We start from the raw sequence: 57,671 nt of genomic DNA on the forward strand, positions 1-57,671 counted from the left end.
TATTTTTTGGATCAAGCGTTATTGGCGTTTTAGGATATTTTTCCCATATTTTAACTATAGGAAGAGTGGCTGTTGTATTTACTTTAGGAATATCGCCTGTTGTAAAAGTAGAAATTTCCTTTCCGGTGGCATCCACTAGCGCTACGGCTAAATTACAATCAATTTGACCATTGCCCTTTTCAAGCAAATTCATGGCATATAACTCAAAATTAATGGGTTGATTGGGTATGATGTCATTAATTACTTTTTTATAAATAACATCTGTAGTAGCAATTTTATCTCCTAAGTTCACCACTAAGCATCTCCCTTTGGGTGTAGCAGGAACCGTTTGAGGCGTATGATCTCCTGGTTGCACCCAAGGACCATAGCGATCTACAATATTGGCTGTTACCGAGTAATCGCCATCATTTATCTTAATACTACTTTTACATTGTGTGGCTACTACTTGTCTTTCCCAACAATAAAAAGTGGTATTGATTCCAGGAGATTCAGCGTCCTCTCCATACCCAAAGTTTTCAAACAATAAATTACTAAAGGTCGGAACCGTATTCAACTTGTACTCTACTTTAACGGGATGTGACCCAGGTAATACATTAGTAAAAACATTATTAGTGATTGGTGTATTCGCTTTCCCATCCAAATAATAGTTATACGTATAAGTTATTCCTCCTGGATTGGCAATAGTGACAGTACTCGTAGCAGAACCATCACAATTAAAATCTACTGGCGTGTCTACTTTGATTTGTGGTGCTGCAGGTTCAGGATCCAGTGTAACAGGTGCACTAAAAATACATTTATTGAAATCTCTAACATAAAGCGTATACGTTCCTGGGGCTTTGTAAGCATCATTCTTGTTAATCCAAGTGGCTTGATTGTCAAAACTGAATTCATAAGGTGCCACACCCCCTTGAGGATTGGTGATGCGGACTTTTCCATAATTTTTTGGAATTCCTAAAAGTACATCTCCACATCCTGCCAATGCAGAAACACCCGCTGATGCGCTCAAGGCATCTGCAGGTTGGGTAATGGTAATAGCGGGTTTAGTATCTAAGCAGTCTACACCACTTAAAGAGTATTTAAGTACTGGGGTGTACGTGCCCGGAGCCAAACTAGAAAAAAGAGGATCGTTGGAATAAGTTGTACCTCCATCTTTACTGTATGTCAAAATATAACCGCTTGTATTAGAAGTCACATTAAAATTAATAGCTCCTGTATTTGTACCATAACACAAAATGTTAGTAGGAACAACAGTGTATACGGGTTTTGGATTCGTTGAAACCGTGATAGAAGTTGTAGCACTACAATTATTTTTATCTATTACTTCAATATTATAAAGTCCTCCAGAGGGCAAAGGCAATGTAACAGGAATCACAGGATTAATTACAGAAGCAGCTCCATTTATCTTGTAATAATAATAAGGTGGTGTCCCTGTTAAAGGTGTTCCCCCAACGGGATAAATTGTAAATTCACCATCTACACAGGTTAATGGCTTTGTAAGTGATGCAGTAGCTGTCAATTTTAAAACAGAATTTATAACAATGTTGTTCACTGTTACATCACAACCATCCGCAGTTTTTACATTTACAGAATAAGTGCCAGGACTTTGATTACTAAATGTATGATTAGTATCAGGAAATGGACCATAAGTATCAATTAAACCAAATCCAACCTTAGTAAGAGTATAAATATAATTAGAAGAACCAGTAGTTGAAGTAACTTTTATTGAACCGTTAACATTGGAACAAGTTGGCTGTGTGACCTCGCTATTAACCTTAAAATCTACTAAATCAATTTGTGCTGAAACAGTAAATACACAACCATTTGTAATTCCAATTTGTCTTATAGATGCCGTATAATTCTCAGGAATACTAGTTGTAAATATATTTGCATTAGGTAAAGAACTATATGTTTTTACCCCTGTATAACTAGTTAAATTAAAACTATATTCATACCCTGTAGGAGGAAAACCGCCAACTATCATTTTCCCTTTAGATGTACAAATAATATTGGTATGACTCTCGGTAGCTTTCAGATCATTTTTATAGACATTAAAATAGAGGGTATTACTACAACCCTTATCATATTTTAATATCACTTTAAAGTAACCGGCTGTATCTGCTTTATAGTTAAGTGAATTGCTTTTTAAATCCCAAGAGCAAGAAAGGTCTTCATTGGCACAAACACCACCATTACTTCCTGCAGAAGCAATACATGAAGCTCCTGCTAATTGGTACCACGCTGCAGAAAGTACGGCAGCATTTGTGATAGTCATATCTCTATAATCGTTTGCTCCACATAAAAAAATATGAGGCATCTTTACACCATTAATTTTACAATCAACAATTTCTCCACGATTCAGATAAGGATCTTCAATTGTTGGCAAATTATTAAAAGCATATTTAAGTAATGCATCATTATCTGCAGCAGAAAAAAGAGTTACTTTGACATTTTGATTTAAAGATTTAATACAAGGCGCAATAGGATCCGCTTTTACAAAATAATCTCCAACTTTAGTAACTGTGATTGTTTGACCCGAAGCTGTAAAACCATTTGGACCAGTCCATGTATAATTTTGAAATCCATTTCTTCCTGATATAGAAACACTATTCCCACAAAGTGTATATGCACTATCGAACAAACAATCATCAATATTTCCAATAAAATTTGTTGCAATGTCTCCTAATGCACATTTTGAAGTTGGAGGCTGACTACCACTGCCGAAAGGAACGCCATTATTGTCAAAATTTTGGTCACCATTATAAATAGTATAAGCGGTGTTATTTACTATATTAGAACAAGCATCACTAAAATCTTTACAATCTGTAGGGACTTTTACTTGAAAAGTAATAAACTGCTCTTGATCATTTACTAAATCCACCAATGAATTATCGACAGAGAAAACAATTTTACGTTTTACAATACCATCATGAGGATCGACAACTGCAGGATTGTAAGATTGAACTGTAACACCAGTTGGCAAGGACAAAACATCGGCTGGGTAATTAAAAAAGACAATATTTGGTAAATAATCTTCAATTATAACATTTTGAGCTTTGTCACTCCCTAAATTATTGAATCCAATAACATATCTTAATACATCACCACGTTTTACTATTGTATTTGTGATGTCATCCCCTCCTGTATTTACAACCTTCTTGGTTAAAACAATATTAGGCTCAATGACATCTACCGCAAAAGTGGTCAAAAAAGCGCCATACCCATCTCCATTCGTGGTTAATCTCAATGTACCTTCTCTAGCATTATTAGGTAGTACACTATTATTGTCATTTGGCATTTTAAAATTATCAATATCAAATCCCATTGAATTTAAACTCGCCGGATTTCGATTTGTTAAAATCACACCATCTTCAGAAATAGTTGCATTGAAAAAATTATCCGCTGGATTTACAACATCATACATTTTTGTAAAAGTAGGATCGTCTTTTATATATGTAGCAGGGGGTGGCCCATTACGAAATTGAAAAGTATCATTATTTATTCCAACATCTCCTTCTAATGCAGCAACTCCAAGTTTGGCATTTACCGTAAAACCAACTGGAAGCGTTTGAAATCCACTAACGGGAATATCTAAAGCATCTAAGCCAGTGCTAACAGATGCATATCCGTCAAAAATGGATATAAACTTACTTGGCATAGTTGGCGTTTCATATATAACTACAAGTGTCCAACCGCCTGCACCGCCACCATTTTTCATACCTCTTGTAGCTCTAACATTAGCTACTGTATATGTCCCATTAGCATCCAGAGCTCCAGAAGCATCTTTAACAGTATTTAGCAAAGCAGTTACATCCTTAAAACACACGTAAGGCGACTCGAAAAAGGTCGCAGTATTGTTACCGGTAGCCGGAACAGCTGGTATAATTTTACTTGTAAAAATAATATCATCAGCAGTAATATCTTGATATGAAGAAGCTACACCAGGAAGCTTTATTTTTATTTTATCAAATGCTTCACTTCTTACTGAACCGTTATATTTTACACCTGCACTTGTACTTCTATCTGTTGGATAAATAGCAGACCAATACAAACCCGCAAACTTGATTTTCTTACAAGTTTGGTTTATATTCAAATCTGCAGAAGACGAACTAAAGATACCATCAGCTGCTGTACCGGGATCAACATTAGAATATTCAATAAAAAAATCATTATTATTTACAGAACCAGAAGTCCTTTGATTGAAAGGCACGTTAGCTTCAGCTGTCAGCGCATTTATATTAGTTACTGTCCCTGTAAACAACTGATTATTAACTGGAGCTGAGGGACTAAAAACAGCTGGATTTCCATCCCAATTAGCAGGCTTTGGATTTGGAGTCGGAAGTGAAGTAACTCTATTTACAATACTATTTCCTATTAATACAATATCTCCTTTTACACTAATATTTCCTCCAGCTAGCCTTGGCTTAAATGGAGTTCCAATTTGTGCAAAAACACCGTTACTGCTCATCAAAAAGAAAGCAAGTATAAAAACAGTGATTGTATACTCTATCCTAAAAAAAGATTTTTTTTCAAAAACGGGACTTTTTAAGTTTCTAAAATCTTTACAGAAAGAAGTTTTAATAAAATTCTTTTTAAAGAAATTTTCAAATAGAAAGAAAACAGAAAAAAGTAATTTAGAAAAAGTAGGTTTTTTCATGGTATATGTATTTAAAGGATTTCTTTTAGAGATCTTCCGTGGAGCAAGAAATGATATAAAAGAAAAGCTACTATTTATTTAAACATTAAATTTTAACACAAAACCCACAACATGTCCTTTTTTTTAACATAAGAACACTTTAGATTTTACACTATTATATTTTTTTTAACAAAATTAAACTAACAAACAAGTTTGATAAAATCGATGATTTACACAAAAAAGCCGATTAAAGGGTTAAAAATATAAAAATTATAGGAATATCAAATATTTTTATAAAATAATTTCAATAGCCCAAAATATTTAACATAATTATTTTTCAATTTTAACAATTACCATTTTACTATTATACGGTTTACTTCCTCGATCTTCTAATGCCTGTGTTGCTTCTTGTAAATTATCAAACTTAGCTTCATATATAAAATATTTACTAGAGTTGGAATCATAGAAGAAGTTTACATTTTTGTCTCCAGAAGCTACCGTTTTAGTCACAAATGTATCTCTTTTTTGTGAATCACTATGTACTGCTAAAATGACATAATAACCACTTTCTACATTTTTATTATTTTTAATGATCTGCATGTTGGCTTGATTATCTCCAAAATCAAAATCAGAAGCCGTAGGAGGAACAGCACTTACTTTGGTTGTTTCCTTAATCCTTTTTAATGTAGCCATATCTTGAACTAAACGATCTTGATCATTCAAAGAAGCCGCACGTTTGATTCTACGTTTTTTCTCAATTTCTGTTTCCACTTTAATTTTCTCCAATGTAGTAATCAATACTGCATTCGATTGTTCCGCTTTTACTTGTTCCGCTTTTAAAGTTTCAATAGTTTTCAAATAATTTTGATTGACCAAATCATTTTTAGGAGTCTTTTTAAGTCTCTCTGCGTAAAGGCGGTTAAACTCTTCTAATGAAGCAGCTTGTTCTTTATTTACCTGAGCAATTTGAGCTTTGATTGATTCTAATTCTGCATTTTCACCGGCAGTACTTTTGAATTCAACAGTAGTTTTCACAATGCCTTTATCACTTAAATCATTTTCATCTTTTAAGTCTTTCAATGCCTTTTCCTTGTTGGCTACAGAAGCATCTAAACGAGTCAATAATTGTTGTTGTTTGCGTTTAGAATCCTCCAGATTTTTGGATAAGTTATCCATTGTTTTACCAATCTCATCTTTTGGCATAGCATCAGCTTTGGCCTTAGCAAGAGCTTCTACAGCCAATTTTGCAGCGGCAGCCGCTTCAATTCGATCCTGTTCAGCCTGAGCAGCAATTGCAGCATCGGCTTTGGCTTTATTTTCGGCAGCTAATTTGGCGGCGGCTATTGCTTCAGCATCTGCTTTAGCTTTATTATCAGCAGCCAATTTAGCAGCAGCAGCATCGGCAGCAGCTTTGGCTTTAGCATCAGCAGCAAGTTTAGCGGCAGCAGCATCGGCATCGGCTTTGGCTTTGGCATCAGCAGCTAATTTTGCTGCAGCAGCGTCTGCTTTGGCTTTGTTTTCGGCTGCAAGTTTGGCGGCAGCAGCTTCGGCATCCGCTTTGGCTTTGGCATCAGCAGCTAATTTTGCTGCAGCAGCGTCTGCTTTGGCTTTGTTTTCGGCTGCAAGTTTGGCGGCAGCAGCTTCGGCATCCGCTTTGGCTTTGGCATCAGCAACTAATTTTGCGGCAGCAGCGTCTGCTTTGGCTTTGTTTTCGGCAGCAAGTTTGGCGGCAGCAGCTTCAGCATCCGCTTTGGCTTTGGTATCTGCAGCTAATTTTGCAGCGTCTGCTTTGGCTTTGTTTTCGGCAGCGAGTTTGGCGGCAGCAGCTTCAGCATCAGCTTTGGCTTTGGTATCAGCTGCTAATTTTGCAGCGTCTGCTTTAGCTTTGTTTTCAGCAGCAAATTTGGCGGCAGCAGCTTCAGCATCAGCCTTGGCTTTGGAATCAGCGGCTAATTTTACGGCAGCATCGGCTTTAGCTTTGTTTTCAGCAGCAAGTTTGGCGGCAGCAGCTTCAGCATCAGCCTTGGCTTTGGCATCAGCGGTTAATTTTGCAGCAGTAGCATCTGCTTTAGCTTTGTTTTCAGCAGCAAGTTTAGCAGCAGCTGCATCGGCATCGGCTTTGGCATCAGCAGCTAATTTTGCGGCAGCAGCGTCTGCTTTGGCTTTGTTTTCAGCAGCAAGTTGGGCAGCAGTAGTTTCGGCATCCGCTTTGGCTTTAGTATCGGCAGCTAATTTTGCGGCAGCGTCTGCTTTGGCTTTATTTTCGGCAGCAAGTTTGGCGGCAGCAGCTTCGGCATCGGCTTTGGCTTTGGCGTCAGCAGCTAATTTTGCGGCAGCAGCGTCTGCTTTGGCTTTGTTTTCGGCAGCAACTTTAGCAGCAGTCGCTTCAGCATCCGCTTTGGCTTTAGTATCAGCAACTAATTTTGCAGCGGTAGCGTCTGCTTTGGTTTTGTTTTCGGCAGCAAGTTTGGCAGCAGTGGCTTCCGCATCCGCTTTAGCTTTAGTATCGGCAGCTAATTTTGCGGCAGCGTCTGATTTGTTTTTAGCATCGGCAATACGTTTTGCAGAAGCATCGGCATCCGCTTTAGCTTTTGCATCTGCGGCTAATTTTGTTTTATTTACGGGCTCTGGTTTTTTTGCAGCGAGGGCTATAGCAGCAGCATCCGCTTTTGCTTTAGCATCTGCAGCCAGTTTATTTTTTTGTTCAATAGCTACAGCATCTGATTTGGCTTTGGCATCAGCCGCTAATTTGGCTTTGGCAATTGCTGCATCTGCTTTTGCTTTATTAGCAGCTCCTAATCTAGCTTTATTTGCTTCGGCAATTTTTGCTTGATCACCCACTTTTGCATCAGCCACTGCTTTAGTGTCTGCCTTAGGTTTTGTAGTAGTAGAAGCTTTAGGAAAAGGAGCAGGTTCAATTAAAGCTCCTTCTTCTTCATCATCTCCATAATCGAAATTTTGATTTTTAAATTTATAGGCCAATACAATTATGTGGGATGCACCAAGGTTTGAAATATCACCCAATCCCATACCATAAGAATATTCTAAAGCAATTTTAGGTGTTATATTTAAACCAAATCCAGCAGTCATTCCTAAAACAGAATGGTATCCAGCCTGTACCCAAATCCCTTTAGGAATGGTAAAAACGCCTGAACCAGAATAAGCTGTATTCTCTTTGTAAAACTCGGTTTTAACGATTCCTGAAAATTTACTTTTATCAAAAAAACCATAGGAATCAATAAAACCAGTATACATTACATGGGCTTGAATTCCTTTGTTAGGATCGTCTTTTAGAATACCAGTATTAAAATTATAAGAAACAATATTATTTAGACTTAACCCAAAATCGAAAAATGCTGATCCATAATTAATACCTGGAGATACAGCCATAACCGTATTGGATGGAATATTATCTAAAGAAGGATCTGGATCTCTTGCAATTACTTTTCCGCTATTCAATCCACTTTTATAGGCGCTTAGGTTTATACCAAATGTAAGATTACTATCCTCTTGTAATAAAATATTGTGAGCAAAGTTAGCGGATACCCCAAAAGTTGTAAGCAAGCCTTGATTTTGTTGAAAAACACTGATACCGACACCTTCATTCTCCATGAAACGTCCGGAGTAACTTAACATATAGGTTTTGGGTGCGTTTTCAAAACCTGCCCATTGTGTTTTATTAAACAAGGTAATATAAGCACTTTGCTGTCTTACAAAACTAAACGTAGGATTGATCACAAAAGAATTAAATTTTAGGGAGTTTCCTGGTGGAATAGCAAAAGAAACAACACCATCCTCTTGTTGGGCATAAAAAAATGGGATAGTACAGAAAAAAAAGAAAACGCTTAATAAAAAATTTTTCATATTATTTCACAAGAGTTATCGAACCCTTTTTGGCAGAACCGCCATTTGGAGTAATTATATAATAATAAACTGGATTGAAATTAGTAAATTCTACAGCTATTTGTGGCCAACCACTATAATTGTCATAATTATCACTTTCAAAAACAATATCGCCCAAAGAACTTAGAATCATGATATGTGTATTTGTACCGCTTATATATTCATCAGGTATAATCCAAGTATCATTAACACCATCTCCATTTGGACTGACAATATTAGATATTTTTGGTGCATTCAGATTCACTTTATACGAAACATCAAAAGGAAATTCAGTTGTAATAGAGCAGCTTGAATTTTGAGTTACAATCGCTTTATAACTTCCTTGTGCAGTAATATTCAAGGTATTTGTATTGGCTCCCAAAATAGCAGCACCATCCAATAACCATTGATATGTAGGAGAAACAGCATCTGTAGTTATAGCGACATTTAGCGTTTCACCTTCTACTATATAATTAACTTTATTTACTTCAACACCTGAAATAGCACTCGTATTTGTAAGAACTTTTAAATCTATAGAACCCGTTGATTTGCAGCCGCCAAAATCAACATCACAAGTATAAGTACCCGGCAGATTTGTGATGTAATTACTGGAAATAGCACCATCAATTACGGTATTATCCCTTCTCCAAACATAAGAATTACCACTAGAAACGGAAAGTGTCGTACTACCCAAACTGGAACAAAAAGGATTACCTAAACTTGAAGAAATTACCGCACCAGATCCACTGGCACCAGAAACTTTAACAGATTGTGAACGGGTATTTATATCAGAGCATGGACCATAATTAACTTCAACATAATAATCTCCAGCTTGATTAACTGATAATGAACTTTTAGTTTCATTTGGAACTAACACTCCATTTTTATACCAATTATACTTCAATTGAGGATATTGCAAAGGGGAAGAATCAGGAATTGAAGGAGTTGAATTATCAACAGAAAGTGTAACACTACCTCCATTACAAAAACTTAAAGCATCGCTTTTGTTATTAATATAAAAAGTACCTGAATATGATAAAAAATGGATAGGAAACGAAGATTGTAAATCACTTGTTTTAAAAAGCTGACTAACAACTCCTGAAGAACTTTGAATTTTTAGACCATAAATATCCGAACCAACTAAATCAGAGGGTACTTCAAAAGTAAGTGTCTTATCTGTCGGAGTATCTGCGGGAGGATTTGGAGCAGCTCCATTAGGAATTATCTTAGGTTTTATTGGATTCGTAAAATTGCCTTTATCATCTGAAAGTAGGACAAAAAATGTTTCATTAGCTGGAAAGCCACTTATTTTAAAAAAAACTTCATACCTATTATATCCAGAAGGATAATCAATATTAGGTATGTTAGCACAAATTCTTGGATAACCGAGCTTTTGAGGTAAAATAGTCTGAGCTACTGAAGTAAAATTGGATAAAAGAAAAAAAACTATCAATAAAAAACAAAACTTTATTGAATATAAATAGGAGTAAAGCTTACTTTTCATAAGTAATTAATTTATTTTTTTACAAATCTGTTTAACAAGTGGCGTAATTTAAATTTATTAACACCAAATTTAATGCTCCATTATAAACAAACATGAGTCTCTGTACTTCAAAAAGAATTATGAAAACTTATTGAAAATTCTTGTTATAAAAAATTAACAAAATAATTTAAGTAATAAAATGAAAGCCAAACCTGTTCGTTTAGGTTCAACTTTCATTTTACATAATTTCTAAAAATTTATTTGTTAGTTATTTGGCTGAGGCTGTAAACTTAGTAAGTGCCAATCTAAAATCTGGTCTTCTTGGATTTGCAAAATCATTAAAAGTCTCAAGATTTGTAGTTTTAGAATATAAATTAAAGAAAACACTGTTTCCATAATAACTTTCTAAATCTTCATTATTTAGATTACCTGCCATAAAGATATTTCCTTGGCAGAAATTGAAATAAATTTCTTCAAGTCGAATTTTCTTTAAATTTTTCTCGGCCAATTCGATATTATTATCCAATATAATAGCGGGATTAAATCCAGATATTACACTTTTTCGTAATACCAAAGAAGTATTCTCAGCTACAAAAACCGCTTCTTTTACTAACCCAGATTTTATATCCGTATCAATATTATCACTATCATTAGCCAATGTCATATTAGTAGCCGTAACAACAGTTTGTTTTTTTGTAAAATCAGCTTCCTCTTTTTTAATATATGAAGAAACGTCAATACATCTTGATCCACTATTATTCGTTAGATAAGAAGTTCGAACAGCTAATGAATTATCAATTTTAGCTTGAGTCCCTAAAGTAAATTTAAAATCAATTCCACTAGAACGATAAGATATAATTTTGTTTAAAACAGGTTCACCTCCAAGTACTTCAAAAGCATCTCCCGCAGCATAACTAATCATTATGTTCTCAAGAATAGTTTTATTCCCGATTCCTCCAAGTAGAAGCGCATTGAAATTTTCAGAACCTTTTATTTTTTTACCGGCATATTCTATTCTTACATATTTTAACACACCAGATGAACTAGCTGGATTCAAACCACCGTAAGTTGTCAAACTAGGATCTAAATCATAATTAATAGAAGAATAATTCCCAAATTTATTTATGGGAGCATCACCAAGTATAACTATACCACCCCAGTCACCGGCTTTCTTAAGGGATTTATTGGAAGTAAAAACGATAGGATCGGTTTCAGATCCTTCAGCAATCAATTGAGCTCCTTTAGTAATGATTAAGGTTCCTTTAGATTCAGAATCTCCAATGATGATTGTACCAGGATCAATAGTAAGAATTGCATTGTTAGTAACATATACATTACCTTGAATGATGTATACATCCTTTTTGGTTAACCTAGTATTTACAGTAATTGTACCAGCAAGAATCTGAGTAGCTTCACCATAATCGGCTTTACCCGGTTTAAATTCCGTCCAGTTATTTAACCAATTGCTTGATCCAAATATTCCTTTCTCTTGTTGTGCATTTACATCACAAACAACAGTAAGAAAAACCCATATAATTAGTATTATATTTTTCATAGGTTTGGGGGTATTAAATTTAATTATTTTTAAAACCTCTGTAGGATAGAGTTTAAACTCATTTGAGTTATTGGGTCAGTATCAAAAAAGAAAGTCTTTTTTGATATATATGGTATGCAAAATTGTTATTCTACTTCGCGTAATCCTTTTATAATTTGCTCATAATACATGATCATAGAAACTAACTGATTTTTATCTGCATAAGGTAGCATTTTTCTTAAAAAATCAACCTGAACTTCAAGAAAAACATTAGTAGCTTCTGCTTGTAAATCTAAAGACTTTTTGTTTTCAGGAGTTTCTTGAATTCCTAAATCAGCCATGGTAACACCTGGTTTTGTTGCAAGACCTATATTAGGAAAAATCTTAACAACGATTTTCATACGTTCAATATACAACTCTACCAATTCTCCTTTGGTTAAAGTTTTAAGCTCTTTATCATCTGCGTGAAAAGTTCTTAATGAAGCCGTAGTACTAATAATACTTTTAGGCATATTAGGTTTAACCTGAGCTACTGCGTTAAAGCTTAATGCTAACATAAAAACACTGAAAAAAATAATTTTCCCTTTCATATCATGGATTTAAATAATTAATAAAACAAAAATATACAATTTAATCGAATTTGCAAGTCGTAATGTTATAATTTAAAATATAATTTAATCGTTTTTCTGTAAAAATTTACCTTATACCGAGTAAATACTACACTTAACCGAGGATAATACATGTTTAAAAAAACAAAAAATAATCTTAAAATTTAACTTCAATATAAGAAATTAGCTAATAATTTTTGGGTAAAAAATACTATTTCAGCTTCGGTTCAAAAAAAATACAAAAGTTATCAACAGCAAAAGTTGAAAACCGCTCAAGTATAAACAAAGGATGAAAAACAATCAAATTCATACCATTAAGATTCATACATGCTTGTGAAAACAACTTTAATAATAGAAAATTTTTGATGCTATCATTTTCTACTATCTTTGTCCAATGGAATTTTCAAAAATTTTAGGACAGGGCTATATAAAAAACCACTTGGTTAAAAGTGCTGATTTAGGCAGGATTCCTCATGCCCAATTATTTGTAGGTCCAGAAGGCTGTGGCACTCTACCAATGGCTATTGCTTACGCACAATATGTTTTATGCAACACTAATGGCGAACAAAATGAATCCTGTAGCCTTAAATTTCAAAAATTATCACATCCAGACTTACATTTTATTTATCCAACTGTAACGACAGAGGATGTAAAAGCTAAACCAAAAAGTATCGATTTTATTGCAGATTGGCGACAATTTATCTTAGAAAAACCTTATGGTGGATTATTTGACTGGTATGCTAAATTGGGTGTTCAAAATAAACAAGGAGAAATACGCGTTGATGATGCAGCTGAAATATTAAAATCGCTATCCTTAAAGTCCTATGAAGGAGGATATAAAATTATGATCATTTGGATGGCAGATAAATTGAATATCGCAGCCTCTAACAAACTTCTCAAATTACTGGAAGAACCACCAGAGAAGACCGTTTTTCTGCTTATCTCCGAAAATGAAGAAGACATCATTCAAACCATACGCTCCCGTTGTCAAATTACACATTTTAATGCATTAAGCGAACAAATCATAGCTAATAGTCTAATAGAAAATGAGCAGATTGATGCAAAGCTAGCTTCAAAAATTGCACATCAGGCTCAAGGAAATTACAACAAAGCATTGCATCTATTAAATGACGACGATGAAGCTTCTCCATTTGAACAATGGTTTGTTACTTGGGTTAGAGCTGCTTTTAAAGCAAAAGGAAATGCAGCAGCGATACAAGACTTAATAGAATGGAGTGAACAAATAGCTACATTAGGGAGAGAAACGCAAAAAAAATTCCTTCAATTTTGTATTGAGATGTTCCGTCAGGCATTATTGTTAAATTATGAGACCAAATCATTAGTTTATATAGAGCCAAAAGTAGAAAAATTCAAACTTGAAAACTTTGCTCCTTTTGTAAATGGAAATAATATTAACGACATTTTCAAAGAATTATCAGATGCGATGTATCATATAGAACGCAATGGTAATGCCAAAATAATATTAACTGATTTATCTATAAAACTAACCCGTTTAATACACAAAAAATAAAACCTATGAACAATATTGCTTCTATTTTAATCTTAGTCTTTTTAGCGATCACATTTTTACAATCATCTCAAGATAAATTATTCCATTGGAAAGACAATGTTAATTGGCTAAAAGAACATTTTGCAAAAACACTTTTACGCAATCAGGTTCCTTTAGCACTAGTAAATGTCTTGATCTTAGAATTAATATCTGGCATTTTATGTGTCGTCGGAGCTATAGAAATAGCACTAAATAGTGGAAGAATTTACGGATTATATGGCGCTATCTTTTCTTGCATTACTCTTATTATGTTACTATTTGGACAACGTTTGGCCAAAGACTATGATGGTGCGAGAACCATCGTATTGTATTTTATTCCCTCTGTAATGGCCGTATATTGGCTTAATTAATCGCTTTAGAAATATAAAATTCTAAAAAAACTTAAAACTTATTATTTAAAAATGACATCTAAACATCCTTCAGAATCCTTAACTATATTGACCGATTTGGTTTTACCGAGCGAAACCAATCCTTTGAATAACTTATTTGGAGGGGAATTATTGGCCAGAATGGATCGTGCAGCAAGTATTGCTGCCGGAAGACATTCCCGCCGAATAGGTGTAACTGCCTCTGTAAATCATGTAGCATTTAATAAATCAATTCCACTTGGTAGTGTGGTTATTATAGAAGCCAAAGTATCAAGAGCATTTAAAAGCTCAATGGAAATTTATCTGGATGTTTGGGTAGAAGACCGCCAATCTGGAAACAGAACCAAAGCAAACGAAGCGATTTATACCTTTGTGGCTGTAGATGATACTGGACGACCTGTTGATGTTCCGCAGATTGAACCGGAAACTGAATTAGAAAAACAGCGATTCGATGCCGCTCTGAGAAGAAAACAATTAAGTCTAGTTTTGGCTGGAAAAATGAATCCTCATGACGCCACCGAGTTAAAAGCTTTATTTACTTAAAAGACAAAAGTATCTCAAAATCCGTCAATATGTTATTTACCGCGTGAGGGATAGAAGCAAGTTACCGAAGTAACGCGAATAGCCCGACAGCATAAAAAAAAGGAGCCAACTAATCAGTGTGATAAGTTGGCTCTTTTTTTTATGGTGGCACGCCCAAATTTGTTTTAACCTTTGATTTGTTTTAGGGAAGTTTTGATACCCTTGATTAATGAAGAGCTAAAACCGTGTAATTCCATTTCGTTTAATCCAGCAATCGTACATCCCTGTGGTGTAGTAACACGGTCGATTAATTGTTCTGGGTGTCCTTTTTCTTCAAGCAACATTTCGGCAGCGCCTTTTACCGTTTGTGCAGAAATGGCCAAAGCCGTTTGCCAATCAAATCCAATTTCGATCCCTGCTTGCATGGATGCACGAATATAACGTAAAGCAAAAGCGGTTCCACTTGCAGCGAGTACGGTTGCAGCATCCATTAATTTTTCATCAATAATGGGTGCAGTTCCTAAAGCTTGAAAAAGAGTTACTGTTTCTTGTGCTTTAGCTTTACTTTTCTCGTTAAAAGCAATACAAGTGGCAGAAGCACCAAACTGTGCCGCAATATTTGGCATAATACGGACTGCATTGTGAGTATCCCCAATTTTGTTTTGTAAATTCTCTATCGAAAGACCACTTACTGCCGATGCGATTACTTTGTTTGAAATGGAAGGCAATATCTCGGCTAAGACAGTATCTACCTGATATGGTTTTATAGTAAGGATGATAACATCTGCCTCTTGAATAATATGTGTATTGTCTGTGGTAATGGTAATTCCTAAATCTTCTAAATGCGAAATAGGAGCAATATTACGTCTGGTTACCGTTACTTCGTTACCGGTGGTGAATTTTGCAATTCCGATTGCGATGGAAGCCCCAAGGTTTCCTCCACCTATAATGTGTACTTTCATTTGGTTTATTTTGGTTGTTTTTTGGTTAACTTTTTTATCAAGTCTTTATAATAATTTACCGCTTAAGAAAAACATAGCTATTGAAAAATAGATGATCAATCCTGTTACATCTACCAAAGTAGCTACAAAAGGTGCGGATGAAGTAGCTGGATCTAATTTGAATTTCTTTAATACAAAAGGAATCATGGATCCAGAAAGGGTACCCCATAAAACGATAAAAACCAAAGAGACGGATACAGTCATAGCTACATAAAACCAATGTACCCCATAATCATGAAAGTCTAACGTTTGCCAAATCAAGATTCGTATAAAACCTACAATTCCCAAAATAGAGCCCAATAAAAATCCAGAAGCTATTTCTTTTTTCATCACATACCACCAGTCTCTCAAGGTTAGCTCTTTCAGAGCCATGGCACGAATAATTAATGTTGCAGCCTGTGAACCTGAATTACCTCCACTAGAAATAATAAGAGGAATAAACAAGGTTAAAACAATAGCTTTATTGATTTCTCCCTCAAAAAAACCCATCGCCGAAGCGGTAAACATTTCTCCCAGAAAAAGTACAACTAACCAAGTGGCTCTTTTTTTGACCATTTCGAAAAGACGCGTTTGAACGTAAGGCAAATCTAATGCCTCTAATCCCCCAAATTTCTGAATGTCTTCTGTATCTCTTTTTTCGATTTCATCCTTAATGACATCAATAACATCATCAATCGTGATACGTCCCACTAATCGTCCCAATTCATCCACAACTGGAATCGCTTCCAAGTCGTATTTTTCCATGATTCTAGCCACATCAACATCGGGAGTTTCAACATCTACAAAGTGCAGTTTTTTGATATAAACATCACTAATGGGAGTTCGTGTAGAAGTACTCAATAAATCCTTAAGGGACAGTCGTCCTTTCAAACGATCTTCATCATCTACTACATAAATAGAATGGACTCTAGAAATATTTTCAGCTTGAATACGCATCTCTTTAACGCAAGTGAGTACATTCCAATTTTCATTGACTTTAACCAACTCTTTGTGCATGATTCCCCCTGCCGTATCCTCATCATAACGAAGCAAATCGACAATTCCTTTGGCATGCTCAACATCCTGCAATTCCGATATTACTTCGGCTTTCTTTTCTTTCGAAAGTTCTCCGATAATATCAGCGGCATCATTGGTCTCTAATTCATCCAGCTCTTCGGCAATCTCTTTTGCCGAAAGGCGTTTTAAAATATTTTCCCTTAAATCATCTTCTAACTCCAGAAGAATTTCAGCTGTTTTTTCGCTATCTAAAACCTTGAAAATATAAGTCGCTTCATCAATGTCAATCTCGTCAAGGATTTCTGCAAAATCAGCGTGATGCATATCATTCAACAAAATTTCCAACTCTTGGTTGTTCTTCGCTTGGATGAGTTCAGCTATTTGTTTAATAAGCTCTTTACTGATTTTAAATTCCATCGGCTTCTATTTTTTGTGTCAGTGCAATAAATTCTTTGTAATCTAATTGTTCTGGACGAAGATTGAAAACTTCATCTTCCCTTAAACTGTCGGACAAATTTAGGGTTTTTAAGCTGTTCCTCAAAGTCTTTCTGCGTTGTTGAAAAGCTGTTTTCACTACCGTAAAAAACAATTTTTCTCCACAAGGCAAAGTAAAGTCTTCTTTCCTACGCAAACGCAGTACACCAGATTTTACTTTTGGAGGCGGATTGAACACATTTTCATCTACAGTAAATAAGTACTCTGCATTGTAAAAAGCTTGTACTAAAACAGAAAGAATCCCATACGCTTTTGTTCCTTTCTTTTCACAAATACGCTCGGCTACTTCTTTTTGAAACATCCCTGCAAATTCAGGAATTTGATTGCGGTATTCTAATGTTTTAAAGACAATTTGAGTTGAAATATTATAGGGAAAATTACCAATTATGGCAAATTGTTTCCCTTCAAAAACTTCGTTAATATCGTATTTCAAGAAATCTTTAGAAATGATTCTGTTCTTAAGTTTTGGATAGTTGGCATCCAAATAAGTCACTGACTCATCATCAATTTCGATCACATAGGTATTGATGGGTTTATCCAACATATATTTAGTCAAAACACCCATTCCAGGGCCTATCTCTAATACATCCTCATACCCTACTAAATTCAATGTGTCTGCAATATCTTTGGCAATACTTTCGTCTTTCAAAAAATGTTGTCCGAGGTGTTTTTTGGCTTTTACTTTTTCCATGATTTTTATTTTGCCACGAAGTCACTAAGGCGCTAAGTGTTATTAGGGTTATTTTCTCGCAAAGACGCTAAGGCGCAAAGCAAACATTTCGTCATTAATATTCGGAAATCACTTCCAATTCGGTTCTAAAAGCCAGCATTTTATCGCCAAACAGTTTTAAACCTTCTTCTCTTAATCTAGGAGCGTCTTCTTGGTAATATTTTTCTAATGTTTCCTTACTATCTGTAGTATATTGAACCGAATAAGTGACACCGCCCATTTCTTCTTCAATTAAAACACGAACAAAACGAGCCGAAGTAAATTTTCCGGATGCCAACATTTCCGGTATATGTTTGTGTTGCATCCAAATCATCCATTGGTCGTGTACGCTTTCTTGTATGTTTGTGGTAACGTTGTATATTATCATAATAGCCCCCTAACCCCGAAGGGAGAATCCTACTAGGGGTAAGTAGGGTTAAATGAATAAATTAATTTTTTCTATCAAATAGGTAAACGTTTGCAATAGTACCCACTTGGAGGCTAGGGAGCTTTCACAAATTTGTATCTCCTCTCAATTCCCTGAATTTCCTTCTGGCATCTACAAAATAAATACTATCTTGGTGATTGAAAATAATTTTCTCGAACAAAACCTTGGCTTTATCAGGTTGTTGCAATTGCTTATTGTAAATATCCGCCGAAAAATATAGCGCTTCATCTATATAAATTCCGTCGCTATGGTGATCAATTATGTCTTGATATTGCGCCAAAGCCAAATTAAAATCTCCAAGTTTTTCATACAAACGCCCTAAACGTAATAAAGTCACCGACTCGATTTCTTGACCTTTAAAACTTTTCAGAATCGACTGAAACTGTGCAATCGCTTCCTGATTTCTATTTTGATACAGAAGATAATCTCCTTTGGCAAATTGCTTCAATGCGGTTTGAGTCGAATCGGCCACCGTATTGTCATTAATTAGCAAAAAATATTCTAAAGCATCGTTAGCAATCAACTGTGTACTAGCTGATTTCAATTCTTTAAATTGTTTTAAAGCCCATTCAAAATCGGTTTTAAAATAACTCGTCTTAGCTGATTTCAGACTGGCTTCATGCGATAACACATTGTTTTGCAAATTCTCTTGTATTTGCGAATAATAGAGCAAGGCCTGATTGAATTTTTCTTCGGAAAGTAAAATATCTGCCAACTCCATTTTGCATAGTGCTTGATCGTATGGATTCAGTTGCATATCCATCGCTCGCTTAATAATAGCTTTTCCTTCTGTAGGATTTTTAATTATGAAGCTGACAAAATGTGCTTGCTTTAGTTGCAAAGATAAGGTAACTGGAGTTAAACCATATTGTTTTAGCAAAAGATCAAATTGGGCATTAATCGCCGTAAAATCTTTTTCCGTTGCATTTTCCATTTTTATTTTTAATAAAAAACTATGAGCTTGCACAATCAAATCTACATCGCTCGTGTTTTCTAACACATAATTCATCACATCGGAAGCAACTTCATAATCGCCTTTTTCAATCGCCATTTGTCCCAAACCAATTATGCTTGAAAGTGATTCAGGATTGCGTTTATAAATTGATTTTTCCTGTATAAAAGCTTTTCCAAACTCTTTTTGTTGCATAAAAAACCAACTCAAAAACTGATTCCAGAAAACATCTTGATTTTTTTGAACACGAACAATCAAATTTTTCCGCAAACTTTCATTGAACTTAGAATCTCCTTCATTTGACATGTAACGCGTCAATTGATTTTGAATCATAACTACAGATTGTTGGTTTTCAAAAGCTTCATCAAGAAAATTAGCAATCATCTCATCCGTTCTTCCTAATTGTCCAAATAATAAAGCGGTTTGATATTTAAAATCATACGATGGCACTAATTCACTAGCCACTAAATATGATTGCAAAGCATAGTCCAACAAAACTTTCTTTTCAAAAGTATTGGCAACTCCGTAGACTTCATTCGGGTTGATTCGGATTTTGTCAATTGCATTATCGTAATACTTTTTTGCCTTCGATACATTTTTTTGCAATTGAAAATTATATCCCAATTCAACCAAAAGTGTTGCTTGTTTGTACTTGTTCAATCGTTCTTGAATAGCTTTTTCTGCAGATTCAAATTGAAGCAATTGCTGCATACAGTCAATTTTTCTCTGAAAATAAAAAGGATTTGTTGGTAATCCGTCTGACAATTCCTGATAACTGACCAATGCTTTATCAAAATCCCCTTTGTCATAATAATATTGCGCCAATTGCTCGTTTTGGGAAAAAGCGATCAGAGAGAACAAAAGTGATATATGAAGGAAGATTTTATTCATAATGTAATCATTTGTAAAGTGATTATATTGAATCGGTCGATAATGAAACATTTGAAATAAAAAATTAAAACCATTAAGAAATTAAGTTTATTAAGCCTAATGCCTCAAAATTTCTTAATGGTTTAAAAATATTTTCTATTTATTAAATTGTACTAGTCAATAATATCAAACCCACAGTAAGAACGTAGTACTTCTGGAATCACGATTCCTTCTGGTGTTTGGTAATTTTCTAATATACCCGCTAGAACTCTTGGCAAAGCCAATGAACTTCCGTTGAGGGTATGTGCCAATTGATTTTTTCCGTCTTTGTCTTTGAAACGCAATTTCAAACGATTGGCTTGAAAAGTCTCAAAATTAGACACAGATGAAATTTCCAACCAGCGTTCTTGAGCTGTAGAATACACTTCAAAATCATACGTCAAAGCCGATGTGAAACCCATATCACCACCACAAAGGCGCAAAATACGGTAAGGTAATTTCAATTCTTGCAAAATACTTTTTACATGTTCCACCATTTCGTCCAATGCAGCATATGAATTATCAGGATGCTCCACGCGCACAATTTCTACTTTGTCAAACTGATGCAAACGGTTTAAACCACGTACATGCGCTCCGTAAGAACCAGCTTCACGACGGAAACAAGGGGTGTAACCAGTATATTTAACAGGCAATTCATTTTCAGACAAAATAACATCTCTAAAAATATTGGTTACTGGAACCTCAGCTGTTGGTATCAAATACAAATCGTCTGTTGCATCGTGATACATTTGCCCTTCTTTGTCCGGCAATTGCCCCGTTCCATATGCCGATGCTTCGTTTACCAAATGAGGCACTTGCATCTCTTTATAACCCGCTTCGGTATTTTTATCCAAGAAATAATTGATCAAAGCACGTTGCAAACGAGCTCCTTTCCCTTTATAAACTGGAAATCCTGCACCAGTAATTTTTACCCCTAATTCAAAATCAATGATGTCGTATTTCTTAACCAATTCCCAATGAGGCTGTGCCCCTTCATGCAAAACTGGAATTTCTCCTTCTTCGAAAACATTCAAATTATCTTCAGGTGTTTTTCCAACGGGAACAATATCAGCAGGAAGATTGGGTAATGTATATAATTTCTCTGTTAATTCATTGGCTAAAACCAAAGCACTTTCTGCCAATACTTTGCTTTTTCCTTTAAGTAAAACTGTTTTTTCTTTCAGAATTGCTGCTTTTGATTTCTCTCCAGCTTTCATCAAATCACCAATATCTTTGGATAATTTATTAGATTCGGATAATACGTTATCCAGCTCAACTTGAGTCGCGCGACGTTTTTCATCCAATTGTACCACTTCGTCAACCACTTGTTTGGCATCCATATTTCTTTTGGCCAAAGCGTTGATTACTTTCTCTTGATTTTCTCTAATAAATGTAATTTGTAACATAGTTTGTTTTTTATAACTAAATAATGGTAGCAAATTTAAGGAAATGTTTGATAACAACGAGACAAAGTTTTTTATGTGGTTGCATTTTAGTTTCTATCGCACAATATTGTCAAAAACAGTACTCCCAATTTCATTACCTTAAGCTTTATTTTTTTCTCGCGAAGGTGCAAAGGCGCAAAGTTTTGAACCTATATCTTTGCGTCTTCATGTCTTTGCGAGAGTTAAATTTAGAAACAGCGTAGTAAAAAATCATTAACTCAATGACATTGTTTTCACGCACATACAATGTCATTAAATTTAGCTTTATTTTTTTCTCGCGAAGGCGCAAAGGCGCAAAGTTTTGAACCTATATCTTTGCGTCTTCACGTCTTTGCGAGAGTTAAATTTAGAAACAGCGTAGTAAAAAATCATTAACTCAATGACATTGTTTTCACGCACATACAATGTCATTAAATTTAGCTTTATTTTTTTCTCGCGAAGGCGCAAAGGCGCAAAGTTTTGAACCTATATCTTTGCGTCTTCACGTCTTTGCGAGAGTTTAATTTAGAAACAGCCTAGAAAAAAATCATTTACTCAATGACATTTTTTCACGCACATACAATGTCATTAAATTTAGCTTTATTTTTTTCTCGCGAAGGCGCAAAGGCGCAAAGTTTTGAACCTATATCTTTGCGTCTTCACGTCTTTGCGAGAGTTTAATTTAGAAACAGCCTAGAAAAAAATCATTTACTCAATGACATTTTTTCACGCACATACAATGTCATTAAATTTAGCTTTATTTTTTTCTCGCGAAGGCGCAAAGACGCAAAGTTTTGAACCTACATCTTTACGTCTTCACGTCTTTGCGAGAGTTAAATTTAGAAACAACGTAGTAAAAAATCATTAACTCAATGACATTGTTTTCACGCACATACAATGTCATTAAATTTAGCTTTATTTTTTTCTCGCGAAGGCGCAAAGGCGCAAAGTTTTGAACCTATATCTTTGCGTCTTCACGTCTTTGCGAGAGTTTAATTTAGAAACAGCCTAGAAAAAAATCATTTACTCAATGACATTGGCATTACTCCTTTTCCCCATTTTAGTGTCGTATTAAAGATTCTAAATTGAAACAAATTGTTTCATTTTTGGCTTAAAAAGAGTAGCAGTAAACTATTTTTTTTTAATTTTACTAAAAACTAAAAAATATGTTATCAAAAAATATTGAATCTGCACTAAACAAACAAATCCGAATAGAAGCTGAATCATCTCAAACCTATTTATCAATGGCTTGCTGGGCTGAAGTAAATGGACTGGAAGGAATTTCTCAGTTTATGTATGCACAATCTGATGAAGAGCGTATGCACATGCTAAAATTAATAAAATATGTAAATGAACGCGGAGGTCATGCTCAAGTAACCGACTTAAAAGCACCAAAAACAACATATGAAACCTTCAAAGGAATGTTTGAAGAATTATATAAGCATGAAATCTTTGTTTCCGAATCAATTAATGAATTGGTTCACATAACCTTTCAGGAAAAAGATTATGCCACTCATAATTTCTTGCAATGGTATGTTGCCGAACAAATTGAAGAAGAAGCAACAGCAAAATCAATTTTGGACAAAATCAACCTGATTGGAGACGACAAAGGTGGATTGTATCTTTTTGATCGAGACATATTACAGGTAGCCATAACTAATGCTGCTGCTCCTGCAAAATAATTAAGAGAAATCGCCATAAACATAGTCCTCAAATCATTGCAATAAAGATTTGAGGATTTTTTTTGTTTAAAAAAGTTAAATTTTATTTAGAACAGATAAAAATAACTTATATTTGTCAAAGTTTTTAATTCTTTACACATTGAGCAAGAAAGAAAAAGAGAAGAGCAAAAAAAAGGATAAAAAGGAAATCCTTAAAAAAATAAAAGTGGCTGAAAACTGCAAGTCAAAATGTTGCGATAAATATAAAAAAGGCGAAAAGAAAAGATGTGATCGTTGCCCAATGTTTGATTTAATAAAAAAAACAGCTTAATTTATTGTTTGCAATTATTGCGGATTTCAACTAAATTATTTCAAAATCTAAAAATAACAACCTTTATAAAATTTTATTTTCATACTAATTTTAATTCATAAAAAAACCATTTGTTCAAATTCAACAAATGGTTTTTTTATGAATCAAAAGAAAAATATTACCAGATTTTGACTCTTTTCTCTGGAGCAATATACATACCGTCGCCTGGTTTTATATCAAATGCTTTATAAAAAGCATCAATGTTTTGCATGGGTACATAGCCACGATACATTCCAGGTGTGTGTGGATCCGTTTTTACTTGACTTTTTATAGCTTCATCACGTGATTTAGTTCTCCAAACAGTTGCCCATGAAATAAAGAAACGCTGTTCAGGGGTATAACCATCAATCAATCCAGGATTAGGGTTTGAATTTAAAAATAATTGCAAACCATCATAAGCAGCATTTATACCTCCTAAATCCCCAATATTTTCACCAAGCGTAAATTTGCCATCAACATGAATTCCAGGTAAAGGTTCCAATGCGCTATATTGATCTGCTAGAGCCGTTCCTAAAGCTGTGAATTGCTTTAAATCTTCATCAGTCCACCAGTTAATTAAATTACCATCCGCATTATAACGTGCCCCGGCATCATCAAAACCATGGGAGATTTCATGACCAATAACAGCTCCAATACCACCATAATTAACAGCTTCATCAGCTTGATAATTATAAAAAGGTGGTTGTAAAATAGCAGCCGGAAAAACAATCTCGTTATACGACGGATTGTAATAGGCATTTACAGTTTGAGGAGACATTCCCCACTCCGTTTTATCCACTGGTTTAGATAGTTTATCTAAATCCTCTTGAAAAGTCCAACGACTTAAATTTCTCATGTTTTCAAAATAACTACCCCCTTCGTCTGGACTTTTAATGACTAGTGCCGAATAATCTTTCCATTTATTAGGATACCCGATTTTAGGATTTATTTTTTTTAGCTTTTCAATAGCTTTAATTTTAGTTTCAGGAGACATCCATGTTAAGTTTTCGATACGCCCCTGATAAGCCAAAATCACATTGTGAATCATCTTTTCGGCTTTAATTTTAGCTTCAGCAGGAAACATTTTTTCAACATATAATTTACCCAATGCTTCACCAATAGATCGGTTTACATTTTGCAAAGCTCTATCTTCTCTAGGTCTTTGTTTTAAAGCGCCTGTTAATGTTTTACCATAAAAATCAAAATTTGCTTGTTCAATCGCAGTGGTTAATTCACTTGCAGCAGCATTAAGTAGTGTCCATTTCATATACTCTTTCCAATCTTCCACTTTATTTTCAGTGAAAACAGTTTGCAAAGCTTTCATGTAACGTGGTTGTAATACGATGATGGTATCCAATTTCTTGAATCCCAATTCTGAGAAATACGAATTCCATTGAATAGCGGGAGTCATTTTTTGCAAATCGGCAATCGTCATTGGATTGTATTGTAAACGACTGTCTCTGCGTTCTACTCTATCCAATCTTGGATTTGACAATGCACTTTCCAGTGCTACAATTTTAGAAGCACTTGTTTTGGCTTGATCTGCATTCTCACCAATACATTGCAACATTCTTGCTACATGAAGTTCATACTTCTCTCTTTTTTCCTTAGAATCTTTTTCTTGTGATGAATAATAATCTTTATCAGACAATCCAAGTCTTGCAACCCCTAAGTTAACGGAATTTTTAGTACTGTTTTTTTCATCGGCTCCAATTTGCAAACCAAAAAATCCAACAGAAATAACCGGTTCCATTTCAACTAAAAGCTTTTGTACATCTTGAATGTTTTTTACTTTGTCAATTTTAGCTAAATACGGTTTCAAAGGAGAAATTCCTTGTTTGTCTCTAGATACGGTATCGATAATGGATTTGAAAAAATTAACCGCTTTTCCTTGATCGGTATTCGATTTATATATTGGATTATTAGCTGCATCTTTCAAAATAGTCAGTGCATCTTTATCCGTTTTTTTTATTAATTCATTAAAACTTCCCCACGAAGTTCGATCAGCAGGAATCTCGGTTTTGTCAAGCCAAGTTCCATTTACAAAATGAAAAAAATTATCACTTGGTTTTGTGTTTTTATCCATATAGGATACATTTATACCTGGTTCTGGAGTTTTAACAGTAGTTTGGGCCTTACTTTCGGAAATCCAAATCAATGCAGGAATGACAAAAAGCAGCCTTTTAGTTAATACATTTTTCATTATAAATATTAGTTTAGAAGTTATTACAAACATATCAATAATTTCACAATAATGTTATAGTATTAAATATTTCATATGTAGATACTATTTGTTTTTTTTTGAATATGGTATCTCTAGATCTTCATTGGTGTTTGCTATAACTTATATCATGGCGATTTCATATTGTTAAATAATCTAAAAACGAAAGTCCTTTTTGTATTTTTGCTGCAAATTATATTTATGCGTACTATTTTTAAAAAATACAGACTCTATATTGGCATTGTTACTATTTTTTCAATTATCACACTTTACTTGTTTTATTCGGCTTTAAAACCAAGTAAAACATTACCAATATTCAACCCTTCAGATGTGAATCCAGAATTGGTTGACAGTACAGTACAATACGTAAGCAAATACCATACGATTGCCGATTTCTCTTTTGTGAATCAAAACGGAAAAACAATTACTCAAAAAGAGTATGAAGGAAAAGTATATGTAGCTGATTTTTTCTTCACTACATGTGGATCAATTTGTCCAAAGATGACAACAAATTTAATCGATGTGCAAAAAGCAATAAAAAACAATCCAAACGTAATGTTGCTTTCCCATACTGTTTTTCCAGAAACTGATAGTGTACCTGCCTTAAAGGCTTATGCCAAAAAATACGGTGTCATTGATGAAAAGTGGAATCTGGTAACTGGCGATAAAAAGAAAATTTACACTATGGCCAGAAAATCTTATTTGGCAGTAAAATTAGGAAAACCATCTGAATTGTACGACATGGTACATACCGAAAATTTTGTACTGGTAGACCAAAAGAGACGCGTTCGAGGTTTTTATGATGGCACCAAGAAAGAAGACATACAACGTTTAATTGAAGATATTAATTGGCTTTGCACCAATGAAAAAAAAGACTAAAACTGATAATTATCAGCTATAATTATAATAAAAAATGTATTTTTGCAATCTTAATTCAATCTAAATAAGCTTTGCGAACAACGATACATTCTCTCAAAAAAGGCCAAAAAGCCATTATACTGGATTTTGATATTGATGTTATTCCATTGAAATTACTCGAAATGGGTTGTTTGCCTGGCAATGAAGTCGAATTACTTCAAATTGCTCCTTTTGGAGATCCATTGTATTTGGATATTAATGGTTCCCATCTAGCCATCCGTATTGAAACAGCCAAACTTATTAATGTGGAACTCATTAATAACAAAAAAATATGAGTTTAAAGAACATTAACGTTGCTTTAATTGGAAATCCAAACGTAGGTAAAACTTCGGTTTTTAATCAACTTACGGGATTAAATCAACAAGTGGGTAATTATCCTGGAATTACAGTAGAAAAAAAAATAGGTTTTTGCAAACTACCCAATAATATCAAAGCCAATATTCTTGATTTACCGGGAACATACAGTTTAAACGCCAGTTCTATTGACGAAAGTGTCGTAATCGAATTATTACTCAACAAAAATGACCGCCTCTATCCAGATGTAGCTTTAGTAGTCACAGATGTAGAAAATCTAAAACGGAATCTACTCCTATATACACAAATAAAAGACCTTGAAATTCCTACCATTCTAGTCATCAATATGGCAGATCGAATGAAATCCAAAGGAATTACACTTGATATACCGTATCTTGAAGAACGCTTAAAAACAAAAATTGCGCTGATCAGTTCCAGAAAAGGATATGGAATAGAAGAATTAAAAAATTTAATAGTAACCTACAAAACCATATCGAGCGAACCTTGTTTGAATGCATCAGTAATTGACGCTCCTTATTTTGAAAGCTTACGACAAGCATTTCCCAATCAATTGTTGTACAAATTGTGGTTAGTCATCACTCAAGATGTAAACTTTTTGAATTTAGAACGAAATGAAATCCGCAGTTCTTTTACAAAAACACATTCTGATTTGAAGCGATTGCAACAAAAAGAAACCATTAAACGGTATCAATTTATTAATGATGTTTTAAAAGTTGGTTTAAAAATTGATTCCAGCTTGGCCAAAGATTTCCGATCCAAAATAGACCGAATACTCACTCACAAAGTTTGGGGTTATGTTATATTCTTCCTGATTTTATTTGTAATATTTCAATCCATATTCGAATGGTCAAAAATACCCATGGATTTTATTGATAGTACATTTGCAAATTTAAGCACTTTAGCAAGTGAACATTTACCAGCCGGAATGCTAACCAATTTAATCTCGCAGGGAATTATTCCAGGAGTTGGAGGGATATTAATTTTTATCCCACAAATTGCTTTTTTATTTTTATTTATTTCCATTCTAGAAGAAAGTGGATATATGAGTCGTGTTGTTTTCTTGATGGACAAAATTATGCGCCGTTTTGGACTTTCGGGCAAAAGTGTTGTTCCTTTAATATCTGGAACAGCATGTGCAATTCCAGCAATAATGGCTACTCGAAATATAGAAAACTGGAAAGAACGTTTAATCACCATATTAGTAACACCATTTACTACCTGTTCGGCACGATTACCCGTATATGCCATTATTATAGGTTTAGTTATCCCTGATACTTATGTTTTAGGAATATTGAATGTACAAGGTTTAACATTGATGCTTTTGTATGTTATAGGTTTTGGAACCGCAATTTTGGCGGCTTATATTTTGAATAGTATTTTAAAAGTAAAAGGCAAAACTTTTTTTGTGGTCGAAATGCCCAATTATAAATTACCCTTATTTAAAAATGTGGCAATCAATGTAATCGAAAAAACGAAAGCCTTTGTTTTTGGCGCAGGAAAAATCATTTTGGCAATATCCGTAGTTTTATGGTTTTTGGCTTCTTACGGGCCAGGAAAACAGTTTAAAAACGCAGAAAAAATAATAATGGAAAGCCACAAAGAAAATCCATTAACACCATCCGAGTTTAACAATGCTGTTGCTTCACAAAAACTAGAAAACTCCTATATTGGTTTAATGGGAAGAGGTATAGAACCAATAATTTCTCCATTGGGCTACGATTGGAAAATTGGGATTGCCATCATCAGTTCTTTTACAGCTCGAGAAGTTTTTGTAGGGACTTTGGCAACAATATATAGCGTGGGTGGATCTGATAATGAAGACACTATTAAAAACAAAATGGCGGCTGAAGTAAATACAGTGACCGGAAAGAAAATATTTAATTTTGCTTCTGGCATATCACTACTGTTATTCTATGCGTTTGCCATGCAGTGTGCCAGTACACTAGCCATTACCAAAAAAGAAACTAACTCTTGGAAATGGCCCGCTGGACAACTAATAATTATGAGTGGTTTAGCCTATTTCATAGCACTGATTGCTTTTCAAATATTAAAATAAAAGATTATGTTTCAGGAAATAATAGCTTTTTTAATACTCAGCATTGCAATAGCTTTTTTAATTCGAAAATTCTTCTTCAAAAAAAAATCGAAAAAAAATTGCGGCGGAAATGATTGTGGCTGTTAATTTATTATAAAACCAAAAGTCTTAAAAATTTTCTTTTTGTTAAATAAAAAATCATAGTTTTCAAAAAAAGAAAAGTAGTAATATCAAATAAATAAAACGAATAAAAATTTATTACCTCAAAGATTTAATATTAGAAAAAGGCTATACAAAATTAATTTGAATAGCCTTTTTACTTAATATTTTTTTGAATTAAAACCTATTTCCCGGTAAAAACTGCTTTTCTTTTCTCTAAAAAAGCTTTGGTACCTTCGTTGAAATCCTCTGTTCCAAAACATTTTCCAAAATTTTTAATTTCAATTTCATACCCATTTTTACCATCTATAAAATTAGCATTAATCGCTTTAATGGCTCTTCCAATGGCATAAGGAGAGTTTTTCATGATTTTTTGGGCAATTCCAGCACAAAATTCTAATAATTCGAATTGTGGAACGACGTGATTAACCAAGCCGTATTGTTTAGCTTCGTCAGCAGAAATCATGCCAGCAGTCATAATCATTTCCATAGCACGCCCTTTACCAATTAATTGTGGCAAACGTTGTGTTCCTCCATAACCCGGAATCACACCCAAAGAAACTTCGGGCAATCCCATTTTTGCGTTATCAGAAGCTACTCTAAAATGACAAGCCATGGCTAACTCTAATCCGCCCCCCAGTGCAAAACCATTTATAGCAGCAATGACAGGAGTTTTTAGATTTTCAATAAAATCAAATAGCATATCCTGCCCTTGAAAAGCCAGTTGAGTTCCTTCCTCAATTGTAAAATGGGCAAACTCAGAAATATCGGCACCGGCAACAAAAGCTTTTTCTCCACTTCCAGTAAGAATAATCACTTGGACTTCTTTATTTTTACCCAATACTTTAATAGCTTTATTCAAGTCTTTGATTGTAGCAATATTCAAGGCATTTAGTTTCGTTGGTCTATTGATTACCACCGTAGCAATATTATTTTCTATTGAAATTAAAAGGTTCTCGTAATTCATTATATTTTTAGTTATGAGTTAATTATTGGTAACGTTACAGTAAAAATAGTTCCTTTTCCAAATTTGGTTTCAAAGGTAATTGTTCCGTTGTAGTTTTCTATTATGTTTTTGATGATTCCAAGTCCTAAACCCATGCCACTGTTTTTTGTGGTAAATTTTGGTTCAAATATATTGTCAGTATGTTCAGGATTTATTCCTGTTCCATTATCTTTTATCGAAATTATGACTTGATCAAATGAACGTTTTATAGAAACGAGTATCATTTTTGTTTCTTGATTTTCAGGAATAGCCTGTGTGGCATTTTTGACTAAATTTGTGATAATCCGTATGAGTTGAGTACGATCTATTTTACAGATAATTTCTTTGTCATCACATTCAAAAACAATGTAATCTTCATGAAAAATATCCAATGTAAGTTCAACTATTTCAACTACATTCAATACCTCATTTTTTTGCAAAGGCATAGAAGCAAAATCAGAAAATGCAGAAGCAACGGCACTCATGGTGTCAATTTGTTGAATTAAAGATTCCGAAAAATCATTTAGTTTTTGTTTAATATTTGGATCTTCAGGATTGAATTTGCGCTGGAAACTTTGAATTGTAAGACGCATAGGCGTCAATGGGTTTTTAATTTCGTGAGCCACTTGTTTAGCCATTTCCCGCCAAGCTAAATCCCTTTCGTTTTGAGCCAGTACAATTGCGTTTCTTTCGAGTTCCTCAATCATTCTGTTGTATGCCAGCAATAGCATATTTATTTCTTTTATTTTTCCAGAAAAAGGAATTGTTTCGTTTTTTTGATTTAAACTGGTTTCTTTTAGTTTTTCAGCAAAAGCATAAATAGGTTTAGTAATAAAGGAAGAAAGAATATAAGCTAAACCAAAAGCAATTACGATCATAAAAAAATATACTTGAGCTAAATGAATTAAAAAATTATTTAACTCTCTTTCGTAATACCCATTATCTGGAATATCAGGTAATTTTAGAATACCAATGGGTTTAAACTTTTTGTTTTTTATTAAACTATATGCTGATCGGTATTTGATACCATTGATTGTTTTGATTTCAACAAATCTTTTGTCAATTGAAGCATTTACCAATCGAATTATGAATTTTGAAATTACGGGAGTTTGCTTTTGAACAGAAAAGGATTCCTTAGATGATTTTAACAGATTACCATCCAAAGAATAAATTTGAATTTCAACGTTCTGAATGTCTGATATTTCATAAATTTTATCTTTGAAAATAATTTTTATATTCTCATTCGTCAAAGGAAAAGTAGTATTTGAAAGCATATAATTGATATGCTTTTTTACATAATTTTCTTTGTTTTCTATGAGTCCTAAATTGTATTTTTTGGTAGTATTTTTGTGTTGTACAATCGAAATGGTAATTAATATTATAGAAGTAGTAATGATTAAAAAAATCATTGACAGAAAGATTCTGACCCGTAATGATATTAAAGGAATCTTGAAATTTTCAAACATAATTACGATTTATTTCGCTCTCTTATATTTTTATAAAATTTAAAACCTAACATTATAGAAATCGAAAACACAAAGATTCCTATTACTCCGTAAATCCAGTTTACAGCATTTTTTAAAATCACTAAAAAAACAACTGCAAATAAAATTATAGTAGCTACTTCGTTCCACAATCTCATAAAATTGGTACTATATTTCACTACATCGTCCTGCAACTGTCTAAAAATTTGTTGGCATTTTAAATGATACAAATATAATATAAAGACAAAAAGAAGTTTAACATGCATCCAAGGCATTTGCAACCAAGCAGCTCCAATATCCGTAAAAAACAACATCCAAAAAGCAAAAATACTCGCCAAAATTGCTGAGGGCCATGTAATAATGTACCACAAACGATAAGACATTATTTTGTATTGTTTTTGCAAAATTTCTTTTTCTGGTGAAGCTTTATCAGCAGCTTCTATTTGATAAACAAATAGTCGAACAATATAAAATAAACCAGCAAACCAAGTAATAACAAATATAAGGTGTAACGATTTTAGATAATTATAATACTCCATTAGTTGCAAATTTGGGTTTAATATTCATTTCTTTTTTTAGGTAATAAGCGGTTATAATAGTAGACAATACATCCGAAATAGGAAAAGCAATCCACACTCCAAAAATACCTAAAAAATGTGGTAAAATAAGCACTAAAGGTATTAAGAAAAAGCCTTGTTTGGTCAGTGTCAATAGCAATGCTTTCTTCGCTTTTCCCGCTGCTTGAAAATAAGCGGCTCCAATAAGTTGTATGGCAATAATGGGTGATGCCGCAAAAACCCATCGCAAAGCATTTGGTGTTTCTCTAATCACTCGGAGATCGGTTGTAAAAATACTAACTATTGGTTCGGCAAAAAATAAAATCAAAACAAAAATAATAGTAGCTAAAATAGCAGCATATTGAATGGAAATAATCACACTTTCTCGAACTCTTTCCACATTTTTGGCACCATAATTATAACCTGCTATAGGTAAAAACCCTTGTGTTATACCCAAAATTGGAAACAAAGCAAACATCAACATTCGACTTATAATACCATAGACAACTATAGAATGTTCTCCTCCATAACTGTACAAAGTGTGATTTAATATAATAGCCAATATACTAACTACTCCCTGCCTAGAGAAGGTTACAAAACTCAATTCGGTGATTTCTTTTAAAATTGTAATCTGAAATTTAAAATGTCTTGCCTTTAACTGTAATTCGCTTTTGGATATAAAAAACCAAAGCACGAATAGAAAACACATAAAATAAGAAATAGAAGTAGCCATCGCCGCACCAAATACGCCCAGATTCATCCATTTAATAAAAACAATATCAAGTGCTATATTGGCAAAAGCAGGAACAATCATGGCAACCATAGCAAATTTGGCTTTACCTTCGGCTCTTATAATATTGTTTCCCATCATACAAAGTGCCAAAAATGGAACACAAATGATGATTGGGATAAAGAATTCTCTGGCGGGTTTCATAATTCCCCCTTTCGCTCCAAAAAGCAACAGCATTTGATCACTAAAAAAAAGACCAATTAGTGCAAAAACAGTCGACAATAAAAATGTCAACACAATCTGATTTCCAAAAACGTGTTTGGCTTTCTCTCGATTATTAGAACCCAAAGCTCGAGAAAGCACGGAACCTCCCCCTACTCCAATTGCCATTCCCAAAGATGAAATCAAAAAAGTTATTGGCAAAACAACCGTTAGTGCTGCAATAGCAAGAGATCCAATCCATTGTCCGACAAAAATCGTGTCAATAAGAATATTAACAGACATAAAAAGGATACCGATAGAAGAAGGAACCGCTTGTTTAATCAAGAGTTTTTTTATGTCTTGCGTACCTAATTCTTCGGAGGTTATGGCCATTTGAATTTGTGATTACGATTTTATTATTTTGAACTGAAAGCGAATAGTATTGATCCAACAAAATAATTTTTCATTCCTTTTTTCAGAAAACTATAGAAATCTGTTATCAAAAATCAACTAGTTTTTCGCCCATTCATTAATCCAATTGCTTACAGTTACACACCATTCGTCGCTATCATTCAAACAAGGAATAGCCAAGAAATTTTCACCACCGTTTTCCTTGAATTGATGATTGGCTTCCATGGCAATTTCTTCAAGAGTTTCCAAACAATCCGAAACAAATGCTGGCGTAACAACTGCTAGATTCTTAATTCCTTTCTCAGGCATTTTATTGACTTCAACATCAGTGTAAGGCGTTAACCACTTATCTCCAGCCAATCGAGATTGAAAAGTTTGACTGTATTTATCTTCCGAAATGCCTAAAAGCTTAACCACCTGTTTTGTGGTTTCATAACATTGATGGCGGTAACAAAATTCATGTGCAGGCGAAGGTGTATTACAACAAGAGCCGTCAATTTTACAATGTGATTTGGTTACATCCGTTTTACGAACATGACGCTCCGGTATGCCATGATATGAAAACAACAAGTGATCGTATTCAAAAGTTTCCAAGCTCTTTTGGATAGAATCAGCAAGGTTTTTAATATAATCGGGTTTATTATAAAAAGCAGGAACAATGGTAAATTTCATTTCTGGGAAATGTTTTTTACGTAATTCTTCAGCCAAAACCAATATAGTAGTAGTAGACGCCATGGCGTGTTGTGGGTATAAAGGAAAAAGCAAAACTTCGGTAACTCCCTTATCGTGTAATTCCTGAAGACCAGATAATATCGAAGGTTTTCCATAACGCATTGCCAAACTTACTGGCACATCAACTTGAGGTTTTACCTTTTCATGCATTCTTTTGGAAATTACTACTAAAGGCGAGCCTTCATCTGTCCAAACTTTTGCATAAGCTGCCGCTGATTTTTTTGGTCTTGTTTGTAAAATAATTCCTCGAACTAATAAAGCTCTTAACAAATATGGAACATCTATCACATATTTGTCCATTAAAAACTCATCTAAATAAGGTTTTACATCTTTTGGAGTTGGACTTTCTGGTGAACCTAAGTTGACTAATAATACGCCTTTCATATTTCGATTTTATTTTTTGATATTTCAAAAGTAACTAAACTTACTATTGAATAAATTGAAGTTAACTATTATTTAATTATTGTTTGATATAGAAAGCTGATGCTTTTGGCTGTTTACCAAAACAGTTAAAGTTTTGAATTAATAGACATCAAATATTTTTTGGGTGTTGTTGCAAATTTCTTTTTGAATGCTGCAATAAAATGACTCCCCGTACTATATCCAATTTTCAATCCTACTTCATTGACATTATAGGAGCCGCTATCCAATAATTTACGAGCATAATCCATTTTATAATCAAACAGAAAACCATAAACGGTATCACCATAAATTTGTTTGAAACCCAATTTGAGCTTTTTCAAAGTCAAGCCAATTTCATCTGCTAATTCTTGTAAACCCGGAGGTTCGACCATATTAGTAATAATAATTTCCTTGGCTTTTTTAATTTTAAAAACATTATCTTCATCTATTAAAAAAGGACATTGTTCTGCATTTGGATCTTCGGAACGGTTAAAATACAAACTCAATAATTCATATCCTTTCCCTTTATAATACAAGTTTTTAATAGAAGGATGCAAACTATAATGAAACAATTGACTCAATACAATTGCCATAGAAGGGCTAATATCATCTTCTTTATAATATTTTTTATCCTTATTGTCATCACTCAAAAAAGTGATGTAATTGGCTTCTGAAGAAAATAAAGTGTGGAATTTTTTTATAGAAATAATTACCGAGATCACCCAAGAATTTGGAGCCAATTCTAAATTAAGCGGTAATTCTGTTTGAGGATTATACAAAAGCAAAGACTTTTCTTCTTTCAATTCTAATGCATAATTACCTTGATTGAATAAAAATTTTACAGTACCTTTTAATCCAAAATGAAACTGTATCAAACCACTACTTAGTTCCCGTTGTGCAAAAAAAGCAGTCTCGCTATCATTTTGAAAACGGATTAGGGTAAAATCATCTTCAATTGTTATAGTATCTACTGAACCCATAGCGATGTTTTTTTAAATTAAATATGATAATTATCAACTGTGTTTATTTGGAATCATTCTAATTAATACGGATTTAAACCCTCAAAAACAGTGCAAAAGTAATAGTTTTTATTAAAAAATAACGAATTAAATCTAAAAAAACATTCAGCGACACAAAAAGAACTTTTAGCGTTACTTTTATAAAAAGGATAGTTATAGTTTTGTTAAACTTAAGTTATAGTGTATATATGAAAAATTCCAACGTACTTAAAAACGTATATTTTTATTCCATTGGGCTTAGCTACAAAAAAGCCGATGCCGAAATAAGGGGTAAATTTAGTTTAGACACTGTAGCTAAAACACGTTTGCTCGAACAAGCCAAAAATGAAGGAATACAAAGTCTATTTGTTACTTCAACCTGCAATAGAACAGAGATTTATGGTTATGCCGAACACCCTTTTCAATTGATAAAACTGCTTTGCGAGAACAGTAATGGTACCGTAGAAGATTTTCAAAAAGTAGCCTATGTTTTCAAAAATCAAGAGGCGATATCACATTTATTTCGTGTAGGAACAGGTCTAGATAGTCAAATCTTAGGCGATTTCGAGATCATTAGTCAAATACGAAATGGGTTTGCCGAAGCAAAAGCTATGGGATTGGCTAATGCTTTTATGGAACGATTGGTGAATGCAGTAATACAATCCAGCAAGAAAATCAAAAACGAAACCGAAATCAGTTCCGGTGCTACTTCTGTATCTTTTGCATCGGTTCAATACATAATGAAAAACGTTCCTGACATTGGAAACAAAAATATATTGCTTTTTGGAACAGGAAAAATAGGACGAAATACCTGTGAAAATTTAGTAAAGCATACCAAAAATGAGCACATCACTTTAATCAATAGAACCAAAGACAAAGCAGAGAAATTAGCTGGAAAATTGAATCTAATTGTTAAAGATTACTCCAAATTACATTTAGAATTGCAAAAAGCCGATGTAGTAGTGGTGGCTACAGGCGCACAAAATCCGACAATTGACAAAGCCATTTTGAATTTGAAAAAACCATTGTTAATTTTGGATTTGTCGATTCCAAAAAATGTAAATGAAAATGTAAAAGACCTAGAAGGCGTTACTTTAATACATATGGATCATCTATCGCAAATGACAGATGAAACTTTGGAAAACAGAAAAACACATATTCCTGCTGCTGAAGCCATTATAGAAGAAATTAAAGAAGAATTTATAGCTTGGACTAAATTAAGAAAATTTGCTCCAACCATAAATGCCTTAAAAGAAAAATTAAACGATATTAAAAAATCAGAATTGGTTTTTCAAAGTAAAAAGTTATCCAACTTCAACGAAGAACAAGCTGAAATAATCAGTTCTAGAATAATCCAAAAAATCACCACCCATTTTGCCAACCATCTCAAGAATGAAGATACTATGGTAGATGAAAGCATTGATTGGATCGAAAAAGTATTTCAAATTAGCCCCCTAACTCCCGAAGGGGGAACTACTACTAAAGTAGTATAACAGTTTAATTTAATGAATAAGAAATCAAATTCCACTTCAACAGCTTCCCCTTCGGAAACCAGGGGCGCTATACGCATAGGAACCCGCGATAGCGAACTCGCTTTATGGCAAGCCCACACAGTCGAAAAAAAACTAAACGATTTAGGCTATAAAACCGAAATTATTGCCGTTAAATCTCAGGGTGACATTATTCTGGATAAACCCTTGTATGAATTGGGAATTACAGGGATTTTTACCAAAACCCTTGACATTGCCATGATTAATGGTCAAGTAGATATTGCGGTGCATTCTATGAAAGATGTTCCAACAGCATTGCCTATTGGTATTGTTCAGGCAGCGGTTCTGGAAAGAGCCAATACTTTGGATATTTTGGTACATAAAGGAAATCTTGATTTTCTCAACAATTCAGCAACTATCGCTACTGGAAGTTTGCGTCGTCAAGCCCAATGGTGGAATAAATATCCCAATCACACCATAGTTGATTTGCGTGGAAACGTAAACACTCGTATGCAAAAACTACAAGAAAACGATTGGAACGGAGCTGTATTTGCTGCTGCAGGCCTAGAACGCATCAATTTAAAACCAGAAAATTACATCAACCTTGATTGGATGATTCCTGCACCTGCACAAGGAGCGATGGTAATTGTAGCTATGGCAAACGACGAATTCTGCCGAGATGCTGTTGCACAATTAAATGATATAGAAACCGAAGTGTGTACGCACATCGAAAGGCAATTTTTAAAAACACTCGAAGGCGGTTGTACAGCACCAATTGGAGCTCTGGCAAAATACGATGAAGACCAAGATACAATCCATTTTGAAGGCGTTTTATTTTCACTCGACGGAATACAAAGAATCGAAGTGAACAAGATTGTGCCTATCGAAGAATGGAAAAAACTAGGATATAACTCTGCTAAAGAAATCCTCGAAAAAGGAGGAGACCAACTGATGGCAAGCATAAAAGAGAGTTTGAAAAAATAAGGAGCGAAAGATGGTGCCTTTTTGGAAAGTTGGGTTCCCGCTCTCATTCCAAACGAAGTTCACTGAACTCCTATGAAAATAAAAGTATAGTGAAGTAAATACTCGCAAAAAAAGCTCGGGATTTTCCCTTCTATCGGGGCTAACAGAGAAACAATTAGCTTTTTTCAGAATGAATCAAAAAATAAAAAATGAATAAAACAGTTTTATTATCCACTAAAACCCTGACGGATATTCAGCGACTGCAACTTTTAAGTGCTGGTTTTGAAGTATTCGAGGAGGATTTCATTTCGACTAAAAAGCAAAAATTCGAACTCAATGCCATCAACGACAATTTGATTTTTACCAGTCAAAATGCAGCACAAAGTGTTTTGGAAAACGCAAATGTTGACGATTTGAAAACCAAGAACGTTTTTTGCGTTGGACTAAAAACGAAAATTTTATTATCCGAAGCCGGATTTAATGTAGTGGCCTACACGGGTTATGCTGCTGACTTAGCCGAAATTATTGCTTTAATTTATAGCCAAGAAAGCTACACATTCTTTAGTGGAAATCTGCGTAAAGAAACACTTCCAAAAGCACTAAAAGAAGCAGGAATAAAATTCAATGAGATTCAGGTATACGAAACGCTATTGACACCGATAAAGATAAAGGAAAAAATTGATGCCATATTGTTTTACAGTCCATCTGGCGTTGAAAGTTACCTAAAGGACAATAGTATAAAGAAAGAAATTTGCTTTTGCATAGGCGAAACCACTGCTCAAGCATTAGATAAAATAACAAAAAACATCATCGTCGCAGATCAACCCAGTATTGAAGACGTGATTGAAGACGTGATTGAAGAATATAAGTAATCCCCCTAACCCCCGAAGGGGGAATTAAAAAAAACGAATAAAAAATGATAAAGAACGATTTATTTTTAAAAGCTTTAAAAGGAGAAACAGTACAACGTCCACCTGTTTGGATGATGCGTCAAGCTGGAAGATATTTGCCGGAATTCATCGCGTTGCGTGACAAATATGATTTCTTCACCCGTTGTCAAACCCCAGAATTGGCTGCCGAAATTACGGTGCAACCTATACGTAGAATTGCTCCCGATGCTGCTATTTTATTCTCGGATATATTGGTAGTGCCACAAGCCATGGGAATTGAGGTTTTGATGAAAGAAAGTTTTGGACCGTTTTTGCCAAATCCGATTCGTACTATTCAAGATGTGGAGAAAGTGATTGTTCCTAATATTCAGGAAACTTTGGGCTATGTGATGGACGCCATCAAATTAACCAAAGAAATGTTGAATGACGAAGTACCGTTAATTGGTTTTGCTGGTTCACCTTGGACAATCTTTTGTTATGCAGTTGAAGGAAAAGGTTCTAAAAGTTTTGATACCGCCAAAGGATTTTGTTTTACACATCCAGAAGCGGCTCATGTTTTATTGCAAAAAATCACGGATACCACCATTTTATACCTAAAAGAAAAAGTAAAAGCGGGAGTAGATGCCGTTCAGATTTTTGATTCTTGGGGAGGAATGCTTTCTCCTGTTGATTATCAGGAGTTCTCCTGGAAATACATTAATCAAATCGTTGAAGCCTTGGCCGATGACGCACCAGTAATTGTTTTCGGAAAAGGATGTTGGTTTGCCCTTGGTGAAATGGGTAAAAGTAGAGCTTCAGCATTAGGAGTAGATTGGACGTGTTCCCCACGAAATGCAAGATACCTTTCGGGAGGAGACATCACTTTACAAGGAAATTTTGACCCAAGTCGTTTGCTTTCTCCAATTCCAGTTATCAAGAAAATGGTCCATGAAATGATTGACGAGTTCGGAAAAGACAAATACATCGTTAATTTAGGGCACGGAATTTTACCAAATATTCCAGTAGACCACGCCAAAGCATTTATTGATGCGGTGAAGGAATACGGAAATTAGTTAGAAGTTTTTAGTAAATCTCCTGCAAGGTTTTTTCCAAACCTTGTAGGTATGTTTGAGTGCGACTATCAAAAAGTAATACCTACAAGGTTTGAAAAAGACCTTGCAGGAAATAAAGGGAAAAATGCTCAACAAAGGCCTAAGAGACCAAGAAAGTATTCGAATAGACAATCTACTCAAAAAGTTGATGACATTGGTTTATGTGCCTAAGTTTTGGAATTTGGAAGACCTTCTATTCTTAGAAAATGACTTAAAAGGCTTGGCGATGAATGTCGAAAGTCTTACCGAGTTTACGGAAGAAGAATTAATCGTTCATTTACAACGCCTTAATTTTGACTGGAATCAGTTGGAGTTATTTGCTGATTTTTTAGTCGCTTTTTCTAATGAAAGTCAGTTTGATTTTTCTCCAAAAGCGATTGCCATTTACAATTATGTCCAAGCAGAAAGCAAGACCTTTTCGTTTGGGATTTTTAACAAAATAGCTGTCGCTAGAGCTACTAATGAATAAACAAGAAGCTTTCCATATTGCACCATTAGAGACAGGAGACACTAAAAGTCTTAGTAGATTAATGATCACTAATGCCGAAAGATTCAAAAGATATTTTCCTAAAACGCTTTCCAGTAATTTGACGTTGGAAGCAACCGAAAGATATATTGAAAGTAAAATAATCGAATTTGAAATCAAATCTGGTTTTACATTTGCAATAAAAGAAAATGAAACCCAGAATATAATGGGACTTGTTATTCTCAAAAAAGTAGATTGGCAAACCAAACAAGCAGAAATAGCTTATTGTATAGGCAAAGAATATGAACGCAAAGGTTGGGTTACAAAAGCCGTGAAAGCCATTTCGAATTATGCTTTCAACGAATTAAATTTGGAAATCCTTCAAATCATAGCACACAAAACCAATTTGGCAAGTATTAAAGTGGCTGAAAATAATGGTTTTGTTTGGCAAAGAACACTTGTTGATGAATTTACTCCTACCTATGAACTTTCCTTAGATATGGAATTATATGAATATACGAATGAAAAATAAATTTTACGCATACATACAAAACCTTCAAGACCAAATCTGTGCAGGATTGGAAACCGTTGATGGTCAAGCCAAATTCCGTGAAGACCTTTGGGATCGTCCAGAAGGCGGTGGAGGTCGTACTCGTGTAATCGAAAACGGAGCAGTTTTTGAAAAAGGCGGAGTCAACATTTCGGCAGTACACGGAAAATTGCCCGAAGCGATGCAAAAAATGTTCAATGTAGGCGAAGCCGATTTTTTTGCCTGCGGATTGAGTTTGGTTTTGCATCCAAAAAATCCAATGGTGCCAACGGTTCATGCCAATTGGCGCTATTTCGAAATGTACGATGATAATGGAAACGTGATTCAGCAATGGTTTGGTGGTGGTCAGGATTTAACCCCTTATTACTTGTTTGAAGAAGATGCTATTCATTTTCACCAAACCTGCAAAATGGCTTGTGACAAACACAATCCAGATTTTTATCCAAAATACAAAAAACAATGTGACGCTTATTTTTGGAATGCGCACAGAAACGAAGCCAGAGGAATTGGCGGTTTATTCTTTGATTATTGCAAAGCAACCGACGAGTTTTCTATGGAAAATTGGTTTGACTTTGTTAGTGAAGTCGGGAATAGTTTCCTAGAAGCATACGTTCCGATAGTCGAAAGAAGAAAAAATTTAGACTATACCCCAGAACAAAGGACTTGGCAGGAAATCCGTCGTGGCCGTTATGTCGAATTCAATTTGGTACACGACAAAGGCACTTTGTTTGGCTTAAAAACCAACGGTCGAATAGAAAGTATCTTGATGAGTTTGCCACCGCACGTGCAATGGGTGTACGATCATCATCCAGAAGCGGGAAGTGAAGAAGAGAAATTAATTGTAACTTTAGAAAATCCAAAAGAATGGTTGTAAAAACGTTTTGGTTGATTCTGATTGGCGGTATTCTTGACTGTTATGCTCAAGAAAGTACTGCTCCCAATCCGTATTTCAAAACGTATGATGACAAAGTGATTGCCAGTTTGTATTATTTGGATGTTTCTAATAATTTCCAATTCGTAAACACCAATACTGATGGATCCAAAACTACTTTGGACTTAATTCCGAATCGGAGAGAACAAATAGGAATGAGTATTTCCTATAAATTTGCCGATATCTCTTATGGATTTTCACCACAGTTTTTTGATGTAAACAAAGACAACGGCAGTTCAAAACTGTTTAATATCAGTACGCGATTCATCGTAAACCAATGGATGCAGACGCTGAGTTTTATCAATCAAAAAGGGTTTTATGTGAAGGAAGATAACTTAACAATTCCTTTTCAGAGGTTAAGATCAACAAAAGTTGGTGGAGTAACCTCATATATTTTTAATCCTAATTTTTCATTTAAAACAATAGCGAATCAAAAAGAATGGCAAACCAAAAGTTCCGGAAGTTTTATTCCGAATTTTTCATTCTTTTATACCAATCTAGATTTGAATGATGGAAATCCAAATTCACAAAGTGACATTTTCGAAATGACACTATCGCCATCCTATTATTATAATTTTGTAATTAATAACAGGGTTTTACTATCGACAGGTTTGTCTATCGGAGGCGGAATTAGTAATATTGACAGTGATATTTCGGGTATTTTGGAGTCAAGTACTAGTTTTAAAGCAGGATACAATACCGATTCGTTTTTTTCTTTTTTAAATGTAAATTATATTGCATTTGTTCAAAATAGTGACGCCAAAATACAATTGAATGATACTGTTTCGACTTTAAATGTTACGGTAGGATATCGTTTTGATCCTCCAAAGAAAGTAAAAGAAGTGTTCGAAACCATTCATCAAAAAACAGGACTTTAATATTATAAATCATATAATCTGCTCCCGCTAGCTTTCGGGACTAAAACCTAAAATTATTATGTTCCCATTACACAGAAACCGCCGTTTAAGAGTCAACGAATCCATCAGAAGTTTGGTTCGTGAAACTACATTAAGTCCAACCGATTTTATGTTCCCGATGTTCATTGCAGAAGGAGAAAATGTAAATGTTGCTATTCCTTCTATGCCAGGAATCTTCCGTCGTTCTATTGATTTGACAGTAAAAGAAGTCAAAGAAATTTACGATTTAGGAATTCGTGCAGTCAATATTTATGTAAAAGTGAGCGAAGATTTGAAAGACAATGAAGGTGTTGAAGCATGGAATCCAAACGGTTTGATGCAACAAGCTATTCGTGCTATCAAAGCCGCATGTCCAGAGATGATTGTAATGCCGGATGTGGCTTTGGATCCCTATTCTATTTACGGTCACGACGGAATTATTGCCAATGGCGATGTCGAAAACGATTCTACTGTTGCAGCTTTGGTAAAAATGGCGGTCTCACATGCACAAGCGGGAGCCGATTTTGTAGCGCCATCAGACATGATGGACGGACGCGTCATGCGTTTGCGTGAAGGACTAGACGCAGCAGGATTTCATCATGTGGGAATCATGAGTTATTCAGCCAAATATGCTTCAGCATTTTACGGACCTTTCCGCGATGCCTTAGACAGTGCACCAAGAGAATCCGAAGTAGCCGTTCCAAAAGACAAGAAAACCTATCAAATGGATTATGCCAACCGCATCGAAGCCATCAAAGAAGCGTTATCTGATGTCGAAGAAGGAGCCGATATGGTAATGGTAAAACCAGGTATCGCCTATTTGGATATCGTTCGCGAAGTAAAAAACGCGGTAAATGTCCCTGTAACTGTTTTCCACGTATCGGGTGAATACGCCATGATCAAAGCCGCTGCCGAAAGAGGTTGGTTGGATCACGACAAAATTATGATGGAGCAATTGATGTGTATCAAACGTGCAGGAGCCAGTCTAATTTCGACTTATTTTGCCAAAGAAGCTGCCATACTTTTAAACAAATAAAAACCATTTAAGCCAAAAGACGATACCCTATTTGACCAATTAAAATAAATTTCACATACTATGAAAAAAGTACTTTTATTATTCGCTATTCTAACATTCTTCTCTTGTAAAAAAGAAAGTCAGGAGTCATTCGGTAAGCCTGAAACTACTGCAGAAAACCTTAAAACACCCGAAGATTTGGGAAAAGAAATTTTTATAACCAAAGGAAATTGCGTTGCCTGCCATTTACCTGATAAAAAACTTGTAGGACCTAGTTTACAAGACATTGCCAAAATATACAAAGATAAAAAAGGCAATATCGTTACGTTTTTAAAAGGTGACAGTGAACCAATTGTCGATCCTAGCCAATTTGCAGTTATGAAAACCAATTTTGCTATCACCGAAGAAATGTCAGACGAAGAATTACAAGCATTAGAAGCCTATATTAATTCTTATTTGAAATAGAACTTTAACCTGAACTTTGTCGTCGAAGGAGGAGCTCTTTCCTGCTGTTCATTACAAGCTCTCTGTCATAAACCTTTTTTTCTATTGTGCCGCAAGGAGCTTCCGTTGGTCGCTCTTGCAGCACAAGAAAAAATTGGTTTATTCCATCGAGGCTTTCCATTTTCATCAGGGCTAAAAAACAAGAACCATTTGTGTAAACGAGTGGTTTTTTTTTATTTTTCATCCTTTTAAAATCCTTTGCGAACTTTGCTCTAACTTTACTTCGTTAGTTCGCCTTCGCTCGGGTGTGTACTTTGCAGTTCAATTTATTCAAAATTATGGAAACAGTTTATATCAAAACCCCTTTGGGAATTGCCACAATTACAGGTGATGAAAACGGAATATCAGTAATTTCTGTTTCCGATGGAGGAATTGTTTCGGCAGATATTCCGACTATTTTACAAGAAGCCGTTACACAACTTAACGATTATTTCGAAGGAAAACGAACCGATTTTGATTTCAAACTCAATCCAAAAGGAACCGAATTCCAACAAAAAGTATGGAAGGCATTAGTAGAGATTCCATTTGGGAAAACCAGAACCTATCTCGAACAATCCAAAATTTTGGGAGATGTAAAGGCAATCCGAGCTGTAGCTTCCGCCAACGGAAAAAACCCACTCTGGATTGTTGTTCCTTGTCACAGGGTCATTGGCACAGACGGTTCCCTCACGGGTTACGCAGGAGGTTTATGGCGCAAAAAATGGTTGTTGGAGCACGAGAATCCTAGTACACAGCAAAGTTTGTTTTAAACGACACAACACAGATTTTCACAAATTGTTTTTTGTAATAAATTTTAATTATTTTTAAATTCATATCTGCATTTTTGTATATTTAAAATCTGTGAAAATTTGTGAATTGAAAATCAGTGATTCAACTGAAAAAAATATTCTGAACTAAATCTGTGATTTATATGATTGAAAAAATAAACCTCAACAACATACTCTTCCTCGATATAGAAACCGTTCCGGAAGAAGAAAACTTCAATTCACTAGATTCCGAAATGCAATTGCTTTGGGAACACAAAACGCAATACCAACGAAAAGACGAGTTTTCTGGAGAAGAATTCTATGACCGCGCCGGAATTTGGGCCGAATTTGGCAAAATCGTTTGCATTTCAGTGGGTTTTTTTGCCAATAAAGGTGATATTCGAAATTTTAGGGTGACTTCCTTTTTTGGAGACGAAAAGAAAATCCTAAACGACTTTAATAATTTAGTGAACAATCACTTCAACCAACCGCAACACGTTTTGTGCGGACACAATGCCAAAGAATTTGACATTCCATTTCTCGCCCGTCGCATGATTATCAACCAGATTGCCATTCCCAACAAACTGAATCTATTCGGCAAGAAACCTTGGGAGATTCCACATTTGGATACACTAGAATTATGGAAATTTGGCGATTACAAGCATTTCACTTCTTTGAAACTAATGTGCAAAGTACTCGGTATTCCATCGCCAAAAGGCGATATTGACGGCAGTCAAGTTGGGCACGTTTTTTATGTAGACAAAGACATTGACCGCATTGTAACCTATTGCGAAAAAGACACTATTGCCGTAGCCCAGATTTTCCTCCGCCTTCGACGAGAAGATTTATTGATCGAAGAAGAGATTATTCACGTATAAATTTACTAGACCTAACAGGTTTTTAAAACCTGTTAGGTCATTTCTTTTATAAATAATTACATTTACAAAAATTTTATATTATGGTATTAAGTAGATTTTGGCTCACTATTTTCATTTCTTCGATTGTATTTGTTGTAATTAGTTTGTTTACGGGTAATAGTTACACGATAGATTTTATTTTGAATGGGAAAAAAGACGACCCCATTTTACTTTCCGAAAAATACATCAATCAAGTTCCGGTTTTCATCAAAGACAGCATCAAAAATGCGCCAGATCAAACAATGATAATCAACAGAGATACCATTAATGCGGATACCACTTATGTTTATAAAAACAAAACCGTAAAGATTTACAGTGGTGTTCAAAAATCAGATGGGCTTTTGCCAACTTGTAAAAGTACGTTGCTCGACTTAATCATACCACTTATTGCTTATTTGGCATTCTTCTGTGGACTGATGGAACTTTTAATCATTTCGGGTGCAACAGAAAAACTGGCTAGAGTTTTGAGTCCAGTATTTGTGAAAGTGTTTCCAAGTATTCCCAAAAATCATCCTTCGATTTCCTATATGACATTAAACTTTGCCGCCAATTTCTTGGGATTGGATTCGGCTGCAACCCCTTTTGGATTAAAAGCCATGGAAAGTTTGCAAGAAATAAACCCAGATAAAGACAAAGCCAGTGATGCTCAAATCATGTTCATGTGTTTGCATGCCTCGGGACTTACCTTAATTGCAACGTCTATCATTGGTTATCGTGCGGCTGCAAATGCCACCAATCCCGCCGATGTTATGTTGCCGTGTATTATCACCTCTTTTATCGGTACAATTGCTGCTTTTTTGATTGTTGGAATTAAACAAAAAATTAATTTCAAAAGCGCCTCTTTGGTAATCGGTTTAATGACATTGATAGCTGCAATTGTCGGTTTATTAATGTATGTAAACCATTTGGATTTAATTGGTAAAAATTATTTTACATCCAATCTTTCTGCATTGATATTGGTTGGTATTATAGCTTTTACATTGATCTTATCCTTTATTAAAGAAAAGAAATTCACGGAAGCCAATACAACGGTTTATGAAACCTTTGTGTCCGGAGCCAATAATGGCGTAAAAACGGGCGTTACCATTTTTCCCTATGTTCTAGGAATGTTAGTGGCTATTTCTTTGTTCAGGAACAGCAGTTTGTTTGAAATTATTAGTGAATGGATTGCTTATGGATTTTCAAATTTGGGAGTAAGTAAAGAAATCACAGATGCTTTACCGGTAGCATTGCTTAGACCATTTAGTTCTGCGGGTTCACGAGGATTTTTAATTGATTCTATGAATACTTTTGGTGCTGATTCCTTAACGGGAAGATTAAGCAGTATTTTTCAATGCAGTGCCGAGAGTACTTTTTATGTGATTGCGGTTTACTTTGGTTCGGTTAACATAAAAAATACCCGATACGCTTTAAGCACTATGCTTCTGGTTGATTTAATTTGTGTAATAACCGCTATTTTGGTGGCGAGTTGGTTTTTTTAGAAATAAATTGTTATTATAAATTCAATAAAATAGGAGTTTTTACTTTGTTTTTAATAAAGTATCAAACATAAAAAAGCCTCACATTTCTGGGAGGCTTTTCATTTTTTTATAAAAAGAAAATTATTTCTTAATCAACTTTTTAGTCATTGTTTTTTGACCATCATTTATTTCAACAAAATAAGTACCGGCACTTAATTTGCCAATATTAATAGCATTTTCAGATAATTTTCCTGTATCAACTTGTTGTCCCAAGAAATTCATAATCCTATAAGAAGATGCTCTATTGTCTGCTAATTTAACATTTACAAAATTAGAAGAAGGGTTTGGATATAGAGAGAAATCAAAAAGATTGTCTTCATTGCCCAACTCACTTGCAAAAGTACTAGCCGTAATTCCAGCGATAGCCGCACCTCCTATATTTACAGTATAATCTTCTACTTCTCCATAAGAGAATGTTTCACAAGCAGTTTGAGCAGCATTGTATTTCATAGACACTCTCATTCTTGTAGTTCCAGCCAAAGCAGTTGTTGGAACAGTAAAAGTGTAGGAAAGATTAGTACTTAGAGAAGAGGAACCTGCTACCATTTGCTCTGAAGTCTCGAAAGTTCCATTTTTATTAAAATCGATCCAAACTCTCCAATATTCAGTGTAAGCTGTACTCGCAAACGCCGCACTCAAAATTATTGTATTTGAACCGTACGGCAAGTTACCAGTTAAGTTGGTGAAGTTTCCATAACCTGCATTTGCACCAGTAACATTTGCAATACCTCCAATTGCTACATTATCAATATATTCATAAGCAACACTGCTCCCTTTAGAAGTACAATAGGTAATTGTTGATGCCGTTGTAGTTACATTAACTGCAGTACTTGCAGTAGAAAGATTACCTGCAGCATCTTTGGCTTTTACTGTGAAAGTATAAGCAGTACTTGCTGTTAAACCAGTTACAGTGTACGCTAATCCTGTAACCGTTGTCACTAACGTAGTACCATTATAAACATTATATCCAGTTACTGCTACATTGTCTGTCGAAGCTGCCCAAGTCAAATTTGTAGTAGTTGATGTGGTTCCAGCAGCGGCCAAACTTGTTGGTGCTGTTGGTGCAGTAGTATCTGAAGAACCAGAATAGGCTGCTCCAACACCTACTGCATAAAAAGCATTTGTGGTTGCTATTACTTCTGCAGAACCTGCTCCATAAAGATCTGTAGCTGCTTGGATTCCGTAGGTTCTTGCGTTGGCATACGTTGAGTTTGCCGACAAGTACACACTTTCTAAACGATAGGCTATTTTGGCAGCTTTATCAATTGTTATTCCTGTAACATTATAGGCGCTTCCAATATCATTTGTGCCTGATTTACCAACTGATAAAATGTAAAACCAATGGTTTAAAACTCCTGAATTTCTATGTACACCACATTGATCGTTTGCACTTGATGGGGTACAACTTACATTATACCAATTGGTTCCACCATAAGTATCCGGCTGTCCTTCTGTTTTTGGATTGCTCATGGATCGCAAAGACAAATGTCCTGTTCTTCTTTCGATATCTTCACCAATTAGCCATGTTGATTTTGTTGGTGCTGCTCTATATTCAATACAGGCTCCCCAAATATCAGAGAAAGCTTCATTCATAGCCCCAGATTCTTTTTGATAGGCAAGATTTGCCGTATAGGTACAAACTGCATGTCCTATTTCGTGTCCAGCAACATCCATTGCGGTAAGAATATCAAATCCACCAGTTCCACTTCCATCTCCGTAAGTCATAACACTACCATTCCAAAAAGCATTATTATTGTCTGGGTAACCAGCCGCAATTAAATTATAATGGACATAGCTTTTTATTTTTGCACCAGCATTGTCATAACTATTTCTTCCATGCACTGCTGTCCAATAATCGTATGTCATTTCAGCTCCCCAATGAGCATCTAAGGCTCCATTGTCTTTGTTAGTGTTATTAAATTCAGCGGCTGTCCAGTTATTATCAGCATCCGTAAAATTTGTTGTTGGATAGGTTGCAGTTCTTGCAGAATTATACGTTTGAACCCCATTTCCTCTCGTTCCATCCGATAAAATATAAGACGAACCGCTTAAAGTTGTTTGTAATGTCTGAGTTCCGCTATATCGAGTTGCAGCATTTGCAGCAACAACGGCAAAATTTACATTGTTCGAATTAGTTCCTTTTTTTTCTGAAGACATTGCTTTTCCTGAATGACTAAATTCTCCCAAATGCTTAATGGTAGCATTATAAAATAACGTTTGTCCCGTTTCGGCATCAATATAAATATCGCCACGACTTATCGGATTAGTGGCATAGATATCAAATTTGTAAGCCAAACGAACATTGTCTTTTTTTCGTTTAAGACCTTGCTCTTCCATTGACGGCAACAAAACCAGTTCCCCTTTTGGTTTGGCATAATTCATTACTGCTGCATCTGCTTGATTTTCCCACAAGTAATTTTTTGCCCCAATTTGATTCAAAGCTTTTTCTAATGCAGCTTCAGCTGAAAGAGTTGGTTTGGTATTTACTTTGTTGATCGCATAATATTCACCACTCATTGATGCTATTTTATCATTTTTAGAATGAATACTGTAAGTTGCAAATTCTACTTTAATTCCCTCATGATACAATTGGAATTTTTCATGCGTAAATCCATCTTTATCCGATTCCGCTTTTATTTTAGCATAGGTTTGTTTATCAGCTAATTTTAATTGATCCTTTAATGCTTTTTGAAAATCAGATTTTTTATACTCTGATTTTTCATTAAAAGCTATTAAACTTGGTGAGCCATTATCGGATAGGCTTTTTTGACTAATTCCTTTTTCCGTTTTTTGTCCAAATGACGACAAACTAAACATTGCTGTAACTATTGTTAAAGCAATGATTTTGGGTAATTTTTTTTTCATTTTGGTTTTGTTTGGTTAATTAGTGAATAATTATTTTTTTAACAAAAGCAAATGTATTTGTTATGATATAATTACAAAAGCGTATAAATACCTGATTAATTAATTGTTATGTTTTGGTTTTTTATCTAAAAAATTAGGGATTAAAATTTAAGTTACAGTATGATTTAAGCAATAGAAAGAATGAGATAAGGGTAACAAACCGTTATTTTTTATCAGGTTACATACAATTTTCGAATTATTTAATTAGGAAGCTGATATAAATCAGTTATGATTCTTTGAACAATTCTTATATTTGGCTTTCTTTAAAAAAAAAATCATATTATGGACTTTATATACCAGGATCCTTATCCAATTTTAAAAGACGATACACAATACCGTAAAATTACTTCCGATTTTGTAAAAGTTGAAAAACTCGGAGATAGAGAAATCTTGACCGTTGACCCAAAAGGGTTGGAATTGTTGGCTCAAGAAGCGTTGAAAGATGTTTCTTTTATGTTGCGTACAGCACATTTAGAAAAACTTAGATCAATTCTTGACGATCCCGAAGCAACCGATAACGACCGTTTTGTAGCCTATAATTTATTACAGAATGCCGTTGTGGCTATCGAAGGAGAGTTACCTTCTTGCCAGGACACCGGTACGGCGATTGTAATGGCCAAAAAAGGCGAAAACGTATATACAGGCGTTGATGATGCCGAGTGGCTTTCAAAAGGGATTTTTAATACCTATCAGGAAAGAAACCTTCGTTATTCTCAAATTGTACCGATAAGTATGTTTGAAGAAAAAAATTCAGGTTCAAATCTCCCTGCTCAAATAGATATTTATGCCAAAAAAGGAGCTTCTTATGAGTTTTTGTTTTTAGCAAAAGGTGGAGGTTCTGCCAACAAAACCTATTTGTACCAACAAACAAAATCGTTGTTGAATGAAAAATCAATGGATGAGTTTATTCGTGCCAAAATTAGAGACTTAGGAACATCAGCCTGTCCACCGTATCACCTGGCTTTAGTAATCGGAGGAACTTCTGCGGAAGCAAATTTGGCAACTGTTAAAAAAGCATCCGCTGGATATTTTGATCATTTGCCTACTTCTGGAAACATGGCCGGTCAAGCTTTCCGTGATTTGGAATGGGAAAAAAGAGTACAATTAATTTGTCAAGAAAGTCAGATTGGAGCACAATTTGGCGGTAAATATTTCACACATGATGTTCGAGTAATTCGTTTGCCACGTCACGCTGCTTCTTGTCCAGTTGGATTGGGAGTTTCCTGCTCAGCAGATAGAAATATCAAAGGAAAAATTACCAAAGACGGTATTTTTGTAGAACAATTGGAAGTAAATCCAAAACGTTTGTTGCCAGAAACAGCACCACATTTGGAACCCGCTGTTGAAATTGATTTGAATCAACCAATGGCCGATATTCTTAAAAAATTATCGCAATATCCTATTAAAACCCGTTTGAAACTTAATGGAACGTTAATCGTAGCTCGTGATATTGCACACGCCAAAATCAAAGAGTTATTGGATGCGGGTAAACCAATGCCAGAATACTTTAAAAATCACCCAATCTATTATGCTGGCCCAGCCAAAACACCAGAAGGAATGGCTTCGGGAAGTTTTGGACCAACAACAGCTGGTAGAATGGATGTGTATGTTGAAGAATTCCAGAAAAATGGTGGAAGTATGGTAATGCTGGCCAAAGGAAACAGAACCAAAGCTGTGATGAACGCTTGTAAAACCTACGGTGGATTCTATTTAGGGTCAATTGGAGGTCCAGCGGCTATTTTGGCAAAAGAAAACATACTTTCTGTTGAGGTTGTTGATTTTGAAGAGCTAGGAATGGAAGCAGTACGTAAAATCACAATTAAAGATTTCCCTGCTTTTATTATCACTGATGATAAAGGGAATGATTTCTTTGAAAATCTTTAGAAAAACTAAATTATAAAACTAAAAACCACAATTTCAAAAAAGCTGAAATTGTGGTTTTTGATTTTAAAACGGTTTCTTATTATTTTTTCATAAAAGTTTTGGTAAAAGTTTTAATACCATCATTGAGTTCCAGTATATAAACTCCTGTTCCTAAATTACTCGTATTAATATTGTTTTCATTAATTTTTCCAGAAGCTATTTGCATTCCAGAACTTGTGATAATGCGATAAGAGAATCTTTTGTTTTCTGGATTTGTAATATTCAAAATGGAACTCGTTGGATTTGGAAAGATTGCTATAGAATTTACTATTTCACTGTTCTCAGGCGAACCTGACAAAGCAAATGTTGTTATAGCACTTGCACCAATGTTTACAGTATAATCTTCTACTTCTCCATAATATAAAGCTTCGCATGCTGTTGAAGCAGAAGATCTCTTCATTGAAACTCTCATTCTTGTAGGTCCTGCCAAAGCAGTATTTGGCACCGTAAATGTAAACGAATTATTAGCCCCAGTAGTTGTAGATGCATTCACCATTTTTTCTGAATTCTCGAATGTTCCATTTTGATTAAAGTCAATCCAAACGCCCCAAAATTCTTTAAATGCGGTTGATTTATATCCTGCACTTAAAACAATTGTATTTGATCCATAAGGTACATTCCCCGTTTGACTCGTGAAATCGCCATAACCGCCATTGCCTACAGTTGCATTGGCAATTCCACCAATACCCACATAATCGATAAATTCATAAACAACACTTCTCCCTTTAGAAGCGCAATAGTTAAGACTATTGACAAGAGTTGTTATAGAAGCAGCATTACTAGCAACGGATAAATTGTCTTTTGCATCTTTTGCCTTAACCGTAAATGTATAAGCAGTATTTGGACTCAATCCTGTTACGGTATAAGTTGTAGCGCTTACTGTTGTTACTAATGTAGCTCCATTATAGACATTATAACCTGTAACCGCTACATTATCAGTTGAAGCTGTCCAAGATAAATTGGTTGAAGATGAAGTCGTACCGCTTGCAGTCAATGCTGATGGAGCAGTTGGAGGAGTGGTGTCTGTTGCTAGTGTGGTAATTGTTGCATCATTACTTGCATCTGAAAGATTACCCGCCGCGTCTTTAGCTTTTACTGTAAATGTATATGCAGTGCTTGCGCTTAAACCTGTTACTGTAAAAGCGCTACCAGTCACAGTAGTTATTAAAGTGGCACCATTGTATACGTTGTATCCTGTTACAGCAATATTGTCTGTTGCTGCTGTCCAAGATAATAGGGTTGAAACATCTGTTACTGCAGTAGCAGTAAGAGCTGTTGGAGCTGTAGGTGGCGTATTGTCTATTGGCGTTGGTAAAGTAGTTATGCTTGCATTATTACTTACTGCTGCCAAATTACCAGCGGCATCTTTTGCTTTTACAGTAAAAGTATAAGCTGTTGAAGCTGTTAATCCAGTCACATTATAAGTAGTTCCAACCACTGTTGTTACCAAAGTTGCGCCATTGTATACATTGTAGCCTGTTACTGCCACATTATCTGTCGCTGCAGTCCAAGACAAATTTGTTGTTGTATCTGTGGTACCTGAAGCCGCCAAATCTGTGATAGCTGATGGCGGAGTGGTATCGGATGGACCAACATAAGCAGCTCCAACACCTACTGCATAAAAAGCATTCGTTGTAGCAATAACCTCAGCGGATCCTGCGCCATAAAGATCTGTAGCCGATTGTATTCCATAAGTTCTTGCATCTGCATACGTGGAATTGGCTGTAAGATAAATGCTTTCCAGTCTATAGGTTATTTTAGCAGCTTTGTCTATTGTAATTCCTGTTACAGAATAGCTGTTTCCTTTGTCGTTTGTTCCCGATTTACCTACGGATAGGATATAAAACCAATGATTTAAAACGCCACTGTTTGTGTGCACGCCACAATAGTCATTGAAACTAAAAGGAAATCCACAGTTTGGGTTTTTCCAGTTGGTTCCCCCATACGTATCAGGTTGTCCTTCTGCTTTTGGGTTGCTCATCGAACGCAATGACAAATGCCCTGCTCTTTTTTCGATATCCTCCCCTATTAACCAAGTCGATTTGGTTGGTGCTGCAAAATATTCTATACAAGCTCCCCAAATATCCGACAACCCTTCATTCATTGCGCCAGACTCTTTTTGATAGGCTAAGTTGGCTGTTTTTTCGCAGACAGCATGTCCAATTTCGTGCCCAGCAACATCAAGAGAAGTTAAAATATCAAAGTTGGTTCCGCTACCATCTCCGTAGGTCATTACAGATCCGTTCCAATACGCATTGTCATAGGCCACATCATAATGAACATAACTTTTTATGATAGCACCCGCATTATCAAAACTATTACGACCGTGCACCGTAGACCAATAATCGTATGTTTTTTCGGCTCCCCAATGGGCATCAAAAGCGCCATTATCTTTGTTGGCATTATTATATTCGGCCGTTGTCCAGTTATTATCAGCATCAGTAAAATTGACGGCATTATTGTAATTGGTGCCTTTCAGCATATTATAAGTATTGATTCCATTTCCTCTTGTGGCATCGGCTAGGATATAATTTGCTCCACTTAAAGTAGTTTGAATAGTTTGTGAGCCCGAATAACGCGTATCGGCATTGGCAGCGACAATTGTTTTTGTTTGATTAGAAATTACAGCATTATTTTTGCCGTGACTGTATTCACCAAGATGTTTTATGGTTGCATTATAAAACAGTGTTTCGCCAGTTATGGCATCGATATAAATGTCGCCACGACTTACTGGTTTCGTAGCATAAATATCAAATTTATAGGCTAGTCGCAAAGGAGTGTCTTTCGAACTGGAATCATCTCCATCTAAAATTGGAAGCCAAACCAATTCTCCAATTGGTTTTCTATAGTTGAACATTTTGGCATCTTCTGGGATTTCCCAAAGGTATTTTTTGGCATTAATTTGTTGCAATGCTTTATTAAAAGCTTGGCCTGCTGATAAAGTCGGAATGGCATTCAACAAATCAGTTTTATAAAATTCTCCATTCATTGAATTGATCTTCCCTGCTGAAGAATGCAAGGTGTAAGTAGCAAATTCTACTTTTATACCATTATGGAACAATTGGAATTTTTCGTGGGAAACTCCTAATTTGTCAGTTTCCGATTTGATTTTTGCAAAATTGGAATTGTCTTTTATTCCCAATTGATCTTTAAAAAGTTGTTGGTAATCTCCAGTTTTATAAGTCGATTTGGAATTAAAGGTAATCAAGGTGGGAATCCCTTTTTCGTTGGTGGTTTTTTTTAATACATTTTTATCGCCTTCTTGTGCAATTAATATAAATGTAGAAAAGAATAAAATGATGGAAATGAAACCCTTTTGAAGTATTGTATTTTTCATGGAGATATTATTTAAGAAATGAATAATCCTTGTTGAAAAATGGGGTGACCAAAATTAGGGATATTTTTTGAATATAAAATGTATTTTAAATTTTTATTTTACTGTATATTAGCAACATACATATTTTTTCTACAATCTATACCGTCAATATAATTATCTTTTTGACAAAAAAAGCAACCCATATGAGAGTTGCTTTTGACTGATTTTTTTATTTTCTTAGGACTGTCTGCAAAGTGCACCAGAAGTATTTTTTCGCCACTGATTACACTAATTTTCACAGATTTTATAAGCATTATTAAAGAAATACGTCTAAATCTTTTTTTAATCTGTGGTTAACTTTTTCGTTTTGGTATTAGTCACGGATACGCATAATTTTTTAATATTATTTAAAGTTAAACCCAAGCACTGCACCTAATCCAAATTGAAAAGAATTAACATAAGTAGCCACTTGAACTGGTCCATACCAACCATTCCAATAGGTGTCATATCCTGTATGAATAACCATAGATTGCAATGTAGCTTGGAGACTTAAAGAAACTACGGAAGCCGTTTTGAATTTGACTCCACCTTTAATTTCCCAAGCAAAATTGTTGTCACTTCCTTGATTTGGTGTTTCTAAAATTCCAATTCCAATTCCACCACCTAGATATGGCACTGCATTTCCTCCGTTTTCAAAATAATGGTTTCCACTTAGTAAAATATAGTTAATAGCACCATTGTCATTACCGCTGCTTCTATTGGAACCCAAATAATAGAGTGGCATTGAAGTATCAATTCTTAAGTATTTGATCTCTACAGAATTTGATCTATGTGTAAAAAATTCTAAACCTGCACCATATTGTAAACCATCTCCAATAGTTGTGTATCCTCCATCAAAATCTACACGATCAGAAAAAACGTAACTACCATAAATATCTAGTGCAACGGAGCCTCTCTTTTGAGCCATCATACTTACCGAAACTAAAAACGCGATTGCTAATAAATTTAAATTTTTCATATTTATTTGTTTTGTTGGTTTTTAACAAATTTAGTTGAAAATCATAACATTACAAAAAATATGTTAAAATTAGTAAATCATCATTTCTGGAATATCTCCTTCTACAATTAAATCAGCTTCGGTAGCTGCGATAATATGTTCTACACTTACGCCCGGTGCTCGTTCTAATAATTTGAAACCTTTGGGAGTGATTTCTAAGACGGCCAATTCAGTCACTATTTTTTTTACGCAGCCCACGCCCGTTAAAGGTAAAGTGCATTTTTTTAAAATTTTGGATTCTCCTGCTTTGTTAACATGCATCATAGCCACGATAATATTTTCGGCAGAAGCCACAAGATCCATCGCCCCACCCATTCCTTTCACCATTTTTCCAGGGATTTTCCAGTTGGCAATATCGCCATTCTCAGAAACTTCCATGGCGCCGAGTATGGTCAAATCGACGTGTTGCCCGCGAATCATTCCGAAACTGGTAGCGGAGTCAAAAAAAGAAGCTCCTGGCAGAGTCGTAATGGTTTGTTTTCCGGCATTGATAATATCGGCATCTTCGTCTCCTTCAAAAGGAAAAGGCCCCATGCCTAGAACACCATTTTCGCTTTGAAATTCGACATCAATTCCTTTCGGAATATAATTAGCTACCAAAGTTGGTATTCCGATGCCTAGATTCACGAAATAACGGTCTTTTAATTCTTGTGCAATACGTTTTGCAATTCCTATTTTATCTAATGCCATTTTTTATTATTTAAGAAGTAAAAAAATCTAAAATTATAGCGCTGTGAAGACACTATTTTCTAATTTCAAAATCTAAAAATTTATTCTCTTTTCCGAGTCGTTCTTTGTTC

The 57,671-nt window shown here is 34.8% G+C and carries 47 protein-coding genes (2 of these 47 only partly in view); 23 read left to right on the plus strand and 24 right to left on the minus strand.

Features of this window, described 5'->3' with window-relative positions:
• The 5 genes from OYT91_RS13085 to OYT91_RS13105 all read right to left on the minus strand — a co-directional run.
• Positions 1-4,654: the 5' end (the start) of a T9SS type B sorting domain-containing protein gene (locus OYT91_RS13085; protein WP_281238319.1), read on the minus strand. It extends 10,034 nt beyond the left edge of the window; 4,654 of the gene's 14,688 nt are visible here — the first part of the coding sequence; its start codon is at positions 4,652-4,654; its stop codon lies beyond the left edge, outside the window.
• Positions 4,655-4,963: 309 nt separating this feature from the next.
• The gene (locus OYT91_RS13090; RefSeq protein ID WP_281238320.1) at positions 4,964-8,497 is read right to left on the minus strand and encodes a PorP/SprF family type IX secretion system membrane protein; all 3,534 of its coding nucleotides are present in this window, start codon (positions 8,495-8,497) and stop codon (positions 4,964-4,966) included.
• Between the two features lies 1 nt (position 8,498).
• Positions 8,499-10,019 carry a T9SS type B sorting domain-containing protein gene (locus OYT91_RS13095; protein ID WP_281238321.1) on the minus strand — a complete coding sequence of 507 codons (1,521 nt, stop codon included), beginning with the start codon at positions 10,017-10,019 and terminating at the stop codon, positions 8,499-8,501.
• A gap of 247 nt (positions 10,020-10,266) precedes the next feature.
• Complete coding sequence (locus OYT91_RS13100; RefSeq protein WP_281238322.1) at positions 10,267-11,553, minus strand: beta-helix domain-containing protein; 1,287 nt, start codon at positions 11,551-11,553, stop codon at positions 10,267-10,269.
• Between the two features lie 125 nt (positions 11,554-11,678).
• Positions 11,679-12,122, minus strand: coding sequence for a hypothetical protein (locus tag OYT91_RS13105; protein ID WP_269224439.1), 444 nt, complete (start codon positions 12,120-12,122; stop codon positions 11,679-11,681).
• Positions 12,123-12,534: 412 nt separating this feature from the next.
• Between OYT91_RS13105 and OYT91_RS13110 the strand changes: the two genes are divergently transcribed.
• Genes OYT91_RS13110 through OYT91_RS13120 form a run of 3 tightly spaced genes read left to right on the plus strand, consistent with a single transcriptional unit; the run spans position 12,535 to position 14,621 of the window.
• Positions 12,535-13,671, plus strand: coding sequence for a DNA polymerase III subunit (locus tag OYT91_RS13110; RefSeq protein WP_281238323.1), 1,137 nt, complete (start codon positions 12,535-12,537; stop codon positions 13,669-13,671).
• Between the two features lie 5 nt (positions 13,672-13,676).
• Complete coding sequence (locus OYT91_RS13115) at positions 13,677-14,060, plus strand: DoxX family protein (protein ID WP_269224437.1); 384 nt, start codon at positions 13,677-13,679, stop codon at positions 14,058-14,060.
• Positions 14,061-14,111: 51 nt separating this feature from the next.
• Positions 14,112-14,621, plus strand: coding sequence for an acyl-CoA thioesterase (locus tag OYT91_RS13120; RefSeq protein ID WP_269224436.1), 510 nt, complete (start codon positions 14,112-14,114; stop codon positions 14,619-14,621).
• A 164-nt stretch (positions 14,622-14,785) separates the two neighbouring features.
• Here OYT91_RS13120 and proC read toward each other — a convergent pair whose 3' ends face one another.
• The 6 genes from proC to serS form a co-directional block, all read right to left on the minus strand.
• A complete protein-coding gene (gene proC / locus OYT91_RS13125; protein ID WP_281238324.1) occupies positions 14,786-15,562 on the minus strand; it encodes a pyrroline-5-carboxylate reductase in 777 nt (258 codons plus the stop codon).
• Between the two features lie 45 nt (positions 15,563-15,607).
• Positions 15,608-17,014: a magnesium transporter gene (gene mgtE / locus OYT91_RS13130; protein WP_269224434.1), complete on the minus strand. Its 1,407-nt coding sequence runs from the start codon at positions 17,012-17,014 to the stop codon at positions 15,608-15,610.
• Positions 17,004-17,783, minus strand: coding sequence for a 16S rRNA (adenine(1518)-N(6)/adenine(1519)-N(6))-dimethyltransferase RsmA (rsmA, locus tag OYT91_RS13135; protein WP_281238325.1), 780 nt, complete (start codon positions 17,781-17,783; stop codon positions 17,004-17,006). Before rsmA ends, mgtE begins: the two co-directional genes overlap by 11 nt.
• A 94-nt stretch (positions 17,784-17,877) precedes the next feature.
• Positions 17,878-18,189, minus strand: a complete 312-nt coding sequence (locus OYT91_RS13140) for a DUF4286 family protein (RefSeq protein ID WP_269224432.1) — start codon at positions 18,187-18,189, stop codon at positions 17,878-17,880.
• A gap of 124 nt (positions 18,190-18,313) precedes the next feature.
• A complete protein-coding gene (locus OYT91_RS13145; RefSeq protein ID WP_281238326.1) occupies positions 18,314-20,092 on the minus strand; it encodes a tetratricopeptide repeat protein in 1,779 nt (592 codons plus the stop codon).
• A 152-nt stretch (positions 20,093-20,244) separates the two neighbouring features.
• A complete protein-coding gene (gene serS / locus OYT91_RS13150) occupies positions 20,245-21,516 on the minus strand; it encodes a serine--tRNA ligase (protein WP_281238327.1) in 1,272 nt (423 codons plus the stop codon).
• Between the two features lie 1,184 nt (positions 21,517-22,700).
• On the opposite strand from serS, the gene OYT91_RS13155 reads away from it, so the two are divergent.
• Together OYT91_RS13155 and OYT91_RS13160 are read left to right on the plus strand one after the other, a co-directional pair.
• Positions 22,701-23,216 carry a ferritin gene (locus tag OYT91_RS13155; protein ID WP_269224429.1) on the plus strand — a complete coding sequence of 172 codons (516 nt, stop codon included), beginning with the start codon at positions 22,701-22,703 and terminating at the stop codon, positions 23,214-23,216.
• Positions 23,217-23,355: 139 nt separating this feature from the next.
• On the plus strand, positions 23,356-23,526 hold the full coding sequence (locus tag OYT91_RS13160) for a hypothetical protein (protein ID WP_281238328.1): 171 nt from the start codon (positions 23,356-23,358) through the stop codon (positions 23,524-23,526).
• Positions 23,527-23,683: 157 nt separating this feature from the next.
• On the opposite strand, the gene OYT91_RS13165 is transcribed toward OYT91_RS13160, so the two are convergent.
• The gene (locus OYT91_RS13165) at positions 23,684-25,747 is read right to left on the minus strand and encodes a M13 family metallopeptidase (RefSeq protein WP_281238329.1); all 2,064 of its coding nucleotides are present in this window, start codon (positions 25,745-25,747) and stop codon (positions 23,684-23,686) included.
• A gap of 219 nt (positions 25,748-25,966) precedes the next feature.
• Here OYT91_RS13165 and OYT91_RS13170 point away from each other — a divergent pair, with 219 nt between their 5' ends.
• From OYT91_RS13170 to OYT91_RS13185, 4 genes are all read left to right on the plus strand, one after another.
• Positions 25,967-26,644, plus strand: a complete 678-nt coding sequence (locus OYT91_RS13170) for an SCO family protein (protein ID WP_281238330.1) — start codon at positions 25,967-25,969, stop codon at positions 26,642-26,644.
• A gap of 71 nt (positions 26,645-26,715) precedes the next feature.
• The gene (locus tag OYT91_RS13175) at positions 26,716-26,958 is read left to right on the plus strand and encodes a FeoA family protein (protein ID WP_269224428.1); all 243 of its coding nucleotides are present in this window, start codon (positions 26,716-26,718) and stop codon (positions 26,956-26,958) included.
• Positions 26,955-29,054, plus strand: a complete 2,100-nt coding sequence (gene feoB / locus OYT91_RS13180) for a ferrous iron transport protein B (RefSeq protein ID WP_281238331.1) — start codon at positions 26,955-26,957, stop codon at positions 29,052-29,054. Before OYT91_RS13175 ends, feoB begins: the two co-directional genes overlap by 4 nt.
• 6 nt (positions 29,055-29,060) lie before the next feature.
• Positions 29,061-29,180, plus strand: a complete 120-nt coding sequence (locus OYT91_RS13185; protein ID WP_281238332.1) for a FeoB-associated Cys-rich membrane protein — start codon at positions 29,061-29,063, stop codon at positions 29,178-29,180.
• Positions 29,181-29,376: 196 nt separating this feature from the next.
• On the opposite strand, the gene OYT91_RS13190 is transcribed toward OYT91_RS13185, so the two are convergent.
• The 6 genes from OYT91_RS13190 to OYT91_RS13215 all read right to left on the minus strand — a co-directional run bounded on the left by OYT91_RS13190 (position 29,377) and on the right by OYT91_RS13215 (position 35,674).
• Positions 29,377-30,159 (minus strand): enoyl-CoA hydratase/isomerase family protein, encoded by a 783-nt coding sequence (locus OYT91_RS13190; protein WP_281238333.1) that lies wholly within the window; start codon positions 30,157-30,159, stop codon positions 29,377-29,379.
• A gap of 11 nt (positions 30,160-30,170) precedes the next feature.
• Positions 30,171-31,586 carry a sensor histidine kinase gene (locus OYT91_RS13195; RefSeq protein ID WP_269224426.1) on the minus strand — a complete coding sequence of 472 codons (1,416 nt, stop codon included), beginning with the start codon at positions 31,584-31,586 and terminating at the stop codon, positions 30,171-30,173.
• Between the two features lie 59 nt (positions 31,587-31,645).
• Positions 31,646-32,200: a CopD family protein gene (locus OYT91_RS13200; RefSeq protein WP_281238334.1), complete on the minus strand. Its 555-nt coding sequence runs from the start codon at positions 32,198-32,200 to the stop codon at positions 31,646-31,648.
• Positions 32,187-33,542: an MATE family efflux transporter gene (locus tag OYT91_RS13205; RefSeq protein ID WP_281238335.1), complete on the minus strand. Its 1,356-nt coding sequence runs from the start codon at positions 33,540-33,542 to the stop codon at positions 32,187-32,189. The genes OYT91_RS13200 and OYT91_RS13205 overlap by 14 nt, the downstream gene beginning before the upstream one ends.
• A 117-nt stretch (positions 33,543-33,659) precedes the next feature.
• Complete coding sequence (gene hemH / locus OYT91_RS13210) at positions 33,660-34,676, minus strand: ferrochelatase (RefSeq protein ID WP_281238336.1); 1,017 nt, start codon at positions 34,674-34,676, stop codon at positions 33,660-33,662.
• Positions 34,677-34,801: 125 nt separating this feature from the next.
• Entirely contained in the window at positions 34,802-35,674 is an 873-nt protein-coding gene (locus OYT91_RS13215) for an AraC family transcriptional regulator (protein ID WP_281238337.1), read from the minus strand.
• Positions 35,675-35,901: 227 nt separating this feature from the next.
• Here OYT91_RS13215 and hemA point away from each other — a divergent pair, with 227 nt between their 5' ends.
• The 10 genes from hemA (at position 35,902) to OYT91_RS13265 (ending at position 44,449) form a co-directional block, all read left to right on the plus strand.
• Positions 35,902-37,185, plus strand: coding sequence for a glutamyl-tRNA reductase (hemA, locus tag OYT91_RS13220; RefSeq protein WP_281238338.1), 1,284 nt, complete (start codon positions 35,902-35,904; stop codon positions 37,183-37,185).
• 12 nt (positions 37,186-37,197) lie between these two features.
• Positions 37,198-38,166, plus strand: coding sequence for a hydroxymethylbilane synthase (gene hemC, locus OYT91_RS13225; protein WP_281238339.1), 969 nt, complete (start codon positions 37,198-37,200; stop codon positions 38,164-38,166).
• A 188-nt stretch (positions 38,167-38,354) separates the two neighbouring features.
• A complete protein-coding gene (locus OYT91_RS13230; protein WP_281238340.1) occupies positions 38,355-39,017 on the plus strand; it encodes a uroporphyrinogen-III synthase in 663 nt (220 codons plus the stop codon).
• A gap of 44 nt (positions 39,018-39,061) precedes the next feature.
• Complete coding sequence (gene hemE, locus OYT91_RS13235) at positions 39,062-40,087, plus strand: uroporphyrinogen decarboxylase (RefSeq protein WP_269224421.1); 1,026 nt, start codon at positions 39,062-39,064, stop codon at positions 40,085-40,087.
• Between the two features lie 91 nt (positions 40,088-40,178).
• Positions 40,179-40,595, plus strand: coding sequence for a hypothetical protein (locus OYT91_RS13240; protein ID WP_281238341.1), 417 nt, complete (start codon positions 40,179-40,181; stop codon positions 40,593-40,595).
• Positions 40,588-41,124: a GNAT family N-acetyltransferase gene (locus tag OYT91_RS13245; protein WP_281238342.1), complete on the plus strand. Its 537-nt coding sequence runs from the start codon at positions 40,588-40,590 to the stop codon at positions 41,122-41,124. The genes OYT91_RS13240 and OYT91_RS13245 overlap by 8 nt, the downstream gene beginning before the upstream one ends.
• Positions 41,114-42,016 (plus strand): oxygen-dependent coproporphyrinogen oxidase, encoded by a 903-nt coding sequence (hemF, locus tag OYT91_RS13250; protein WP_281238343.1) that lies wholly within the window; start codon positions 41,114-41,116, stop codon positions 42,014-42,016. The genes OYT91_RS13245 and hemF overlap by 11 nt, the downstream gene beginning before the upstream one ends.
• Positions 42,007-42,951 (plus strand): DUF4421 family protein, encoded by a 945-nt coding sequence (locus OYT91_RS13255; RefSeq protein WP_281238344.1) that lies wholly within the window; start codon positions 42,007-42,009, stop codon positions 42,949-42,951. Before hemF ends, OYT91_RS13255 begins: the two co-directional genes overlap by 10 nt.
• 58 nt (positions 42,952-43,009) lie before the next feature.
• Positions 43,010-44,005 carry a porphobilinogen synthase gene (gene hemB, locus OYT91_RS13260; protein WP_281238345.1) on the plus strand — a complete coding sequence of 332 codons (996 nt, stop codon included), beginning with the start codon at positions 43,010-43,012 and terminating at the stop codon, positions 44,003-44,005.
• A gap of 60 nt (positions 44,006-44,065) precedes the next feature.
• Positions 44,066-44,449, plus strand: coding sequence for a c-type cytochrome (locus tag OYT91_RS13265; RefSeq protein WP_281238346.1), 384 nt, complete (start codon positions 44,066-44,068; stop codon positions 44,447-44,449).
• A 4-nt stretch (positions 44,450-44,453) separates the two neighbouring features.
• On the opposite strand, the gene OYT91_RS13270 is transcribed toward OYT91_RS13265, so the two are convergent.
• On the minus strand, positions 44,454-44,672 hold the full coding sequence (locus tag OYT91_RS13270; protein WP_281238347.1) for a hypothetical protein: 219 nt from the start codon (positions 44,670-44,672) through the stop codon (positions 44,454-44,456).
• A 94-nt stretch (positions 44,673-44,766) separates the two neighbouring features.
• Between OYT91_RS13270 and OYT91_RS13275 the strand changes: the two genes are divergently transcribed.
• The 3 genes from OYT91_RS13275 (at position 44,767) to OYT91_RS13285 (ending at position 47,632) form a co-directional block, all read left to right on the plus strand.
• A complete protein-coding gene (locus tag OYT91_RS13275) occupies positions 44,767-45,237 on the plus strand; it encodes a methylated-DNA--[protein]-cysteine S-methyltransferase (protein ID WP_281238348.1) in 471 nt (156 codons plus the stop codon).
• Between the two features lie 161 nt (positions 45,238-45,398).
• Positions 45,399-46,112 (plus strand): 3'-5' exonuclease, encoded by a 714-nt coding sequence (locus tag OYT91_RS13280; RefSeq protein WP_269224414.1) that lies wholly within the window; start codon positions 45,399-45,401, stop codon positions 46,110-46,112.
• 80 nt (positions 46,113-46,192) lie between these two features.
• A complete protein-coding gene (locus tag OYT91_RS13285) occupies positions 46,193-47,632 on the plus strand; it encodes a spore maturation protein (RefSeq protein WP_281238349.1) in 1,440 nt (479 codons plus the stop codon).
• Positions 47,633-47,752: 120 nt separating this feature from the next.
• Here the strand turns inward: OYT91_RS13285 and OYT91_RS13290 are convergent, their stop codons facing one another.
• Positions 47,753-50,536, minus strand: coding sequence for a M4 family metallopeptidase (locus OYT91_RS13290; RefSeq protein ID WP_281238350.1), 2,784 nt, complete (start codon positions 50,534-50,536; stop codon positions 47,753-47,755).
• 321 nt (positions 50,537-50,857) lie between these two features.
• Between OYT91_RS13290 and OYT91_RS13295 the strand changes: the two genes are divergently transcribed.
• Positions 50,858-52,459 carry a fumarate hydratase gene (locus OYT91_RS13295; RefSeq protein ID WP_269224403.1) on the plus strand — a complete coding sequence of 534 codons (1,602 nt, stop codon included), beginning with the start codon at positions 50,858-50,860 and terminating at the stop codon, positions 52,457-52,459.
• 79 nt (positions 52,460-52,538) lie between these two features.
• Here OYT91_RS13295 and OYT91_RS13300 read toward each other — a convergent pair whose 3' ends face one another.
• From OYT91_RS13300 to OYT91_RS13315, 4 genes are all read right to left on the minus strand, one after another.
• The gene (locus tag OYT91_RS13300; RefSeq protein WP_281238351.1) at positions 52,539-55,835 is read right to left on the minus strand and encodes a M4 family metallopeptidase; all 3,297 of its coding nucleotides are present in this window, start codon (positions 55,833-55,835) and stop codon (positions 52,539-52,541) included.
• 382 nt (positions 55,836-56,217) lie between these two features.
• Entirely contained in the window at positions 56,218-56,832 is a 615-nt protein-coding gene (locus OYT91_RS13305; protein ID WP_281238352.1) for an outer membrane beta-barrel protein, read from the minus strand.
• A gap of 69 nt (positions 56,833-56,901) precedes the next feature.
• Positions 56,902-57,561, minus strand: coding sequence for a CoA transferase subunit B (locus tag OYT91_RS13310; RefSeq protein WP_281238353.1), 660 nt, complete (start codon positions 57,559-57,561; stop codon positions 56,902-56,904).
• An 80-nt stretch (positions 57,562-57,641) separates the two neighbouring features.
• On the minus strand, positions 57,642-57,671 hold the end of the coding sequence (locus tag OYT91_RS13315) for a CoA transferase subunit A (RefSeq protein ID WP_281238354.1). Its footprint extends 672 nt past the window's final position; 30 of the gene's 702 nt are visible here — the last part of the coding sequence; its start codon lies off the right edge, out of view; its stop codon occupies positions 57,642-57,644.

Source organism: Flavobacterium praedii, assembly GCF_026810365.1.
In the GTDB taxonomy this organism is placed as follows: Bacteria; Bacteroidota; Bacteroidia; order Flavobacteriales; family Flavobacteriaceae; genus Flavobacterium; species Flavobacterium praedii.

Bases quoted from the DNA above. Each gene is read 5' to 3' on its own strand.
- mgtE (WP_269224434.1), bottom strand. From the start codon at position 17,014: ATGGAATTTAAAATCAGTAAAGAGCTTATTAAACAAATAGCTGAACTC.
- OYT91_RS13245 (WP_281238342.1), top strand. From the start codon at position 40,588: ATGAATAAACAAGAAGCTTTCCATATTGCACCATTAGAGACAGGAGAC.
- OYT91_RS13310 (WP_281238353.1), bottom strand. From the start codon at position 57,561: ATGGCATTAGATAAAATAGGAATTGCAAAACGTATTGCACAAGAATTA.
- OYT91_RS13305 (WP_281238352.1), bottom strand. From the start codon at position 56,832: ATGAAAAATTTAAATTTATTAGCAATCGCGTTTTTAGTTTCGGTAAGT.
- OYT91_RS13230 (WP_281238340.1), top strand. From the start codon at position 38,355: ATGAATAAAACAGTTTTATTATCCACTAAAACCCTGACGGATATTCAG.
- hemC (WP_281238339.1), top strand. From the start codon at position 37,198: ATGAATAAGAAATCAAATTCCACTTCAACAGCTTCCCCTTCGGAAACC.
- OYT91_RS13140 (WP_269224432.1), bottom strand. From the start codon at position 18,189: ATGATAATATACAACGTTACCACAAACATACAAGAAAGCGTACACGAC.
- OYT91_RS13200 (WP_281238334.1), bottom strand. From the start codon at position 32,200: ATGGAGTATTATAATTATCTAAAATCGTTACACCTTATATTTGTTATT.
- OYT91_RS13120 (WP_269224436.1), top strand. From the start codon at position 14,112: ATGACATCTAAACATCCTTCAGAATCCTTAACTATATTGACCGATTTG.
- proC (WP_281238324.1), bottom strand. From the start codon at position 15,562: ATGAAAGTACACATTATAGGTGGAGGAAACCTTGGGGCTTCCATCGCA.
- OYT91_RS13295 (WP_269224403.1), top strand. From the start codon at position 50,858: ATGGACTTTATATACCAGGATCCTTATCCAATTTTAAAAGACGATACA.
- OYT91_RS13110 (WP_281238323.1), top strand. From the start codon at position 12,535: ATGGAATTTTCAAAAATTTTAGGACAGGGCTATATAAAAAACCACTTG.
- OYT91_RS13145 (WP_281238326.1), bottom strand. From the start codon at position 20,092: ATGAATAAAATCTTCCTTCATATATCACTTTTGTTCTCTCTGATCGCT.
- OYT91_RS13095 (WP_281238321.1), bottom strand. From the start codon at position 10,019: ATGAAAAGTAAGCTTTACTCCTATTTATATTCAATAAAGTTTTGTTTT.
- OYT91_RS13100 (WP_281238322.1), bottom strand. From the start codon at position 11,553: ATGAAAAATATAATACTAATTATATGGGTTTTTCTTACTGTTGTTTGT.
- OYT91_RS13195 (WP_269224426.1), bottom strand. From the start codon at position 31,586: ATGATTTTTTTAATCATTACTACTTCTATAATATTAATTACCATTTCG.
- OYT91_RS13290 (WP_281238350.1), bottom strand. From the start codon at position 50,536: ATGAAAAAAAAATTACCCAAAATCATTGCTTTAACAATAGTTACAGCA.
- feoB (WP_281238331.1), top strand. From the start codon at position 26,955: ATGAGTTTAAAGAACATTAACGTTGCTTTAATTGGAAATCCAAACGTA.
- OYT91_RS13265 (WP_281238346.1), top strand. From the start codon at position 44,066: ATGAAAAAAGTACTTTTATTATTCGCTATTCTAACATTCTTCTCTTGT.
- OYT91_RS13090 (WP_281238320.1), bottom strand. From the start codon at position 8,497: ATGAAAAATTTTTTATTAAGCGTTTTCTTTTTTTTCTGTACTATCCCA.
- OYT91_RS13155 (WP_269224429.1), top strand. From the start codon at position 22,701: ATGTTATCAAAAAATATTGAATCTGCACTAAACAAACAAATCCGAATA.
- OYT91_RS13205 (WP_281238335.1), bottom strand. From the start codon at position 33,542: ATGGCCATAACCTCCGAAGAATTAGGTACGCAAGACATAAAAAAACTC.
- hemE (WP_269224421.1), top strand. From the start codon at position 39,062: ATGATAAAGAACGATTTATTTTTAAAAGCTTTAAAAGGAGAAACAGTA.
- OYT91_RS13215 (WP_281238337.1), bottom strand. From the start codon at position 35,674: ATGGGTTCAGTAGATACTATAACAATTGAAGATGATTTTACCCTAATC.
- hemB (WP_281238345.1), top strand. From the start codon at position 43,010: ATGTTCCCATTACACAGAAACCGCCGTTTAAGAGTCAACGAATCCATC.
- OYT91_RS13105 (WP_269224439.1), bottom strand. From the start codon at position 12,122: ATGAAAGGGAAAATTATTTTTTTCAGTGTTTTTATGTTAGCATTAAGC.
- hemH (WP_281238336.1), bottom strand. From the start codon at position 34,676: ATGAAAGGCGTATTATTAGTCAACTTAGGTTCACCAGAAAGTCCAACT.
- OYT91_RS13185 (WP_281238332.1), top strand. From the start codon at position 29,061: ATGTTTCAGGAAATAATAGCTTTTTTAATACTCAGCATTGCAATAGCT.
- OYT91_RS13300 (WP_281238351.1), bottom strand. From the start codon at position 55,835: ATGAAAAATACAATACTTCAAAAGGGTTTCATTTCCATCATTTTATTC.
- OYT91_RS13270 (WP_281238347.1), bottom strand. From the start codon at position 44,672: ATGAAAAATAAAAAAAAACCACTCGTTTACACAAATGGTTCTTGTTTT.
- OYT91_RS13190 (WP_281238333.1), bottom strand. From the start codon at position 30,159: ATGAATTACGAGAACCTTTTAATTTCAATAGAAAATAATATTGCTACG.
- OYT91_RS13285 (WP_281238349.1), top strand. From the start codon at position 46,193: ATGGTATTAAGTAGATTTTGGCTCACTATTTTCATTTCTTCGATTGTA.
- rsmA (WP_281238325.1), bottom strand. From the start codon at position 17,783: ATGGAAAAAGTAAAAGCCAAAAAACACCTCGGACAACATTTTTTGAAA.
- OYT91_RS13255 (WP_281238344.1), top strand. From the start codon at position 42,007: ATGGTTGTAAAAACGTTTTGGTTGATTCTGATTGGCGGTATTCTTGAC.
- serS (WP_281238327.1), bottom strand. From the start codon at position 21,516: ATGTTACAAATTACATTTATTAGAGAAAATCAAGAGAAAGTAATCAAC.
- OYT91_RS13165 (WP_281238329.1), bottom strand. From the start codon at position 25,747: ATGAAAAATGTATTAACTAAAAGGCTGCTTTTTGTCATTCCTGCATTG.
- OYT91_RS13280 (WP_269224414.1), top strand. From the start codon at position 45,399: ATGATTGAAAAAATAAACCTCAACAACATACTCTTCCTCGATATAGAA.
- hemA (WP_281238338.1), top strand. From the start codon at position 35,902: ATGAAAAATTCCAACGTACTTAAAAACGTATATTTTTATTCCATTGGG.
- OYT91_RS13170 (WP_281238330.1), top strand. From the start codon at position 25,967: ATGCGTACTATTTTTAAAAAATACAGACTCTATATTGGCATTGTTACT.
- hemF (WP_281238343.1), top strand. From the start codon at position 41,114: ATGAAAAATAAATTTTACGCATACATACAAAACCTTCAAGACCAAATC.
- OYT91_RS13275 (WP_281238348.1), top strand. From the start codon at position 44,767: ATGGAAACAGTTTATATCAAAACCCCTTTGGGAATTGCCACAATTACA.
- OYT91_RS13115 (WP_269224437.1), top strand. From the start codon at position 13,677: ATGAACAATATTGCTTCTATTTTAATCTTAGTCTTTTTAGCGATCACA.